The following is a 55,289-nucleotide window of genomic DNA, read 5'->3' as shown; positions in this document are numbered from 1 at the left end:
GCCGAGCACGCACCATCCCCTGCGCTCGCTCGCGGCCTAGCGTGGTGGAAAACCCCTACCGAGAGGAGCTGCCCCGTGGTGGCCGTCAGCACTGCCGAGCAGACCGACCCGACCCTCGCCGAGGACCTCCCCCTGCTGAGCTCGCCGGAGGTCGCGCGCTTCGTGGCGCAGGGCGCGCTGGTCTTCGAGGGCCTCGTGCCCGAGGAGGTGAACGCGACCGCCGTGGAGCAGCTGGAGCAGGGCGCGCCCGCCGTCCGCTACGGCGCCTCCATCCCGGAGGCGTTCCCCGCCGGGACGCTCGGCGCCACGCTCATCGCCCTCCCCCGGGTGGCGGGCGCGCTGCGCAGCCTGCTCGGCCCCGCGCCGCAGGTCGACCACCACGCCGTGCACGTCCGGCCCCCGCACGGCGGGGAGGCGCAGGCCCTGCACGCGGACGCCATCATCGACGCCCGGCGCGACGCCTTCGACGTCCAGCTCATGTACTACCCCCGCGACGTGACGCTGGAGATGGGCGGCACGCTGAGCGTGCCCGGCACCCACCTGCGCCAGATCAACGAGTCCGACATCGGCCGCTACCACAACATGCTCGGCCAGACCCGGCTCACCTGCCCGGCCGGCACCGTCGTGCTGCTGCACCACGGCATCTGGCACGGCGGCCGCCGCAACGACTCCGGCACCCCGCGCTACATGTACAAGATCCGCTTCAACCCGACGGTCCGGCAGCAGCGCTGGTGGGACGTCTCCGACCTCGACGACCCGCGGGTGGCCGCCGAGCTGGACGCCCGGCAGCCCTGGATGGAGCAGGCCTCGGGGCGGCTCGAGATCCACAACCGGGTGCTGCTGTGGCGAGAGCTCAGCGGCGACCCGACCTTCGACATCGACTACTGGGTGCACCGGGTGACCAACCGGCCCGGCACCCGCGAGGAGGCCTGAGATGACGCTCACCACCCCCGCTCCCACGACGCCGGGCACCGGGCTCCGGCAGCAGGTGCTGGCGCTCTACCTGTCCAACTCCTCGCTCGACGCCGCGGTGGTCGCCTGGGGCGCCTGGGACGGCACGGGCGCCACGCGGCCGACGGCCGGCGACGCGGACGAGCCGCCCTACGCCACGGGCGTCGAGGCCCTGCTGGACGGCTGGCGGCTCTTCCAGGCGTCGCCGCTGCAGCCGCCGGCGCCCGGCCACGAGTACGACACCTCGTTCCTCAAGCACGAGTTCTTCTTCGAGAAGCTCGTCGAGGTCTGACCCCACCGGAGCCGAGTTGTCAGCGCTGGTGTCGGCCAGGGCCGCCCCAGCGTCTGTTAGGTCGGGGGGACCAGGGCGGACCTCAGCGGCCGGCGGGCTCCAGCGCGAGCCAGGCCCGACGGCGCTCCCGCTGCTCGACGGGGTCGGCGACGGGGACGGCGGCCAGCAGGCGCCGGCTGTAGGGGTCCTGCGGGTCGCGCAGGACGTCGGCGGTGGCGCCGGTCTCGACCACCCGGCCGTCGTACATCACCGCCACCCGGCTGGTGACGACGGAGACGACGGCGAGGTCGTGGCTGATGAACAGGCAGGCGAAGCCGAGGTCGCGCTGCAGCTCGGCCAGCAGCTCGAGCACCGTCGCCTGCACCGAGACGTCGAGGGCGCTGGTCGGCTCGTCGGCGACCAGCAGGGCCGGGCGGTCCACCAGGGCCCGGGCCAGGGCGACCCGCTGCCGCTGGCCGCCGGAGAGCTCGTGCGGCAGCCGGCCGGCGAGGTCGCGGCCCAGCCGCACCCGCTCGAGCAGCTCCTCGACGCGGGCCCGTCGGGCGGCCGGGTCGGTGGTGCCGTGCAGCACCAGCGGTTCGGCGATGCTCCGGCCGACGCTGTGCCGCGGGTTGAGGCTGGAGGCCGGGTCCTGGAAGACGATGCCCAGCCGGGACCGGGCCCGCCGCAGCTCCGCGCGCGAGGCCGAGGACAGCTCGACCCCGGCCAGCCACGCCTGGCCGGAACGGACCGGCACCAGCCCCGCCAGCGCCCGTCCGACCGTCGACTTGCCCGAGCCGGACTCCCCGACCAGCCCGAGGAACTCCCCCGGCGCGACGGTCAGGGACACGCCGTCGACGGCGCGCACCTCCGCGCCCCGGCCGCCGTAGACGACGGTGACCTCGCGCAGCTCCGCGGCGGGGGTCGTCGCCCCGCTCTCCGAGCTCGTCGCCCCGTTCCCCGAGCTCGTCGCCCCGTTCCCTGAGCTCGTCGCTCCGTTCCCTGAGCTCGTCGAAGGGCCGCCCTCCGACAGGCTCGGGGAGCGGTCCGTCCCGCTGCGGGAGGTGGCGTCGGTGATCCTGGGGACCGCCTGCAGGAGGGCGCGGGTGTAGGCGGCCCGGGGGTCGGCGAAGAGCCGGTCGGCCGGAGCGCTCTCGACGATCCGGCCGTCGTGCAGGACGGCGACGTCGTCGGCCACGTCGGCGACCACGCCCATGTCGTGGGTGATCAGCAGCACGGCCGTGCCGAGCCGGTCCGTGAGGTCGCGGAGCAGGCCGAGGATGCCGGCCTGCACGGTGACGTCGAGGGCCGTGGTGGGCTCGTCGGCGATGAGCACGGCCGGGTCGTTGCTGACGGCCATCGCGATCATGGCCCGCTGCAGCTGGCCACCGGAGACCTCGTGCGGGTAGGCGCGGGCGATCCGCTGCGGCTCGCGGACGGCCACCTGGTCCAGCAGCTCCAGCACGCGACGGCGGGTGGCGTCGGCACCGAGGTGCGGCTGGTGGACCTGGACGGCCTCGGCGATCTGGTCGCCGATCCGGAAGACGGGGTTGAGCGCGCTCATCGGCTCCTGGAAGATCGCGGCCACCCGGCGTCCGCGGACGGCGCGCAGCCGCTCCGGCGTCGCGCCGACGAGCTCCTCGGGGCTGCCGTCGCCGTCGGCCAGCACCGCCGAGCCGCCGACGCGGGCGTTCCCCGGCAGCAGCGACAGCAGCGACATGGCCGTGACGCTCTTGCCGGAGCCGGACTCCCCGACCAGGGCGAGCACCCGGCCCCGGCGCAGGGTGAACCCGACGCCGTGCACCACCTCCCGGGGCGGGCCCGGACGGCGCGCGCCGGTGCCCGCGAAGGCGACGGTGATGCCCTCCACCGTCAGCACGGGCGCGGACGGCGCGGGCCGGGGGTCCGCCCCGGTCGGAGGCTGCTCGGTCACGGGGCGAGCGTGACCTTGAGGTAGTTCGGGTACGCCGGGAAGGCCCCGATGACGAAGTTCTGCACCTTCGAGCCGTGCAGGAACGAGTTCTTCGTGTACGTCAGGGGGACCACCGGCGCGTCCTCCATGATCGTCTTGTCGATCGCCGCCCACTGGGCGCCGGCCGCGGCCTGGTCGACCTCGCCGGTCGCCTTCGCGATCGCCGCGTCGACGTCGGCGTTCTCGTAGCGGGAGATGTTGTAGCCCCCGCCGCCGATCTGGCTGGAGTCGAACAGCGGCTGGATGTTGCCGTTCGGGCTCGGGAAGTCGGGCTGCCAGCTGCCGATGTAGAGGTCGTAGTCGCCGGAGCTGCCCGTCACCCGCTCGGTGAGGGTGTTGGCGTCCAGCGGCTGCAGCGTGATCTTCACGCCCGCCTTCTCGAAGCCCTGCTGGAGGGCCTGCGCCTGGGCCAGCGCGACGGTGTCGTTGCCGGTGACCAGGGTGAGCTCGAGGTCGTCGGCGTGGCCCGCGTCGGCCAGCAGCTGCTTGGCCTTGTCGACGTCGCCGGCGGCGGGCGCCGGGTAGAGGTCGTACTCCTCGCGCCCGGGGATGCCCGGGGTGATGAGCGTGGTGGCCGCGGCGCCGGCGATCTCGCCGCCGGAGGCGACGAGGAAGGCCTGCCGGTCGACGGCGTACTGCAGGGCCTGGCGGACCTTGACGTCCTTGAGGTCGCCGCGCTGGGTGTTCAGCGCCAGGTAGGCCAGGGCCCCCGGCTCGGAGGTGACCAGCCGGCTCTTGGCGCTGGGGTTCCCCTGCGCCTGCGCCAGCTGGGCCGGCGGCACGAACTGGGCGCCGAACGAGGACTGGGCGTCACCGCCGTCGGCGATCAGCGCCTGCGCCGCCACGGTGGCGTCCTGGCTCATCTTGAAGGTGATGGTGTCCGGCCCGGCGGTGCGCACGCTGTCGGTCGCCTGGTCCCACCTCGGGTTGCGCACCATCTTCAGCGCGACGCCCTGCTGGTAGGACTCGATCGTGTAGGGACCGGTCGCAGCCGGCTTCTCGCCGTAGGTCGCCGGGTCGGTGTCCTTCGCCTTCGGGACCGGCGAGAACGCCGGCATCGAGGCGATCCAGGGCCAGTCGCCGTAGGCGGTGCTCAGCTCGAACACGATCGTCTTGTCGTCGGGGGTCTTGATGGAGTCCAGCTCCTTCCCGTCGTACGGCCCGTCGTAGTCGGCCGCACCGGCCAGGAGCGACTTGTGGTAGCCGAGGCCGCCCGAGAGCTCAGGGGCGAACGAGCGCTCCAGGCCGTACTTGACGTCGGCGCTGGTGACGGGGGTGCCGTCGTCGTAGGTCAGGCCGTCCTTCAGCGTGTAGGTCCAGGTCTTGCCGCCGTTGCTGGGCGTGCCGGTGTCGGTGGCCAGGTCCGGGACGTACTTCGCCTCCTGGCCCGGGGTGATGTCCCAGGTGGTGAGGCGGCGCTCGACCAGGCCGAGCGAGGTGATGGCCAGGCTCTGGCTCTTGGCCGGGTCGAAGCTCAGCTCGGTCTGGGCGGTGAGGATGGACAGGTCGCCGCCCTGGGTCACCGGCGCACTGGAGCCGCTGGTGCTGGGGGTGGTCGGGTTCGCGTTGCAGCCGGCCAGCAGCAGGGTGGTGGCGGCCAGCAGGGCGCCGACGGTGGTCGCGCGTCTCACGGGGGTTCCTCTTCTTCGGTGGGTCGGGGATCGGTCGGGGTGGTCAGGAGGGGCGGGGCCGCGCCGTCAGCCGGAGCGGGTGCCCACCCGGGGGTCGAGCAGGCCGTAGGTGAGGTCGACGACGAAGTTCGCGACGACGATCACGAAGGCCGAGAACAGGGTCACGCCGACCAGCACCTGCAGGTCGAGGTTGCCGACGGCGTCGAGCAGCAGGGCGCCGAGGCCCTGCATCGAGAACACCTTCTCGGTGATGACGGCCCCGCCCAGCAGGCCGCCGAGGTCGAGGCCGAAGACGGTGGCGACGGGGATGAGCACGTTGCGCAGGGCGTGGTGGCGGACGACGCGGCCCTCGCCCAGGCCCTTGGCCCGGGCGGTGCGGATGTAGTCCTCCCCCATCACCTCGAGCATCTCCCCGCGCGTCAGCCGCGTGTAGAGGGCGGCGTTGAGGAAGGCCAGCACCAGCCACGGCAGCACCAGGTGCCAGGCCCAGTCGACGGGGCTCTCGGTCAGCGGCACGTAGCCCGAGACCGGGACCATGTTGAGCGTGAAGCCGAACAGCAGGATGCCGAGCAGGCCCACGAGGTAGGCCGGCGCCGAGACCCCGGCGACGGCGCCCGTCATCAGCACGCGGTCGGTCAGCGAGCCGCGCTTCAGCGCCGAGACGACCCCGGTCGCCACCCCGATCAGCAGCCACAGCACGGCGGCGCCGAGCGCGATCGAGAACGTGACGGGGATGCGGTCGACGATCAGCTCGGTCACCGGCTGGTTGAGCCGGAAGGAGTACCCGAAGCACGGCGCCGCGCACTGGATGGCCGCCGCGCCCGTCCCGTAGGTGCGGCCGGCGACGAGCCCGCCGAGGAAGCCGAGGAACTGGCGCCACCACGGCTGGTCGTAGCCCATGAACGCCTCGGCCTGCGCCAGCCGGTCCGGTGTGCAGGGCCGTCCGCAGGAGAGCTGCGCGGGGTTGGCGGGCAGCAGGTAGAAGATCGCGTAGCTGATCAGCGCGATGACCAGCAGCACGAGGACCATGCCCAGCAGCCGGCCGCCGAGGTAGCGCAGGTAGCCGCCGGCGCGCACCGCCCGTCGGGACGGCGCGTGCTCGGTCGCGGGGATCGTGCCGGTCCCCGAGCCGGTCGAGGGCGCGCTCACCGGCGCAGGCTCGCGGACCGGGGGTCGAGGGCGTCGCGCAGCCCGTCCCCGAAGAGGTTGAAGCCCAGGGTGACCAGGAACAGCGCGGCGCCGGGGAAGATCAGGAACATCGGGTCGGTCTGCACCCAGCTGATCGCGTCGCCGATCGAGCGGCCCCAGGCCGGGGTGGGCGGCGGGACGCCGACGCCGAGGAAGGACAGCGCCGCCTCGGCGCCGATCTTGCCCGGGATGGAGATGGTGGCGAAGACGATGATCGTGGCGGCGAGGTTGGGCAGCACCTGGCGCAGCATCACGTGCCCGGCGCCGGCGCCGGCGGCGCGGGAGGCGACGACGTAGTTCCGCTCCTTGAGCAGCAGCGTCTGGCCCCGGACGACCCGGGCGATCGGCGGCCAGCCGAAGAACCCGATGACGACGACGATGAGCGCCGACTTCGGCAGCCAGGTGGGGATGATCGCGCCCAGGGCGATCATGAAGATGAGGCTCGGGAAGCCGAAGACGACGTCGGTGGCCCGGCTGAGCAGCCGGTCCGCCCAGCCGCCGAAGTAGCCGGCCAGCAGGCCGACGACGACGCCGAGCACGACCGAGACGACGGTGGCCAGCAGCCCGACGAGGATGGACGTCCGGGCGCCGTAGACGACGATCGCGAAGAGGTCGCGCCCCGTCAGCGGCTCGACGCCGAACCAGTGGTCGGCGCTGATCCCGCCCAGCGCCCCGGCCGGCGCGCCCGTGCTGTCCAGGGCGCCGAGGTCGTAGGCGTAGGGGTCGTGCCCCGAGGCGAGGACGACGACGGGGGCCAGCGCGGCCACCACGACGAAGACCGCGACGAGGGCGACGCCGACGACGGCCGCCGGGTCGGCCCGCAGACGGCGGGCCACCTGCGCGCCGCCGAGGGAGGCCGTCTCGACCTGGTCGGTGCTCACCGCACTCATCCTGCTCGCCCCCTCCCGGGTCGTGCCGCCGGGGCGGGTCCACGTCGGCGCCCGGCTCCGGGCGCCCGGACGACGTCGGCCGTCCGGTACCAGACCGTAACGCTAGGGATTCTCCGATCCATTCCGGTCCGGGGAGCGGACCGGACGTGGCGGTGCTCACGTGACCGAGGTGTGACCAGACCGCACCGGGGCCGGCGCCGAACCTCCTGCGACCGAACCTCCCCGAGAACTGGACCACCGCGATGACCACCCCGACCGTCGACCCCGCCCGCATCCGCGCCCACGTGGAGCGGCTCGGCGCGCTGCACCCGCCCGTCGACCTGGGCTCCGCCGACTACACCCTCCGCGACGCCCGCGCGGTCCGCGAGCGCTTCGCCGGCCCGCTGGAGTACATGGCCCGGGTGGAGATGGAGGTGGAGCGCAACGTCCTCGAGCTGGCCGTGCTGCTGCCCGGCGTCAGCGAGACCGACCGGCTGTTCTACGCCGACGTCTGGGGTCCCCAGGAGGAGCACCACGGCGTCCTGCTCGACACCCTCGGGCAGCACCTCGGCATGCCGCCCACCCAGGCCGACACCGGCGGTGTCCCGCCGCGGATCCGGGTGCTGGGCGCGCTGGCGCACATCCCCGCGGTGCACGAGGTCATCCGGCTGCTGTACTACCTGACCGGCGCAGCGACCGAGAAGTCGGCGATGCTGGCCTACCAGTCGATGTCGGAGGGGCTGGCCGCGATGGGCGAGGACGCCGTCCGGACCACCGTCGTCGAGGCCATCAAGGTGCAGGAGCCCGGCCACTTCGCCTTCTACCGGATGAGCGCGCTGGAGCTGGTGCAGTCCGGGGCGCTCGCGCCGTGGCAGCTGCACCTCGCCCGGTTCCTGCGCTCGAAGACGTTCAGCCTGGTGGGCGCCAAGACCCGCGCCCAGCAGACCCAGTTCGGCAGCGTCCTCGTCGAGCTGGGGATGGACGACGAGCTGGAGCGCAACGTCCGCGACATCGTCCGGGTGGAGACCCAGCTGCTGCAGGCGTCCGGGCAGGGCCTCGCCGTGCCGGCCTACGCGCTGGCCGCCTTCCGCGACGCCGCCGCCCTGTACCGGGAGCAGGCCGGGGCGTCCGCCCGGACCCGGAGCCCGCAGCTCGTCGCCGCCTGAGCGGTCAGGACCCGGGGTCGCCCGCCGGCAGCGGGATCTCGACCGTCCGTCCCGACGGCACGCCCAGGTCGGGCCGGCCCCCGGGGCCGTCGGCGACCGGCTGCGCGTAGACCTCGCGGTCCTCGCCGCAGCTGCCCCCGGGGCTGGTGACGGCGTGGTAGGCGAACCAGGTCTGGGTGCCGTCGGGGGACGCGAAGAAGCTGTGGTGCCCGGTGCCGTACTCCTCGGCCTCCTCGCTGGCCGCGAAGAGCGGCTCCGGGTCCTTCGTCCAGCTGGCGGGGTCGAGCAGGTCGGCGTCCTCGTCGGCGCTCAGCAGCCCGATGGCGTAGTCAGGGGTCCAGCAGCCCGAGCCCGAGTAGGTGAGGAAGACCTTCCCCTCGCGCACCAGCGCCGCGGGCCCCTCGTTGACCAGCACCCCGACCGTGCCGGCCCGGGTCTCCCAGTCCAGCCGCGGCTCCGAGACCACCACGGCCTTCCCGGACACCGTCGTCGGCGTCGCGAGCTCGGCCAGGTAGAGGTTCTGCTGGCCGTTCGTGTCCCCCGGCCAGCCCGACCAGGAGACGTAGCGGGTGCCGGCGGCGGTGAAGACGGTGGCGTCGATGGCCCACCGGTCCCCCGGCAGCTCCAGCCGGCCCGCGAACGCGTACGGCCCCTCGATGGCGTCGGCCTCCAGCACGTAGGTGCGGTGGTTCTCGTTGTCGCCGTCGTCGGCGGCCACGTAGACGTACCACCGGCCGTCGATCTCGTGCAGCTCCGGCGCCCACCACTCGCAGCAGGGGCTGTCCTCCTCCCCGCCCTGGAAGATCACCTCGGCGTCCGCGTCGCCGAGGGTGAGCAGCGAGTCCGAGGAGCGCAGCGTGACGCCCGTGCCGGAGGACTGCACAGACCAGTACCGGCCGTCGACCACCGTCACGAAGGGGTCGGCGCCCTGGCCCAGCACGGGGTTGGTGAAGACCGCCGGGCCCGCGGCGCTCGCGGAGGGGGCGGCCGGGGCCGGGTCGGCCGGTCCCCCGGAGCAGGCGGCCCCGAGCAGCAGGGCGGCGGCGGTCGCCAGGACCAGGAGCGGCCGGCGCCGCGGGCGGGCGCGACCGGCGGCCGGTGCGAGGGACGTCATCGAGACCTCGTTCCTCCGCGGCCGGGGCCGCGGTCAGGCTCCGCACTGTACGGCGGCCACCGGCAGGAACTGCGGGAGGACGACAGGTCCAGCGGGTCCGAACCTGTCGTCCTCCCGCAGTTCTGCTGGCGACGAGGCCGCACCCCTAGGCTCGACGCGTGCAGAGGACCGGTCGGGACAGCGCGTGCGCGGCCCTCGCCGTCGCCGCCCTGGTGCTGGCCGGCTGCGGCACGGCTCCGGTCGCCGACGGGCCGGTCGCCGGCGCCCCGGCGTCCCCGGGGACGACCGCCCCGTCCACGGCGCCGGCCCCCACCTCTCCCCCGCCGTCGACGTCGTCCCCGACCGCTCGCGCTGGGTCGCCGAGTCCCGCACCGCGCTCGAGCCGTCCACCCAGCCCGGCCCCCGAGGCACCGGACTGGGTGGGCGACCGGCGCAACGCCGTCGCCTTCGCGCCGCTCGACGACCCGGGCGACGTCACCGTCGAGGGCGGGGTGGACCGGCCCGAGGCGTGGTCGACGTCGAAGGTCCTCGTGGTGGCCGCCGTCCTCGACACCGTGGCCGGCGGCGACCCCGACCGGCTCAGCCGCGAGCAGCGGCGGCTGGTCGACCGGGCCCTCAGCCGCTCTGACGGCGACGCGGTCGCCCGGCTGCGCGCCGCGATCCCGGGCTCCCCCGGTCGGGCCATGACGGCCGTCCTCCGCTCGGTGGGCGACCGCACGACCACCGCGCCGGACCGCTACGAGGGCCTCATGGTGTGGACCGTGCGCGAGCAGGTCCGGTTCATGGCCGCCCTGGCCGGCGGTGAGGTCGTCTCCCCCTCCGCGAGCGCGTACCTGCTGGGCCGGATGCGGCCGGTCGAGGAGCACGCCTGGGGGCTGGGCACGGTCGGCGCCACGGCCTACAAGGGCGGGTGGCTGCGCGCGGACCGGGTGACCCGGCAGATGGGGATCCTCGACGGCTACGCGGTCGCCGTGGTCACCGACGGCGTGGGTCCGGCCGTCGTCCAGACCGACGGCGACGCCGCGCACGTGCGGCAGCTGGACCGGCTGGCCGGGCAGCTCGCCGAGCGGCTGGCGGCCGAGCGGCGGTCCGGCTAGGCCGTCGGGCCCGTCCCCTCGCGCCGGGTCACCCGCTCGACCAGGGCCTGGGCGACGTCGCGGAGCTTGACGTTGTCGCGCTGGGACTTGTGCACCAGCAGCTCGAACGCCTGCTCCGCCGAGCAGTGCTCCCGCGCCATCAGCACGCCCTTCGCCTGCTCGATGACGGCCCGCGACCGCATCGCCTGCTGCAGGCCCTCCGCGAGCAGGACCGCCGCGTGGTGGTGGTCGAGGTTGGCCAGGAAGGTCCCGGCGTAGGGGGCGAACCGTTCGACGCCCGACCGGGCCGCAGCGCTGAACGGTTCCCCCGAGAGGGCGTAGACGTTCAGCGCCACCCGCCAGCCGGCGCGGTCCGGGGCCGGCGCCGGCACCGACAGGCTGTGGCTGACGTGCTGGTCGAGGGCGCTGCGCACGAACTCGGGGTAGGCCCCCGTGGCCTCCTGCAGTGCCAGGGCGACGGTGCGTCCCGAGCGGGCGGCGTCGAGGCACGGTCCCGTGCGGGCCGCGTACTGCCGCTCGTCGAGCTGCACGGCGAGGGCTCCGGTGGCGGCCACCGTCCGGGGGCGACCCTTCTCGAGCAGGGTGACGGACACCTCGGTGGTGTCGGCGAGCAGGTCGCGGACCGTGCTGGCCACCACCCGGGCGCCCTCGCTGAGCGGGGTGCGGCCGTGCTCGACCCGGGCCAGCTCGGCCAGGGCGGCCGTCAGGTCGCGGTCGGTCTGGTCAGGACGGGGGTCGGGGGTGGTCGTCATCGGCGTCTCCGTGCTCACGGCGGCCGACGGGGGTGGTCGGCGCAGGCTCTCCGCACCGCGGGTCGCACCCGCGGTCGGGCCCCTGCTCGACCCCCGGTCCGGACGTGATGACGCCAGCGGACGGTCAGCATCGTAGAGGACCGCGGCCCTGCGGGGCTGCACCGTCCGGAGGACGGGGCCGGCCCGGGGCGGAGCAGACCGCCGGCCTCCTGGGCCTACTCGCACCACGATGTCAGGCAAACCTTGACACTACGTCAGGCCATCCCTGACAGTGGGGCGATGGACACCAGACCCGGACAGCGCTGCTCGTTCTGCCTGAAGCCCGAGGAGGAGGTGGCCCAGGTCGTCGCCGGGCCGGGCAGCTGCATCTGCGACGAGTGCGTCGCGCTCTGCGTGCAGATCATGGCCGGGCCGCGGCGGCCCCCGGCGGCCGAGCCGGAGGTCCCGCGCTGGTCGACGATGACCGACGAGGCCCTGCTCGACCGGCTGCCCCTGGTGGCCGCCGCCGCCCGGCAGGTGGAGGACGCCCTGGCCGGCTGGGTGGCCGAGTGCCGCCGCCGCGGGGCCTCCTGGGCCCGGGTCGGAACCGCTCTGCAGATGTCGCGGCAGGCGGCGTGGGAGCGGTTCGAGCGCACGCGCTGACGCTCCCGCGCCCCTGACGCGCTCCCGCGCCCCTGCGGCGCTCCCGCGCCCCGTGCACCGGGCGCGGGAGTCGGGACGGGGCGCAGCGGCGACCCGGCCGCAGCCGACCGGGTCGGGGCCGGGAGATCAGCCGACCAGGCCGAGCAGGTGCACGACCAGCAGCACCCCGCCGGCGACGAGGCCGGCGAGCACGACGAGCATCCCGAGCAGCACGACGGCGAGCGGGGCCGCGGGCGGGGCGGAGAACGGGACGTCGCCGTGGGGGTGGTCGGCCCGCGCGACGTCGGCGGGGACGGACCGGGTGGAGGCCGCGGGGCCGGTGGGCGGTGCCGGGCGGGTGGGGCGGGGGCGGGCGACGGGAGGTCGGCCGGCCGGCAGGGCGATCGTCATGAGGAGCCTCCTGGGCTCGGACGGGACGGACGGGAGGGAGGGACGTCCTGGTGGGGGACGTCCTGGGGAGGGGCTGCGGGGCGGGGACGAGCGGCGGGAGGGACGGCGAGGGAGGGGTGGTGGGCGGTGCAGCGGGGGTCTGCACCGCCCCTCACCCCGGGGGAGGTCGCCGGAGGTCAGCGGTGGGCGACGCCGGCGCCCGCGTGGCCCAGGGTGACGACGGCCCCGACCGGCAGGCCGGCCCGGGCGGTGGTCAGCCTGAGCTGGAGGGCGTCGACGGTGATGCTGGTGGCGGTCCGGGCCGTCTTGTGCAGCGTGAGGGTGCCCACGCCGGCGATGTCGATCGTCGTGTTCTCCTTCGTGGAGACGGTGCGGGCGCGACCGTTGATCTTCAGCCCGACCACCTGCGTGCCGGTCGAGGTCCGCGCGACGCCGGTCGCGGTGCGCTTGGCGTTGGCCTGGGCCGTCACGGCGTCCACCTCGACCACGCCGCCCAGCAGGGAGATCCCGGCGACCTTCGCCGCGGTCGTCGCCGTCGTGGCGCTCGCGGTGTCGGTGCTCTTCGCGCTGCTGGTCACCGCGCCGACCCGGACCAGACCCGGAGCCGTCACCGAGGCGACCTTGTTGGTGCGGGTGACCCCGCCGCTGCCCCCGCAGGGCAGCACGGAGCTGGCCGTCCGGCCGCTGCCGACGAGACCGGCCACGTTGGCCTCGGTGCCGAACGCGGAGCCGTAGGGGCGGTGCCGGGTGGGCGCGGCGAGCGAGGCGTTGGCCGCTCCCACCACCACGGTGCCGGTCGGCAGCCCCAGCGTGTTGCCGGGCAGGAGCGTGACCCGGAGCGCGGTGACCCCCTGGTTGTGCGCGCCGGCGCTGGTCCGCGCGCTCTGCTGGTTGAGCAGCACCGTCGCCACCCCGGGGATGGTGATGCTGGTGCCCGGGGCGGGCTTGGCCGTGACGGACCGGCCCGCGACCCGCAGGCCCACGAGGACGCTGGACCCGGTGGAGTGGTAGCCGCGGGCGTCCTTGCTGACCCCGGCGGTGCTCGTGATGGAGGAGACCGAGACGAGCCCGCCCAGCAGAGAGGTGCCGGCGGTCGTGCTGGTGGCGGTGGCGGCCCGGGTGCCGCGGGCGTCGGTGCTGACGACCTTCGTGGTGGCCGCCCCGATGTGCCCGAGGAGACCGAGGTCGACCCGGGCGGTGTTGTTGGCGGCCGACCCGACGCGGGTGGTGCACAGCGGCACGTAGGAGGTGCGGCCCGAGTCGACGAGGTTGCCGACCTTGACCGTCGAGCCGTAGGCCGAGCCGCCGGCGGCGCTGGCGGTCGTGGTGGCGGCGGGGGCCGAGGTCGGCAGACCGAGGACGGCGGCGGCGGTGAGGGCCACGGTGGCGGCGGCACCGAGGCCGCGGGTGGAGAGGCTGGACACGGGGAGAGCTCCGATCAGCTGGAGAGGGGGATGGGTGCTCGCGGCCCCCCCGGTGCTGCGAGCAGCTGAAACGTAGGTCCGGGACCTGGTCAATGGCTCAGGAAATGCCTATTCCGAGACCATTCTGTTTTATTTCAGAAGGAATATCTGCAGTTTTGTGCTGACGACCCATCCGGTCCGCCCGCGGCTCCGAAGTAGGGGGAATCGGCCGTGGCTCCTGGGCCCGTCGACCCTGGTCAGACGGCCTTCGGGGAGCCTGTCCCCCACCGGCCGACGAGCCGACGGCCCGAGGTGGGAACGGCTCGGGACCAAACCGCGGGGCTCGTGGGACCGAAGTGGTGGTGACCGGCCGAACGGCCCGCCACCGTCCAGCAGACAGAGGAATTCACGATGTTCACCACCACCCGCATCGCCAAGATCGCCGGCCTCGCCGCAGCCCTCGCCCTGCCGCTGACCCTGGCCGCCTGTGGCGGCACCGAGGCCACCCCCGCCGGCACCTCCACCTCCTCCGCGCCCTCCATGAGCGCCTCCAGCTCCCCCATGGCCAGCCCCTCCATGACCCCCTCCATGAGCGCCTCCACCGCCGACGCCCCCTTCGGCGCCGCCTGCTCCGCCGTCCCCAAGACCGGCAAGGGCTCCTTCGACGGCATGAGCGCCGACCCCGTCGCCACCGCCGCCAGCAACAACCCCCTCCTCTCCACCCTCGTCACCGCGGTCAAGAAGGCCGGCCTCGTCGACACCCTCAACACCACCGACAACCTCACCGTCTTCGCCCCCACCAACGACGCCTTCGCCAAGATCGACAAGAAGACCCTCGACAAGGTCCTCGCCGACAAGGAGATGCTCACCGCGATCCTCACCGAGCACGTCGTCGGCGAGAAGCTCGACCCGATGACCCTCGCCGGCGAGCACGACAGCCTCAACCCCAAGCAGGGCATCACCGTCGAGGGCTCCGGTGAGAACTTCACCGTCAACGGCGACGCCAAGGTCCTCTGCGGCAACGTCCAGACCGCCAACGCCACCGTCTACATCATCGACACCGTCCTGCTGCCGAAGTCCTGAGCCGCAGACCCTCGGTCACGGTGGCTGAGCGTGCACGCGACGACGTCCGGCTCCGGGGAGCACCCCGGGGCCGGACGGCCCGCGGACGAGCGCTCGCACCACCTGGCCCAGCTCCTGCAGCGGGCCGCCGAGGGTGACGTCGACGCCTTCGCCGACCTCTACGAGGCGACCTCACCGCGCACCTACGGCACGGTGCTGCGGGTCCTGCGGGCACCGCAGCACGCCGCCGAGGTCGTCCAGGAGGTCTACCTGGAGGTCTGGCAGAAGGCCACCACCTACACCCCGGGACGAGGCAGTGCGATGGGCTGGATCCTGACCCTGGCGCACCGGCGGGCCGTCGACCGGGTCCGCAGCGTCGAGAGCGACACGGCGCGCGACGACCGCTGGGCCCGCGCCACCGACGAGCGGCTGCCCGACCCCGTCTGGGAGCGGGTGGACGCCGACCTCGCCGTCGAGCCCGTCCGGAAGGGCCTGCTGCTGCTCAGCCCGGTGCAGCGCCAGTCGCTGCAGCTGGCCTACTACGGCGGCTACAGCCAGAGCCAGATCGCCCGCCTCCTCGACCTCCCGCTGGGGACCGTCAAGGCCCGCATGCGGGACGGCCTGATCGCCCTCCGCGGGCACCTGGGAGCGCCGACGTGAGCGACGTCCACGGCGCCGTCGGCAGCTACGTCGTCCACGGCCTGTCCGAGGCCGAGCGGGCCGACTTCGAGCGCCACCTCAGCCGGTGCGCGTCCTGCCGGGTCGAGGTGCGCGAGCTGGTCGAGACCGTCGCCGAGCTCAGCCGGCTGACCAGCCGCACACCGCCGGCCGGGCTGCGGCGCCACGTCCTCGCCGACGCCCGCGGGCACCGCCCGCTCCCTCCGCAGCAGCCGGCCGCGACCTCTGCCACGCTGCCCGCTCGGTCCGCGACCGCCCCGACCACTGCCGGCCGCGCACGCCCGCGACGACGCCGCCGCCCCTGGTGGCCGGTGCTCGCCCTGGCGTTCGCGCTGGCCCTCGTCCTCGGCGGCGGGGTCGTCGGCCTCGCGCACCAGCACCAGGTCCAGACGGCCCAGGCCCGCGAGGTCGACCGCCTGATGACCGCCGACGACGTGCAGGTCCACCGCGCGCTGGTCGCGGGCGGGCACCCCGTGACCCTGGTGGTGTCGCGCCACCAGGACCGCGCCCTGCTGGTCGGCGGCGCCCTGCCGGTGCTGGACGCCGCGCACAGCTACCAGGTCTGGACGCAGGACCGCGCGGGCGCCATGGCCCCCGGACCCGTCTTCCCCTCGACCGAGCGGGAGCACGTCTGGCTCACCGCGGGCGTGGGCGGAGCGGTCGCGGTGGCCCTCACCGTCGAGCCGCGCGGCGGGTCGACCCGGCCGACCACCGGGCCCGAGGTCATCGCCTCCTTCTGACCCGTCCCGGCCGGCGGTCCGGCGCCGCCGGGGCACCGGTGGGCTCGGGCACTGTCGGGAACGCCGCCGGAGCCCTACGCTGCCGCCATGGACACCGAGGGGCTGCGTCGCCTGGTCGACGCCGGGAACGAGGTCGCGGCCGACCGGCTGGCCGCCCTGGCCGCCGAGCGCGGCGACGTCGGCCAGCTGCGCGAGCTCGTCGACGCCGGGCACGACAGCGCCGCCCGCCGGCTGACCGCGCTGGCCGTCGAGCGGGGTGACGTCGACCAGCTGCGCTGGCTGGTCGACGCCGGGCACGAGCACGCCGGTGACCGGCTGGCCCAGCTGGCCGCCGAGCGCGACGACGTCGAGCAGCTGCGCTGGCTGGTGGACGCGGGCAACGAGTGCGCGGGCGCCTACCTCGCGCACCACCACTGAGGGCCGGCGTGCCGGACGAGATCGCCTCGGCGGGCCCGGCCCCGGCGGCCGGTGGGCTCCCGAGCCGCTGGACGCGGGCCACGGTCCACCCCGACCTGTGGGTCGACGAGGCCGACGACCCGCGCGAGAGCGGTCCGGCGGGGACCGACGAGCACGGCGTGCTCGCCGACTACCTGCGGCGCTACCGGCTGACGCTGGAGCTGAAGTGCGCCGACCTCGACGCCGAGCAGCTCGCGCGCCGCTCCGTGCCGCCCTCCACGATGTCCCTGCTGGGCCTGGTCCGGCACCTGGCGGAGGTGGAGCGGACCTGGTTCCGCGGCACCCTCGCCGGCCAGGACGTCGGGTCGCTCTACTGCACCCCGGAGTCCCCCGACGAGGACTTCGACGGCGCCCGGGCCGACGACGCCGTCGTCGCGCAGGCCTGGGCGGACTGGCGCGCGGAGGTGGCCTTCGCCGAGGAGGTGCTGGCCCGCACCGAGGACCTCGGGGCGACCGTGCACCGGCGCGGCGACCCGCTGCCCGTGCGCGACGTGGTCGTCCACCTGGTCGAGGAGTACGCGCGGCACTGCGGTCACGCCGACCTGCTGCGCGAGTGCGTCGACGGGCGGATCGGGCAGTAGCTCTCCCGCCGGGCGCCGGGTGCGCCGGGAGGGCGGGGGGACGACGACGCCCCCCGCGCCCCGGCCGCCCCGCGCGAGCGGGGACGACGCGGAGCCCGGGGGGCGACGTCAGGCGTGGTGCGGGACGGACCTCAGCGGCGCGGCAGCCGCGAGGGCAGCTTGAGCGCCGAGGCGATCGTCGTGTTGAGGTCGGTCTGGTCGGTCAGGCCGACGACGTTCGCCGCCTTGGGGCCGTAGCCCGCGAGGCGCACCTGGGTGCCGGTGTGCTGCTGCGAGCCGCCGGCCTCCGCGGTGCCGTAGGAGATCGTCATCGGGGCGTTGTCGTGGGTGAGCAGCGTCGTGGTGAGGCCCGGCGTGTTCTCCCCCGCCTCGACGATCTGGCTGGTGTGGCCGTGGTCGGCGGTGACGAAGACGGAGGTGTTGCCGTCCCGCTTGGCGTAGGCCAGGGCGACCTGGACGGCCTCGTCGAGGTCGATCGTCTCGCCGATCTGGCCGCAGGCGTTGGCCGCGTGGTCCTGCTTGTCGATGCTCGCGCCCTCGACCTGGAGGAAGAAGCCCTTGTCGTTCTCGAGCAGGTCGATGGCCTTGCGGGTCATCGCGGCGAGCCGGGGCTGGCTGGCCGGCCGGTCCGGGTTCGGGGTGCAGTGGGCGGCGGGGGTGGTGCCGCCGGTCGGCGTGGCCTTCGGGCCGACGTAGCGGACGGGCAGGTTGCCGGCCCCGAACAGGCCGAGCACCGGCTTGGTCTGGTTCGCCGTGCGGACGGCGGAGAGCTCGGTCTTGTCGTCGACCACCTGGTAGCCGCGGGCCTTCGCCTGGTCGAGCAGGGTCTGGCCGGCGTAGCGGCCGGCGACGGCCTTCTCGCCGAAGGTCTTCGAGCCGCCGCCGAGGGTGACGTCGGGCCGGGTGTCGAGCAGCTGCTCGGTGATCGAGCCGCGGCCGCCGTTCTCCTTGGCGGCCTCGGGGCAGGTCTTCGCGGTGGCGACCGGGCCGTAGCAGGAGCGCGCCGAGATGTGCGCGACCTGCACGGCCGGCGTCGCGTCCTGGATCTCCGAGGTGGTGACGTCGCCGGTCTTGAGGCCCTTGGCCTTGGCCAGCTCGAGCAGGGTCGGCTGGGCCTTGCCGCGGATGTCGACCGAGATGGCGTTGTCGTAGGTCTTGGTGCCGGTGGCCCACGCCGAGCCGGTGGCCGCGGAGTCGGGCACGTAGTCCGGGCGGCCCTCCTTGGTGAGGGAGTAGGTCGTGTACTGCCCGGTCAGCGGCAGCGCGTCGATGCCGGGGAACGAACCCGCGGCGCCGTAGGCGTAGTTGCGCGCCGAGGTGATCTCGGAGTCGCCCATGCCGTCACCGATGAGCAGGATGACGTTCTGCGCCCGGCCCTTGTCGACGGCGCGCTTGACGACCTCGGAGCGGTCGCCCTGGACCCGGTTCGCACCGCCCTTCACGCTCAGGTTCTCGCTGCTGTAGCCGGCGTAGGAGACCCCGGCGCAGAACATCAGGCCACCGGCGGCGGCGACGGCGATCGCCGCGCGTCCGGCGCGGCGGGAGAGGAACTTCATGCGTACCCCGATCGTTCGTGGCTCCGCTCTCTGCGGAGACGCTCGATCGAAGCGCCGCGCGGTGAACACCGGGCGACCTCCGGGCGACCGGCGGAGGACGACCGCACGGCCATCCGGTTAGCGCGGCGATCTATCCGCCGGTCGGGACCTGTCCGGGGGTCAGCCGGGCTGCTCGGCGGCCAGCGAGCCCCAGGCGTGCCACCGCTCGACCTGGAGCCGGGTGGCGACCCGCGGGCTCTCCCGGTCGGGGTAGGGCGTGCCGAGGTAGTGCGTCGCCAGCCGGTCGATGTCGGCGAGACCGATGTCCTCGGTGACCTCGCCCACCCGGCCCTGCAGGCTCACGTGGGTGTACCAGTCGTCCGCGGCCAGCACGGTCAGCGAGACGCGGGGGTCGCGCCGCAGGTGCTTCAGCCGGGCCCGGGTGGCGTCGAGCCCGAGCAGCACCCGGCCGTCGTCCTCCAGCAGGTACCAGGTGGCGACGGTGACGGGGCGGCCGTCGGCGGCGACGGTGGCCATCACGGCCGGGTTGGGGCGGCGCAGCAGGTCGAGCACGCGCGGGGGCAGCGGGGTGTCGGGCATGGTCGGACCCTACCGAGGCCGCCGCCGGCCCGCGCGTCAGCCGAGGACGCCGGCGATGAGCAGCAGCACGGGCACCGAGAGCAGGGTGGAGATGAAGATCGAGTCCCGCGCCAGGATCTCGGCCCGCCGGTAGCGGACGGCGTGGGTGAAGACGTTCTGCGCGGTGGGCAGCGCCGCGACGACGGTGACGGCCAGCAGGTCCAGGCCGTCGAGTCCGACGACGAAGCGGCCGATGAGGTAGGCGACGACCGGCTGCAGGACCAGCTTGAGGGCCACGATCGTGCCGATCTGGACCGGCGGCTCGCCCGCCCCCGGCCGCGGTCCCAGCCGCAGCGAGATGCCGTAGGCGATGAGCATCGCGGGCACCGCCATCCCGCCGATCAGCGTCAGCGGGTCCAGCACCACCCGGGGCAGCGGCAGGCCGGTCACCGAGAGCAGCAGCCCGGCCAGCGAGCCGAGCATCAGCGGGTTGCGCAGCGGCTGGCCCAGCCGGTCGAGCAGCCGGCGGCCCCGGCTCTGCGCGGGGTCGGCCACGTGCACCGTCGAGTCCAGCACCGCCAGGCCGAGCGGCTGCAGCACCATCAACTGGGCCAGCAGCATCGGGGCGATCAGCGAGACGTCGCCCAGCACGTAGGCGGCGATCGGCAGCCCGAGGTTGCCCGCGTTGACGTAGGACGCGCTGAAGGTGGCGATGACGGTGTCGCTGGCGGTCCGCCGCCACACCAGCCGGGCCAGCAGGACGGCGACGGTCGCGGTCACCACCACGCTGCCGAGGGAGGCGACGAGGTTGGCCGAGAACAGCTGCGAGACGTCCGTCCGGCCCAGCACGGTGACCATCAGCGCGGGGCTGGCGACATAGAAGGCCAGCCGGGCCAGCATCCCCTGGCTCTCGACGTCGAGGACCCGGCTGTGGGCGAGCAGGAACCCCACCGCGATGACGACCGCGATGGTGGCGAACCCGGCCAGCACGTCCTGCACGACGTCCAGCCAACATCACCGGCCGCCCTCAGGCCGACGGCGGCTCCGGGGTGGACCCCGCCCGGTGCTCGCTGGGCGAGCGACCGGTGTGGCGGCGGAAGCGGGTGGAGAAGTAGAGCGGGTCGTCGTAGCCGACGGCCCGGGCGACGTCGGCGACCGGCCGCCGGGTCAGCTCCAGCAGCTGCCGGGCGGCCTGCATCCGCTGCCGCTCCACGAAGCGCATCGGCGGCACGCCCAGCTGCTCGGTGAACAGGTGGGTGAGCCGCGAGGGCGACAGCCCGGCCCGGTCGGCCAGGCCGGCGACGGTCAGCGGCTCGGCCAGCCGGGCGCCGACGTCCTCCAGCACGGAGATCAGCCGCGGGTCGAGCGGGCGGGGGCCCGGGACCTGGGTGGCGGCCCACAGCAGCGCGGTCTCCAGCGCGTTCAGCTCGAACAGCTCGGCCTGCGCCAACCCGCCGTGACCCAGCGCGGTGGCCCGGGCGAACGCCTCCCGGACCCGTTGGTGCACCTCGCCGGCCAGCCGCAGCCGGCGGACGCCGGGCAGCGCCTCGGGCCAGTCCAGCAGCGGCGCCCACTCCGCCCGCGGGTGCACGTGGGCCCACTGCAGCTCCCAGCCGTCGACGCCCGGCGCGGTCCCGTAGTCGTGCCGCACGCCGGGCCGCAGCAGCACCAGGTCGCCCCGGCCGACCAGCAGGGCGCGGCCGTCGGCCGACCCGAACCGCCCGGTGCCGGCGAGGGTGTGCACGACGAGCCAGTCGGTGGTGCCGCGGGTCCGCCAGGTGGCGTAGGACGGGCCCTCGGCGAAGACGCCGGTGAGCACGCGCGGGACGGTGGGCGTCATCGACTCCTCGGGCACGACAGCAGGATCTCCCATCTCCGCGACCGGCGCGACCCTGGTGGGACGGGTGCATCTCGCCCAGGCTTGAGCCATGACCGCTCTGCTCACCACCCCCGGCGCCCTCGCCGAGACCTACCAGCGCGAAGGCGTCGTGCTGGTGCCCGGCCTGCTGTCCCCGGACGAGATCGCCACCATCCGCGCCTCCTTCACCGACCACATCGAGGCCGACCCCTCCTTCGGCTTCGACGACGGCCTGCCGGACGGCGACATCCTGCGCCGCTACCCGCGCGTCATCCACCCGCACCGCCGCACCGACCTCGAGGTCGGGCAGCTGGCCCGGCGGCTGATGACCGACCCCCGGGTGGTCTCCGTCGTCGAGCAGCTGGTGGGCCCGGCCTACGGCGCGCAGTCGATGTTCTACTTCAAGCCGCCGGGCGCGCGCGGGCAGGCGCTGCACCAGGACAACCTGTTCCTGCAGTCGCACCCCGAGACCTGCATCGCGGCCTGGATCGCCGTCGACGACTGCGACGGCGACAACGGCGGGCTGATGGTGATCCCCGGCTCGCACACCATCCAGATCCTCTGCCCCGAGGACGCCGACCCGGAGGAGTCCTTCACCGGCAACACGGTGCCGGTGCCCGAGGGCGCCGTGCGCCTGCAGACCGAGATGAAGGCCGGCGACGTGCTGTTCTTCCACGGCAGCCTGGTGCACGGGTCGCGGCCCAACACCACCGCCGACCGCTTCCGCCGGTCGCTGATCTTCCACTACGTGCCGCAGGCCAGCGTCGAGGTGGCCCGCTTCTACCTCCCGCTGCTCGCCCCCGACGGCAGCGAGGTGACCATCGCCGAGTCCCCCGACGGCGGACCCTGCGGCGAGGGCTGGACCTCCGAGGGCCACTGATCCTCCCGGGCGGCGCCGCCGCTAGGGTCCCCGCCATGACCCTCCGCCGCGTCGCCCGGGCGCTCCTCGCCGTCACCGCCCTCGGCGCCGGCGCCGCGCTCGTCCGGGCCGGCGGCCGACGCCGCGCTCTGGTCGCGGCGGTCCCGGCCGACCTGCGGCACCCGGCGCTGTACCTCCCGTTCACCGTCAGCGCCCCGCTGCTGCGCCTGGTCCGCCGGACCACCCCGCGGCCCTCCGCGCTGGCCCCCGGCACCACCGTCCGCCGCAAGCGGGTGCCCGGCCGCGACGGGTCCCCGCCCGTTGACGTGCTGGTCTACGAGCCCGCCGGGCGGCGCCGCCCCTCGGGCGCGCTGCTGTGGGTGCACGGCGGCGGGTTCGTCCTCGGGGACCCGGTGACCTACCACGACCTCTGCAGCCGGTGGGCCGACGAGCTGGGCGTCGTCGTCGTCAGCGTCGACTACCGGCTGGCGCCCGAGCACCCCTTCCCGGCCGGCCTGCAGGACTGCTACGCCGGGCTGCGCTGGCTGCACGAGCAGGCCGACGCCCTGGGTGTCGACCGGTCCCGGGTGGCCGTGGGCGGGGACAGCGCCGGCGGCGGGCTGGCCGCGACCCTGGCCCAGCTGGCGACCGACCGCGGCGAGGTCGACGTCTGCTTCCAGCTGCTGCTCTACCCGATGCTCGACGACAGGACGGCGCTGCGCGGGGACGACGGCACCGGCCGGCTCGTCTGGACCCCCACCTCCAACCGCTTCGCCTGGACCGCCTACCTGGGGCACGCGCCGACCGCCGTCGAGGACCGGCCCTACGCCGCCGGCGCCCGGCGCGAGGACCTGCGCGGCCTGCCGCCCGCCTGGGTCGGCGTCGGCGACGTCGACCTCTTCCACGCCGAGGACCTCGCCTACGTCGAACGGCTGCGGGACGCCGGGGTGCCCTGCGCGCTGCACGTCGCCCCCGGGATGTACCACGGCGCCGACGGGTTCCGCGAGGACCGCTCGGCGGTGGCCCGGGACTTCCGGCGGCAGGCGCTGGAGGCCCTCCGCGCCGCCCTCGGGCAGCCGGTGGGAACCACGGCCGGCTGATCAGGACAAGATCGTGTGAGCTGACGCGGTGACATCACCGCGCGAGGTCACACGATCTTCTCCGGCAGGGCGTGGGAGACGTGGTCGGGGCGGACCGCGGGCCGGGCTAGCGTCGAGCCGTGACCTACCAGCACCCGCTCGCCCACCTGCTCGGCCTGGAGGGCTTGGCCCTGCTCCGCGCCTGGGGCGGCGAGCACCACCGCGCCTTCGTCGAGGCGCGGCTGGCCGAGGTGCGCCGGCTGCTCGCCGACGAGGAGCTGGCCGGGCACCCGGGGGTGGACGTCGAGGGCGGCGCCACCGACGAGACCGTCCGCTCGGCGTGGGCGGTCCCGGCCGTCGTCCTCCTCCACCTCCAGAAGGGCTGAGCGGTGCGCCGGTGGCTGGCCGCGGCCGACGCGGTGGTGCGGGGACTGGTGGACGGGCTGGGCGCGGCCCTCACCCGGCTGGTCCCGCCGGACCGGCCCCCGGCGGAGCCGCCCGAGGACCCGCGGCACCGCTGAGCGGTCGGGCCAGGACCGCTCAGGCGCGGGTGGAGGACCGCTGCGCGGCGGGCTCCGGCGTCCCCGGCCGCGGCGGCCGCAGCGCCGTCCGGACGGCCAGGACCGCCATCGGGACCAGGACGACGGCGGCGACGACGGCCAGCCCCGGATACCCGGCCCAGCCGAGCACCAGGCCCGAGACGGCCGAGGAGGCCGCGGCCGCGACGTTCATCACCGCGTCGGTCGCCCCCTGCACCGAGACCTTGGCCTCCGGGGTCACCGAGGACGCGAGCAGCGTCGAGCCGCCGATCATCCCCGCCGACCAGCCCAGGCCCAGCAGGCCGAGGGCGAGGGAGATCAGCAGCATGCTCGGCTCGTCCGCCATCGCCGCGAGCACCAGCGCGGCGGCGAACAGGACGACGCCCACCAGCAGCACGCCGACGGCGGAGATCCGGTCGGTCAGCCAGCCCATCACCGGGCTGGCGCCGTACATGCCGAAGATGTGGATGCTGATCACCAGGCCGACGAGGTCGAGGGAGAAGCCGAGGTGGCCCATGTGCAGCGGCGTCATCACCATCACCCCCACCATCACGGTGTGGGAGCAGGTGATGGCCACGACGGCCAGCCGGGTCAGCGGGTCGGCCAACCCCAGCCGCAGCGCGACCCGGAAGCCGAGCTGGACGACCGGCACCGCGGCGCCGACGTCCACGGCGGCGGGGTCGACCGGCCCCTCGCCCGCGGCGTCGGGCGACGCCGGGCGGAGGCCCAGGCTGACCGTCAGCGCGGCCGCGGTGAAGGCGACGAGGGAGAACAGGTAGGGGCCGGTCAGCGGCTCGATGCCCAGCCGCTCCCCCAGCCGGGCGCCGACCTCGGACAGGTTCGGGCCGAGGACCGAACCCAGCGTCGTGGCCCAGAGGACGACGGACAGGGCCCGGGCCCGGTAGGCCGCCGTCGTCAGCTCCGCCGCGGCGAAGCGGGCCTGCAGCCCGGCGGCGGTGGAGGCGCCGAAGGCGGCCAGTCCGACGAACAGCAGGACCACGGAGCCGAGCGCCGCCGAGCCGAGGACCAGCAGCGTGCCGAGGACGGCGAGGGCGTAGCCGCAGCCCAGCCCCCAGCGACGGCCGCGGCGACCGGCCAGCCGGGCCAGCGGGATCGCCCACAGGCCGGCGCCGAGCACCGAGGACGTCTGGGCCAGGCCGGCGACGACCACGGTGCCGGACAGCTGCTCGGCCAGCAGCCCGCCGACGGCGACCCCGCTGGCCACGCCGAGGCCGGCGAGCAGCTGGCTCACCACGAGCACGCCGAGCCCGCTGCGGCGGACGTCCATCTGATCAGCTCCCTGGGTCGGCCGTCAGGCTAGCGGCCGGCTGCGCCCGGACTCGACCTCCCGAGCCGTCACGGGTCGAGTCTCGCGCGATCGCGGAGGGCGGAGGGCCCGTGACACCTGTCACGACGGGGCCGGGAGCCCCTCACCCGAGCCCGTGACGGCCTGCACTGCCCGGGACCCGGCCGCGCTGGGAGGCTGTGGTCATGACCGAGCACCCCTCCGCCCCGTCCGCGGCCGGTCCCGGCCCGCTCCCCGCCGGTCCCGGCCCGTACCCGCCGCCCGGCCCGTACCCGCCCGTCGGCGCGCACCCGCCGGCCGGCCCGCCGGCGCTCCCGCCGAAGCCGAGCGCGCTGCCCGTCGAGGAGCGGGAGTACCACCACTTCCTGCGCACCCCGCGGGCGCGCTGGTGGAAGGGCGCGCTGGCGGTCGTCAGCCTCGTCGTCGCCTTCCTGCTGGTCAGCACCGCGCTGACGGCGGCCGCGGTCGTCGTCGACCTCGCGACGGGCCGGACCGAGGCCGGCGCCCTGCAGTCGGGTCAGATCACCGTGACGCCGCTGATCTTCCTGGCCAACAACCTGGCCCTGGCCCTGCTGACCCCGGTGGCGATGCTGCTCCAGTGGGGCTTCTTCGGGCAGCGCCCGGGCTGGCTGAGCTCGGTGGCCGGCGGGTTCCGCTGGCGCTGGTTCGGCCGGGCGGCCCTCGTCGTCGTGCCGGTCTGGCTGGTCTACGTCGGCATCTCGTTCCTCGTCGCGCCGGAGGGGCTCTCGGGGACGCTGAGCCGGGACGCCGGCCTCATGCTGGTCGTGGTCCTGCTGACGACGCCGCTGCAGGCGGCCGGCGAGGAGTACGGCGCCCGCGGTCTGCTGGCCCGCTCGGCCGGCTCGTGGTTCGCGGACCCGCGGGTGGCACTGGTCGTCGGCGGCGTCGTCGCCAACCTCGTCTTCATGGTGGCCCACGCCGCCACCGACCCGTGGCTGCTCGTCTACTACTTCACCTTCGGCGCTGCGCTCAGCGTCCTCGCCTGGCGCACCGGCGGCCTCGAGGTGCCCGTGCTCGTGCACGCGGTCAACAACCTGTTCCTGCTGGTGCCGGTCGCCCTCTACGGCGACCTGAGCGGCGCCTTCGACCGCGGGCCCGGCACCGGCGGCCCGTTCATGCTGCTGCCGATCGCCGTGATGCTGGTGATGACCCTGGTGCTCAGCCTGTGGGCGCGCCGCAACCGGGTGCAGCGCAGCAGCGCCCCCGGCGCCGTCGACGCCCCGGCCGGCGGGCCCGCGGTCCTGCCGCCGGCTCAGGCCGCGAGCGCTCCCGAGCGCTGACCGACGACCAGCGCGGCCGGACCGCGGATGACGGTGCCGCCGCGGCGGCGCCGGACGCGGCCGGCCCGCTGCAGCCGCGGGAAGCGCTCGGCCAGCCGCTCGACGGCGACCACGGCCTCCAGCCGGGCGAGCGGCGCGCCCAGGCAGTAGTGCAGGCCGGCCGAGAAGGAGAGGTGCTCCGCGGCCGGGGCCGAGCGGTCGGCGTAGCGGTGCAGGTCGAAGCGCCCCGGCTCGGCGAACACCTCGGGGTCGCGGTTGGCGCCGGCGAGCAGCAGCATCACCATCGAGCCGCGGGCCAGCGGCACCCCGGCCAGCTCCAGGTCCTCGTGCGGCGAGCGGAAGGTGCGCTGGACGGGCGGGTCCCAGCGCAGCGTCTCCTCGACCGCCGCGGCGGCCAGCGACGGGTCCTCGACGACCTCCCGCCACTGGTCGGGGTGGGCCAGCAGGGCCAGCACGGTGTTGCCGATGAGGTTCACCGTCGTCTCGAAGCCGGCGACGAGCAGCAGCCGGCACAGCGGGGCGAGCTCGCCCGGTCGGACCTGGTCGCCCTCGACGGCCAGCAGCCGGCTGACGAGGTCGTCGCGGGGCTCGCGCCGGTGCTGCTCGAAGACCTCCTCCAGCAGCGCGCCCAGCCGGCGGTTGGCCTCCAGCAGCCGGACGACGTGCCCGAGCGACTGCACCCCGGCCAGCGCGCTGCCGATGGTCGCGCCGTCACGGGCGAAGGCGGCGCTGTCGTCGTCGGGGACGCCGAGCAGGTCGGTGATCACCCGGATCGGCAGCGGAGAGGCGAGGGCGCCGACCAGGTCGAAGGGCTCGCCGGCCGGCACGGCGTCCAGCAGCCCGTCCACCACCGCGCCCACCCGCTCCCGGGTGCCCGCCAGCGCCCGCGGCGTGAAGGACGGCGCGACGAGCCGGCGGAGCCGGGTGTGGTCGGGCGGGTCGAGCTCCAGCAGCGACAGCTCGCCGTCCCCGCGGTTCAGCGCCTCCTCCGACTGCACCCCGAAGCGGCGGTCGCGGAGCACCTCGCGGCAGACGCGGTGGCTGGCGGTCTGGTGGCCGGCCAGCGGGGTCGGCACCAGCGGTCCCCGCCGCCGCACCTCCTCGTACAGGGGGTAGGGGTCGCGCCGCCCCTCGGTGAGCTGCAGCCGGGCGAACGGGTCCCGGCCGACGTGCCCGTGCCAGGCGACGGTGGAGCGGACGACGACCAGCTCCCGGACCAGCGACCTGACCGCGCTCACGAGCACCCCTCCTCCGCGGTCGCCCCGCCGCGACCGGCGCCCCCAGTCTGCCCCGGCCGGCCGGCGTGGTGCGAGGGCCGGCGGGCGGTGAGCAGGGGTCAGCTCGCGGCGCGCTCCGCCGCCCAGCGGACCAGCACGTCCAAGGTCTCCGACCAGCCCTGCCGCAAGGGTTCCGGGTCGTGCAGGCTCGGGTCCAGGACGTGCTCGAGGTCGAGGCGGCAGCCGTGCTCGAGCGGCGCGAGCCGGACGCGGACCTGGTCGACGGTCTGCTCCGGGCGGCCGTCGGTGATCCAGCTCCAGGTGAAGGCCAGCAGCCGTCCGGGCACCAGCTCGCTGTAGCGGCCGCAGGCCCCGAAGCCCGCCTGCACCGACTCCAGCCGGTAGGTGCCGCCGACGCGCGGGTCGAGGTCCACCGTCGTGCCGGGCAGGAACGGCCACCACCACTGCCGCAGCTGCTCGGGCACGGTCCAGGCCGCCCAGGCCTGCTCGGCTCCCAGCGCCAGCACCCGCGACACGTCCAGGCTCGTCCTCGCCACCCGCTCACCGTAGCCCCGGGCGGCCGCCGCGATTCGGCCGCCGGCGGGTCCTCTGGGAGGATCGGGGGCGAAGGGGAGTAGTTCCCACCCGTGCGCCCCCCGGGGCGCGGAGGTACGTCGACATGCTGGTGCGCCGTCGCACCCGGCGTACCGCCCGGCTCGCGCCGGGTGAACGAGACCTTCGGACGCCCTCCCTGGGCCGGGTCGCCGACGTGCCCCGGCCACGACCCGAAGGTCTGCCGTGACTCCCTCCACCCTGCTCCTGCTCGCCACCGGCGTCTCCGCCGACGCGTTCGCCGTCGCCCTCGGGAAGGGGCTGCAGCTGCGCCGCCAGGTGCTGGCCCGGGCGCTCCTCATCGGGCTGCTCTTCGGGCTCGCCCAGGCGCTGATGCCGCTGGCCGGCTACCTGCTGGGCAGCACGTTCGCCGACCGGATCGCCGCCTACGACCACTGGGTGGCCTTCGCCCTGCTGGCCGCGGTGGGCGGCAAGATGCTGTGGGAGGCGCTGCGGCCCTCCGCCGACGACGAGCCGGCGGGCGAGGTCTCGGTGCGAGAGCTGCTGGTGCTGGCCCTGGCCACCAGCATCGACGCGCTGGCCGTCGGGGTGTCGTTCGCGTTCCTGGAGATCGACGTCTGGGTCGCGGTCCTGGTGATCGGCCTGACGACGTTCGTGCTGTCCGTCGCCGCCGTCCTGCTGGGCCACCGCGTCGGCACCCGGTTCCAGCGGCCCGCCGAGGTCGTCGGCGGGCTGGTGCTCATCCTCATCGGCGCCCAGATCGTCGTCCAGCACCTCGGTCTCCTCTGAGCGCTCCGGCGCCCGGGGCCGGTCAGCGCTCGGCGCGGGCCGCCTCGAAGGGGTTGGGGATCGCGTCCAGCAGCAGCCGGGTGTAGGGGTCGCGGGGCCGCCGGATGACGTCGAGCGCCGGTCCCTGCTCCACCACCCGGCCCTCGTTCAGCACCACGACCTCGTCGGCCAGCATCCGCGCGCTCAGCAGGTCGTGGGTGATGTAGAGGATGCTGACGTCGCCCTGCTGCACCAGGGTGTTCAGCAGCTCCAGCACCTCGGCCCGGATGGAGACGTCGAGGCTGGAGATCGGCTCGTCGGCGATGATCAGCTCGGGCTCCACGGCCAGCGCCCGGGCGATGACCACGCGTTGCCGCTGGCCCCCGGACAGCTCGTAGGGGAAGCGGTTGACGAAGCGCGACGCCGGGGTGAGCGCGACGGTCTCCAGCAGCTCGAGCACCCGCTGCCGCAGCGCCTCGCCCCGGAGCCCCCGGTAGTTGGCCAGCGGCCGGCTGAGCGCGTAGCCGAGCGTCTTCGCGGGGTTGAGCGAGGAGTACGGGTCCTGGAACACCATCTGCACGTGCCGGCGGTACTCGCGCAGCCGGCGGCCGCGCATCCCGCCGACGGCGAGGTCGCCGTCGTGGCCGTGGAACGTCAGCGTCCCCGTCGTCGGCGCCTCCACGCCGGTGATCATCCGGGCCAGCGTGGACTTCCCGCTGCCGCTCTGCCCCACCAGCGCGGTGACGCCGCCGCGGCGCAGCACGAAGCCGGCGTCCCGCACCGCCTCGGTCCGGGTGACGGTGGTGCCGCGGCGCTGGACGTAGGTCTTGGAGACCCCGGCGACGCTGAGCAGGGCCGGGCGCTGGCCGGCGAGCACGCCGCTCTCGGCCGACTTCACGAACTGCGGGCCGACGAAGACGCGGGTGATCGGGCCCACGTCGGCGTCGGGACCGCCGGGCGCGCGGTCGGGGGCGCGCTGGAGCAGCGCGACGTGGCAGGCGACCCGGCCGCCGTCGAGGTGGACCAGCGGCGGGTCGTCGGTGGTGCAGCGGGCGAACTTCTCCGGGCACCGGGGTGCGAACGCGCAGCCGGCCGGCTTGGCCGCGAGGTCCGGGGGCCGGCCCGGGACGTAGGTGATCCGGACGGTCTCCTCGCGCGGGTCGGCGTAGGAGCCGAGCAGGCCCTTCGTGTACGGGTGCATCGGGTCGCGCAGCAGCCGGGCGGCCGGCTGCTCCTCGACCACGGTCCCGGCGTACATGACGAGGATCCGGTCGGAGAGGTCCAGCACGGTGCCGATGTCGTGGCTGATGAACAGCACGGCGAAGCCCAGCTGGGCCTGCAGCCGGCGGACGTTGTCGAGGATCTCGCGCTGCACGACGACGTCCAGCCCCGTCGTCGGCTCGTCCAGCAGCACCAGCCGGGGCTCGACGGCCAGCGCCAGGGCCAGGTTCACCCGCTGCTTCATGCCGCCCGACAGCTCGTGGGGGAAGGCGTCGATGAACCGGTGCTCGATGAGCACCATGTCGAACAGCGTCTCGACGCGACGGCGGACGTCGGCCCCGCGCAGCGCCGTGTGGTGCTCGATGACGTCGCGGAACTGGCCCTCGATCCGCACCACCGGGTTGAGGGCGTTCATGCTGCTCTGGAACACCGTCGCGATGTCGGTCCAGCGCAGCGAGCGGAGCTCGTCCTGGCTCATCGACGTGATGTCGGTGCCGTCGAAGACGATGGAGCCGCCGGCGATCCGGCCGGGACGCTCCAGCAGCCGCAGCAGGGCCGTGCCGAGCGTCGTCTTGCCCGAGCCCGACTCCCCGATCAGCCCGACGAACTCCCCGGGCTCGATGGCGAAGGTGATGCCGGTGACGGCGTCGACGGCGGCGCTCCGCTTCGGCTCGTAGCGGACGTGCAGGTCGGTGACCTCGAGCAGCGCCACGTCAGCCCTCCCTCAGGTGCGGGTTGCTCAGCAGGTCGACGCCGAAGTTGATGAACGACATCGCGGTGATCAGGACGGCCAGCACCAGCCCGGGCACGAAGACCCAGGCGAACAGCCCCTGGGAGACCGCGCCGGCGGCGTCGGCCTGGTAGAGGATCGTGCCCCAGGAGACGGCGTCGCTGCTGCCCAGGCCCAGCACGGCCAGGCCGGCCTCGGCGCCGATGGCCCCGGTGGCCGCGCCCACGAAGGCGGCCGCGACCAGCGAGGTCATGTTGGGCATGATCTCGGCGAAGATGATCCGCAGCGGCCCGTCGCCGGAGAACCGGGCGGCGGTCACGAAGTCGCGGTTGCGGAGGGTGATGATCTGCGCGCGCTTGCCGCGCGCGGCGCCGGCCCACGAGGTGATGGCGATGACGCCGACGATCAGCCCGATGCCCCGGACCTCGGAGTAGGCCACCAGGGTGATGATCAGCGGCAGCACCGGGATGACCAGGGCCACGTTGGTGACGAAGGACAGCACGTCGTCGACGACGGTCCCCTCGGCGTAGCCGGCGACCAGGCCCACCACCAGCGCGATCACCGTGGCCAGCGTGCCGCCCAGCAGCCCCACCAGCAGCGAGACGCGGCTGCCGTAGACCAGCTGGGAGAAGACGTCCTGGCCGCCGACGTTGGTGCCCAGCAGGTGCGCGCCCGAGGGCGGCTCCAGCGGGACGAACGAGCCGTCGGTCGGGGCGTGCGGGGCGATCAGCGGCGCGAGCAGGGCGATGAGGACGTAGAGGCCGACGACGACGACGCCCACCCGCGCCTTCTTGCTGCTCCAGACGACGCTCCACCAGGCCTCGGGCCGCTCGGCGGCGCTCACCTGCTCGCCGGTCTGCTCCGGTGCGCTCTCGGCCATGGGGTCGGCCCCGACGACGGTCATGCGGCTCCTCTCCTCACGCCTGGCTCCGGCGGACCCGCGGGTCCAGCACCCCGTACAGCAGGTCGGCGACGAGGTTGGCCACCAGCGTCGCCACCGCCGTCAGCAGCATCAGCGCCTGCAGCAGCGGGTAGTCCTTGAGGCCCACGGCCTCCCCCATCAGCCGGCCGAGACCGGGGTAGTCGAAGACGGTCTCGACGAGGATCGTGCCGCCCAGCACGCCGCCGAGGGCCAGGGCGAAGCCGGTGACGCTGGGCAGCAGGGCGTTGCGGGCGGCGTAGCGCAGGGCCACCACCCGGTCGGGCAGCCCCTTGGCCTTGGCGAGCTTGATGTAGTCCTCGCTCAGGTTCATGATCATGGTGTTCCGCATGCCGAGGATCCAGCCGATCGGCGTGACGATCATGAGCGTCAGCGCGGGCAGGAAGGCGTGGCTGACGGCGTCGTAGAGGAACGCCCCGTTGAAGCCGGGCGTCGACTGCTCGTAGCCGCCGGAGGTGGCGAACCAGCCCAGGCTGTAGCCCAGGCCGTAGATCAGCAGCAGGGCGATCCAGAACGGCTGCAGGGTGCCGAGGAAGGTCGAGACCAGCGTCACCGTGGTGTCGAAGCGGCCGTTGCGCTTCCAGGCGGCGAACGCGCCCAGCAGGATGCCGACGACGAACGAGAGCACCTGCACCACGGTGACCAGGACGACCGTCCACCAGAACGCCTGGCCGATCACCCGGGTGACCTCGAACGGGTAGTAGTTGTAGGACAGCCCGAGGTCGCCGCGGAGCAGCTGGCCGAGGTACTGCACGTACTGCGAGCCCAGCGAGCCCGTCGGGGTGCCCAGCAGGTCGCGCATCGCCTGCACCTGGGCCTGGTCCAGCTGGGCGTTCTTGCCCGCCAGCCGCTGGACCATGATCTCGGCCGGGTCACCCGGCTGGACCCGGGGGATCAGGAAGTTGATCGTGACCACGGCCCACAGCGTGAGCACGAAGAAGCCGAGCTTGCGCAGGTAGTACCTCACCGGACCGCCCTCCCCGTCACTTCGGCGCGCTCAGGTGGGTGATCCACAGCCGCGGGTTGTCCTGCGGGTTCGCGTACGGGTCCTTCGCGCTGGGCCAGCCGACGGCCTTGTCGGTGCGGTAGATCCCGCGGGCCGGGGCGTAGAAGAGGGGCAGCACCGGGTACTGCGTCATCATCGTCGTCACCAGCACACCCACGAGCTCCTTGGTCCGGTCCGGGTCGGTGGTGCCGGTCAGCTGCGCGACGGCCTCGTCGACGGGCGGGCTGGAGTACCGGCCGATGTTGCCCTTGATCTCGGTCTTGGTGGGGATGGTCCCGGTGCTGAGGGTGGCGCCCATCCCGTTGGCGTAGTCGCAGCCGGCGGCCATGTAGTTGATCATGAGCTGGAAGTCGCCGCTCTTCTTCTGCCCGTCGACGGAGTCCGGGGCCGCCTTGTTGGCCTTGATGTCCAGCCCGAGGTCGCGCAGGTTGGCGACCACCTCGTCCGCCGTCGCCTCGTAGTCGATGAAGCCGGCCTGCACCGACATGGTGATGGCGATCGGGCTGCCGTCGGGGTTGCGGCGGAAGCCGTCCGGCCCCTTCGCGTAGCCCGCGGCGTCCAGCAGCTGGTTGGCCTTCCCCGCGTCGAAGGGGACGACCGTGCTCGCGGCGGGGTAGCCCGGCGGCAGCAGGGCCTGCTTGGCCGGCAGGGTGAGCCCGGACTGGCTGGCCACGTCCATGATCCCGTAGGTGGCCTTGAGCGAGGCGCTCTCCTTGTCCAGGCCGTGGGCCAGGGCCTCGCGGAACCGCACGTCGTCGAAGGGCTTGGCCGTGAGGTTCGGCGCCAGCACGGTGATCCCGTTCGCCGGGTACCAGAAGTGGTTGGTGGCCGGGTCGGGGTCGACGAAGGTCTTCTGCGGGTTGGGCAGCTCGCCGGTGTAGAAGTCGAGGCCGCCGGTGCGCAGCTTGAGGGCGGCCTGGTTGGCGTCGTAGTTGCCCTCCAGCACCAGCCGCTGGACCTTGATCTTGTCCGCCTGCCAGTAGTCGGGGCGCCGCACCAGCTCCAGCCGCCGGCCGTTGTAGCGGTCGACGCTGAAGGGCCCCGTCGCCACCGGCTTCTCGTCGACGTACTGGGTGGGGTCCCCGACGGAGCCGTACTGCTTCTCCGAGACGATCAGCTGGCCGATGATCGAGGTGAACTTCGACGCCGCGTCGCCGCTGAACTCGAAGACGACCTGCTCCCCGGTCGCGGTCACCGAGAGGGCCTTGGCGCCGAAGATGTCGTTCCAGACCCCGGCGGTGTCCATCGCCGGGTACTTCTTGGCCAGGTTGAAGGTGAAGGCGACGTCGGCCGCGGTGAAGGGCGAGCCGTCGCTCCAGGTCACACCGGGTCGGATGTCGAAGGTGAGCCGCTTCGCGCCCTGCCAGCGGTAGCCGGTCGCCAGCCACGGGGTGACGGTGCAGTCGAGGCTGTTCTGGATCATCAGCGGCTCGTAGAGCCAGGTCTTCGTCAGCTGCTTCGGCGCGAAGGGGTTGTAGTTCACGAGGCCGCCGATGGAGGCGTCCGACTCGGCCGCGAGGTTCAGCTGCGCCACGTCGCCGCCCGTCGCCACCGCACCCGACCGTGCGAGCTTGCGCTCGTTCGCCACCCGGCTGCCCGCGCACCCCGGCAGCAGCAGCAGCACCGCGACAGCGGCCGCGACCAGCGCTCTCCGCTCGACCATCTCCGCTCCTTCGCGGGTGGGGGTTCGGACGTCCTCGTCCGGACGTCACTCAAGCCCCCGCCGGCCGATCTGTCGAGCCGGTCGGGGGTCAGCGTCCCAGGGAGTGAGACCAGCGAGGCCGGCTGAGAGGTCCCTGGCCAGTGCAGCACGGCTGTGCTGTGATGGGTACGAGACGAGTTGGAGCGGGCTGACCAGCCCGGCGACCGGTCAGCGAACCGGCCGCGAGGCCGGGACCGGACGGGAACCGCCGGCCCGACCGGTGCATCTCATCTCATCCAGCGGGACAGGGACGGCGGGCAGACCCTCCGGGAGGACGGCATGACGACGACCACGGCGGTCGGGCACCGCGGGTGGCTGGACGCGCGGCGGACGCCGCAGGAGCGCGTCGAGCTGCTGCTGGGCGCCCTGACCCTGGAGGAGAAGGTCGGCCAGCTGCACCTGGCGGGCGACCTCGACCCGGACGGGTCCCGCGCCGACATCGCCGCCGGGCGGGTCGGCGCGGGCATCCTCTCCGGCGGCGCGCACCCCGACGGGCCGACGACGTCGATCGCCGCCACGGCCGCCGGGTGCCAGCGGGTGGCGCGCACGGAGTCGCGGCTGGGGGTCCCGCTGCTGCTGGGGAGCGACGTGGTGCACGGGCTGGCCACGACCTTCCCCATCCCGCTGGGCCTGGCGGCCTCCTGGGACCCGGCGCTGGTCACGGCCTGCGCGGCTGTCGCCGCCGAGGAGGCGCTCGCGGCGGGCCTGCACCTCACCTTCGCGCCGATGGTCGACCTGGCCTCGGAGCACCGGTGGGGTCGGGTGGGCGAGACCTCCGGCGACGAGCCGCTGCTGGCCAGCCGGATGGGGGCGGCCGCGGTGGCGGGGTTCCAGTCCGGCGGTCGGTTCACCGCGGCGGCGAAGCACTTCTGCGGCTACGGCCTCGTCCAGGCCGAGCGGGACCACGAGACGCTGCCCGTGGGCCAGGTCGCCCTGCACAACCTGCACCTGCGCCCGTTCCGCGCGTGCCTCGACGCCGGCGCGGGGGCGGTGATGGCCGGCTTCCACGACGTCGACGGCGTCCCCGTGCACGCGCACCGCGCCCTGCTCCGCGACCTGCTCAAGGACGGCTGGGGGTTCGACGGCGTGGTGGTCAGCGAGTGGGACGGCATCGGGCAGCTGGTGCACCAGGGCGTCGCGGCCGACCTCCGCGACGCCGCCCGGCAGGCCCTGCTGGCCGGCGTCGACCTCGACATGGCCTCCGGGGCCTACCGGGCCCACCTGCCCGCCCTGGTCGCCGACGGGGCGGTGCCACCGGCCCTCCTCGACGACGCCGTCCGGCGGGTGCTGCGGCTCAAGCTCCGCGCCGGGCTCCTCGACCCGGCACCGGAGCCGCGCACGGCGGTGCACGCCCCGGCCGACGCGGGACCGGGTCGGGCTGCGACCGCGCTGGCCCGCCGGGCGGCCGCGGCGTCGACGGTCCTGCTCAAGAACACCGGGATCCTGCCGCTGCACGGCAACGTGGGCACGGTCCACCTGTGCGGGCCGTTCGTCGACGACGTCGACGCCCTCCTCGGCGCCTGGGTGCAGCCGCCGGGCCGGGAGACGACGGGACCCACCCTGGCGGCCGCCGTCGCCGGCCAGCTCGCGAGCGGCGCGCTGCTCGTCTCCGACGCCCGCTTCAGCGACCTGGCCGTGCACCGGGCCGAGACGGCCGACCTCACCGTCGCCGTGCTCGGGGAGCACCCCAGCAGCAGCGGCGAGGACCGCTGCCTGCCGACCGCCGACCTGCCCGTCGGCCAGCTGGAGCTGCTGGCCGAGCTGGCGGCCGTCGGCAAGCCGGTGGTGGTCGTCGTCGTGACGGCCCGGCCGCTGGAGCTGCGGCCCGTGCTGCGGCTCGCGGACGCGGTGCTGGTCGTCTGGCACCCCGGCGGCCACGCCGGCCCGGCCGTCGCCGACGTGCTCTTCGACCGCACCCCGCCGAGCGGGCGGCTGCCGATGAACCTGCCGCGGATGGAGCCGCAGGGGGCCAGCGGGACCTTCGAGCGCGCCTCCGGGCGCCGCCTCGGCCGGGCCCGGGACGCGAAGTTCGGGCACTACCTCAACGCGCTCGGCTCCCCCGAGCTGTCCCTGGGCTTCGGCCTGACCTACACCTCGTTCGCCTACTCCGAGCTGGAGCTGAGCCGCGACGTCCTCCCGCTGCGCGGCGGGGCGGTGCGGGCCTCCGTCGAGGTGGCGAACACCGGCACCCGGCCCGGCCGGGAGGTCGTGCAGCTGTACCTCCGCGACCTCGTCGCCGACGTCGTCCGGCCCCTGCTGGAGCTCGCCGACTGGCAGACCGTCGAGCTGGCGCCCGGGGAGTCGACGAAGGTCGTCTTCCGGGTGACGGCCGACCTCTTCGCCTACTGGGACCGCGACCTGCGCCGCCGCGTCGACCCCGGCGAGGTCGACCTCGTCGTCGGGCCCAACGCCGCCCGCGGCAGCGCCGCCCGGCTGGTGATCGTGTGATCACCCTGCGCGACCAGCGGATCCTGGTCGACGGCCGCCCGGCCCTGGTGCTCTCGGGCGAGGTGCACTACTTCCGCGTCCCGCGGGCGGAGTGGGAGCAGCGCCTCGACCTGCTCGTCGAGGCGGGCTGCACCTGCGTCGCGTCCTACATCCCGTGGCTGTTCCACGAGCTGCCCGACGGCAGCCTGGACCTCACCGGCGCCACCCGCCCCGAGCGCGACCTGGGCGCCTTCGTCGACCTGTGCGCGGCGAAGGGGCTCGGCTTCCTGGCCCGGCCCGGCCCCTTCGTCATGGCCGAGCTGAAGAACGAGGGCCTGCCCTACCGGCTCTACGCCGAGCACCCGGAGATCGTCCCGGTCGGCTGGGACGGCGCGCCGGCCCCGACCCGCACGGTGGACTACGGGGCGCCGGCCTTCCTCGCCGAGGTCGAGCGCTGGTACGCCGCCGTCATGCCCGTGCTGGCATCCCGGCTGCAGCCGGCCGGCGGCCCGGTTCTCGCCGTCCAGCTGGACAACGAGATCGGCATGCTCGCGTGGGTGAGCGGCTCCCCCGACCTCACCGACCACGTGGTGGCCGAGCTGCGCCGCTGGTGCGCCGAGCGCTACGGGTCCGGCCTCGCGGCCCGCTACCCCGGCGTGGGCGACGGCGCGGCCTGGGCGCGGGCGGTCCGCTCGCCGCAGGAGCGGTGGGCGGCCGCCCTCCGCGTCGACCTCGGCTGGTTCCTGCGCGACCGGACGGCCCGCTACGTGGACGTGCTGGCCGCGCTGGCCCGCCGGCACGGGGTCGACGGGGTGCCGTTCCTGGTGAACGTCCACGGCACCGAGGGCGGCAACGGCGTCCCCTTCGCCATCGGCATCAGCCAGCTCTACCGCTCCTACGCCGGCCGGCCCGGGTTCGCCGCCGGCTCCGACCACTACCTCGGCGACCTGTCCGCCGGGGTGCTGGCCGACCTGCACCTGATCGGCGCGACGATGGCGGCCGTCAACGGGCCCGACCAGCCGCTGACCTCGCTGGAGTTCGAGGCCGGCACCGGCGACTACGGCGGCGGGCTGGAGCAGCTGCACGACCCGGCGACGGTGGACCTCAAGACGCGGCTCTGCCTGGCGCAGGGGCACCGGCTGCTCAACTACTACCTGCTGGCGGGCGGCACCAACCCGCCGCTCGACGAGCCCGTCGGGGACGGCGACGACCGGCTGGGCTTCACCGGGGAGCGGCACGGCACCGCCGCCCCGATCGGCCCCCGCGGCGAGCGCGGGCTGTCCTTCGCGCCGACGGCCGCGGTCGTCCACACCGCCCGGGTGCACGCGCCCTGGCTGGCCGACCTCGACGAGGAGCACGACGACGTGGCGGTCGGCTTCTGGGCCGACGCCTTCGCCACGGAGGCCTGGTACCCGGGCAGCGCGACGATGCGCGGGGTCGTCGACGACCTCACCGCCCACCGCGGTCCCGGCCCGCGCAAGGCCCTGTGGCGCTCGCTCCTGCTGGCCGGCTACCGCTTCGGCGCGACCGACCTGCAGGACCCGGACCGGCCGCTGCCGCGGACGGTCGCGCTGGCCACCGGCCGAGTGCTGGACGCGGCCGTCCAACGACGGCTGGCCGACCACGTGCGCGACGGCGGCTCGCTGCTGCTGCTGGGACGGCTGCCGCAGCGCGACCCCGAGGACCGGCCCTGCACGGTGCTGGCCGACGCCCTCGGCCTGGCACCGGGCGAGCGGGTGGCCGAGGACGGCCACCACCACCCCTCGCTCGTCGGCCACGGGCTGGCCGCGGACCTCCCGGAGACGCGGGTCGGCTGGCTCGACGCGCTCACCGCGCCCGCGGGCGCCGAGCCCCTGCTGACCGACGTCGACGGCCGGCTGTGCGGCGTGACCCTCGCCGTCGGTGCCGGTCGCGCCGTGGTCGTCACCGCCGAGCTGCCGGCGCTGCCCGAGCTGGTGACCGCCCTGCTGGGGTGGCTCGGCTCCCCGCCGGGCCTCGCGCTGCGGACCGACGTCCCGGGCGTGCTGGCCCTGACCGGTGCCCGCCCGGGCGGCGGCCGGCTGCTGCACCTGCTCAACCCCACCGGCTACGCCGCGACGGTGGCGGTCCGGGTCGACGGGCCGCCGGGGCTGCTCGACCGCCCGCTGAGGCTGCCGCCGCGGACGGGCACGATGCTCGCCCTGGGGCTGGACCTGCCCGGGCTGGGGACCGTGGTCGCCAGCAACGCCGAGGTCGCCGCGGTGGAGCCGGACCGGGTCCGCTTCTCCCCCGGCCTGCAGGACCGGACGGAGGTCTGGCTGCGCACGGCCCGCCCGGTCGAGGGGCCGTCGGTGCGCACGGTGGACGACCTGGTGGTCGTCACCGCCCCCGGCGGGGCGGACCTCGTCGTCACCTTCGGCGCGGCGCCCGGCTGACCGCGCACCGGTGAACGCCCGCGCCGCGGCTCTCGTCCTCAGCGGTGACGGGCACGGGGGTGGAGGTCGGCGTGGTGCTGCTCCGACGGGGGCCGCTGGTGGGTCTGGCGGGCCAGGAGGCGTTGCTGGTCGTGCTCGCGCTGACGGTCGGCCTGACCGGTCCGGGCTGGGTGGTGGGCCTGCTGGTCGGGCTGGGCACGGCCCTCGCGGTGTCGCTCGGGCTGGAGCGGGCGGGCGCAACGGGCCTGGGGCCGGCCGACCGCGTCACCCTGGCCCGCGCCGTCCTCACCGGCGGGGTCGCCGCGCTGGTGGCCGAGGGCTTCGTCGGTCCGCCCGCCGTCGGCGTCCTCGTCGCCCTGGCCACGGCGGGGCTGGTCCTCGACGGCGTCGACGGCCGGGTGGCCCGGCGCACCGGGACGGCGTCCGCCTTCGGCGCCCGCTTCGACATGGAGACCGACGCCCTGCTCGTCCTGGTGCTCAGCGTCCACGTCGCCCGCGACGTCGGGCCCTGGGTGCTGCTGATCGGCGCCGCCCGCTACCTGTACGTGCTGGCGGGCCTCCGGCTGCCCTGGCTGCGCGGCCCGCTGCCGCCCCGGTACTGGCGCAAGGTCGTCGCCGTCGCGCAGGCGGTGGCCCTGCTGCTCGCCACCAGCGGCCTGGTCGCCCCACCGGTCGCCAGCGCCGCGCTGGCCCTCGCCCTGGCCCTGCTGGCCGAGTCCTTCGGCCGCGACGTCGTGGGCCTCGCCCGGCCGCGCGGCGACCACCTCCCACGCCCCGCCGCTGACGCCGCGCCCCGGGCACGGGGCGCCGGAGTCCCGGCGGGGCGCGGCAGCACCCGTCGGACCGCACCCGCGCACGGGCGCCGCGTCAGACGCTCAGCCGGACCGTGACCCGGTCGCCCTCGGCCAGCCCCTCGGCCCGCCGGACGACGGCCTTCACCGGCACGACGTAGCGGTCCTCCTGCGGCCACAGCGAGGTGGTCCAGGTGGTGGCGCCGACGGTGGCCGTCACCGGGACCATCCCCCAGCCGTAGCTGACGGCGGCCGCGGCCGCGCGCAGGTCCGCGCTCTCCGGCTCGGGCACGGTGACGAAGTACCAGGGCGCCGGGCCGCGCCAGTACCAGAGCTCGCCGGTGATCTCCCAGGTCACGGCGTCACCCTAGGCGCGTCCGCAGCCGGGGCGGCGGCACCGGCCACCCCCGTCCCGCGCCGCCGGTGCCCGGCTGGCAGGCTCGGGCCCGTCACACCGCCGCGACCACCTGAGCAGGAGCACGATGACCGCCACCCAGGAGACCTCCGCCGCCACCCCCGAGGCCGGCCCGGCCGGCACCGTGCGGGGCGTCCTCGACCTCGACCTGCCCGGCCCCACGATCAGCCGGCACCTCTACGGCCACTTCGCCGAGCACCTCGGCCGCTGCATCTACGGCGGCTTCTTCGTGGGCGAGGACTCGCCGCTGCCGAACGAGGGCGGGATCCGGCTGGACGTCGTCGAGGCGCTCAAGGCGCTGTCGATCCCGAACCTGCGCTGGCCCGGCGGCTGCTTCGCCGACGAGTACCACTGGCGCGACGGCGTCGGCCCGCGCGAGCAGCGGCCGACGATGGTGAACAGCCACTGGGGCGACGTCGTCGAGGACAACAGCTTCGGCACCCACGAGTTCATGGCGCTGTGCGAGCTGCTGGGCGCCGAGCCCTACGTCTCGGCCAACGTGGGCAGCGGCACCGTCAAGGAGACCAGCGAGTGGGTCGAGTACCTGACCCGCGCCGACGACAGCCCGATGGCCCGGCTGCGGCGCGAGAACGGCCGCGACGAGCCGTGGCCGGTGCGCTTCTGGGGCCTGGGCAACGAGCCGTGGGGCTGCGGCGGCGGGATGCGCGCGGAGTTCTACGCCGACCTCGCCCGCCAGTTCGGCACCTACAGCCGCAACCACGGCGAGAACCGGCTCTACCGGATCGCCGCCGGGGCCGCCGACGCCGACTACCACTGGACCGAGACGTTGATGAAGGGGCTCGGCCACCAGCTGGGCGGCGGCGCCGGCCGTGGCTGGCACGGGTCGGGCACCTACCAGGCCGTGTCCTTCCACTACTACACCGTGCCCGGGCCCTGGGAGCACAAGGGCAGCGCGACCTCCTTCGACACCGAGGAGTACTACCGCACGCTGCACGAGGCCCAGCGGCTGCGCGGCATCCTCGCCGGCCACGCCGCGGTGATGGACGCCTACGACCCCGAGCGGCACGTGGGCCTGGTGCTCGACGAGTGGGGCACCTGGTTCGACGTCGAGCCCGGGACGAACCCCGGCTTCCTGTTCCAGCAGAACACCCTGCGCGACGCCCTCGTCGCCGGCGTGCACTTCGACGCCTTCCACGACCACGCCGAGCGCCTGGTGATGGCCAACATCGCCCAGACCGTCAACGTCCTGCAGGCGATGGTCCTCACCGACGGCGACGCGATGGTCCTCACCCCGACCTACCACGTCTTCGCCATGAACCAGGGCCACCACGACGCCCAGCGGCTGCCGCTGGCGCTGCGCGGGGTCGGCTCGCGCGGCGAGGGCGAGACCCAGGTGGAGCTCGTCTCGGCGTCGGCGAGCCGCAAGGACGACGGCGTGCTGGTCTCCTTGACCAACCTGGACGCCGACGGCCCCGTCACCGTCGCGCTCGACCTGCGCGGGGCCGCCGTGGGCGACCCTGTCGGCCAGGTGCTCGCGGCGCCGGACCTGCGGGCGCACAACACGCCGGAGTCCCCGGACGCGGTCCGGCCGGCGCCGCTGGAGGGCCTGCGGCTGGAGGACGGCACCCTGACGGTGGAGCTGCCCGCGCACTCCTTCGCCACGGTCCGGCTGACCCTGCAGGGCTGACGCCCTCGGACCGGGCCACTCCCCGGCCTCTGCTCGTCGGCGCGGCGCCTGCTGCGGCCGCACCGACGACGAGGGGCCGGGGAGTGCCGGCGGGAGGCCGAGCGGCGGCCCACCTCGCCCACGGCCGGCCGACGCGCCGGGCTAGGTTGGCGCGATGGCCACGACCCCCACCCCGGACGCCGCTGCCCTCGTCGGCGCGCTCCTCGACCTGCGCACCTGGCAGGCGTTCGACATCGACGCCGACGGCCGGGTGCTGGCCGGGCACGACGATCTGGGCAGCGTCCAGCTGGTCGAGATCGACCCGGACGGCACCCGCACTCCGCTCACCGACCTGCCCTCGCGCTGCACCGGGCGCTACGTCCCCGGCCGCCGTCAGGTCGTGGTCCAGCACGACCAGGGCGGCGACGAGAACATGCAGCTCTCGCTGCTGGACCTGACGACGCCTCCGGAGAGACCGCGCACCCTCGAGGAGCTGACGCCCCTGCTCCGCGACCCCGCGCACATGCACGTGCTGCGCGACGTCACCCCGAAGCACCTCGTGTACTCGACGAACCGCCGCAACGCCGTCGACATGGACGTCGTGGTCCGCCGCTGGGACACCGGGGGCGAGGAGACAGTCTGGGACGGCGGCGGCTACGTCGCCGACACCGTCGTCTCCCACGACGGCGGCTCGGTCGCGGTGACCGCGCTGAGCCTGCGGCCGGCGTCCACGCTGGTCTTCGTGGCGGGCCCGCGGGCCGCCGGCGACGGCCGCGTCACCGACCCCGACGAGCACGCCTCCCACCACTGCGGCGGCTGGGCGCCCGGGGACGACGCCCTGGTGCTCTCCTCCAACTCCGGCCGGGAGTTCACCGCCGTCGTCCGGGCACCTCTGGACGGCTCGCCCTGGACCACGCTGGTCGAGGACGACGAGCACGACCTCGAGGTGCGACCCTCCCCCGACGGCTCGGCCCTGGTCGTCGGCCGGCTGGTCGACGGGGCCGTCGAGCTCGCCGTGCACGAGGCCGACGGGCGGCTGCGCTGCCCGGTCGTCCTGGACCGGCGCGGGGTGGCCGAGGTGGTCTGGGCCGCCGACTCCTCGCGCTTCGTGCTCACCGTCTCCAGCCCCACGGCGCCCGGCTCGCTGCTGGCCGTCGACGCCGCCACCGGCGCGGTGAGCACCGTCGTCGACGCCCGCGACGGGGTGCCCGAGGAGCTCGCCGCCGTCCTCGTGGAGCCCACCTCGCACCGGGTGCCGACACCCGACGGCGAGCAGGTGCCCTGCTTCGTCTACCGGCCCGCCCGCCCGGTGCCCGGGCTGACCGGTGCGTCGGTCCTGCACGTCCACGGCGGTCCCGAGGGGGCCGCGACCCGGATGTTCAACCCCGTCGTGCAGGCCCTGACCGGCTGCGGGTTCACGGTGCTGGTGCCGAACGTCCGCGGCTCCGTCGGCTACGGCAAGCGCTGGTACAGCCTGGACGACGTCGACCTGCGGCTGGACTCGGTCGCCGACCTCGCCGCTCTGCACGCCTGGCTGCCCGAGCTGGGCCTCGACCCCGCGCGCTCGGCCCTGTGGGGCGGGTCCTACGGCGGGTACATGGTGCTGGCGGGCACGACGATGCAGCCCGACCTGTGGGCGGCCGGCGTCGACATCGTCGGCATCTCCTCCCTCGTCACCTTCCTGGAGAACACCTCCGGCTACCGCCGCGCGTACCGCGAGCGCGAGTACGGCAGCCTGGAGCACGACCGCGAGCTGTTGGTCCGTGCCTCGCCCGTGACCCACCTCGACCAGCTCCGCGCTCCGCTGTTCGTCATCCACGGCGCCAACGACCCGCGGGTGCCGCTGTCGGAGGCCGAGCAGATCGTCGCGGCGCTGGCGGCGCGCGGGATCCCGCACGAGCTCAAGGTCTACGCCGACGAGGGGCACGGGCTGGCCAAGCGGGCCAACCGCCAGGACGCCTACCCGGCGGCCATCGGCTTCCTGACGGCCCTGCTGGGACGCTGAGCCGGCACGGCCACCACCGGCTCAGGCCCGGCCGAGCACGCCCCACGCCGTCGCCGCGAGCGTGAACGGCCCGACGGGGAGCAGCGCGGCGCAGCGCGCCCGCAGCGCGGCCCGGCCCGCGTCGTCGAGGCCGGCGACGTGGGCGCCGGCCGGCCCGACCCCGAGGGTGAAGGGCTGCCACCAGTCCTCGACGTCGGCGAAGGCGACCCCGACCGTCAGGGCCGACGGCTGCAGCTGGGTGAGACCGGCCGCTGCGGCCAGCGCCGCCAGCTGGCCCTCCGCGGTGCCGGCCAGCCCGGCCTCCCCGCGCGCGCCGGGGTCCAGGTCGGCGACGGCCCGCCAGAACACGGCGAGCGGGCCGGCGCCTCCCGCGTGGTCCCAGACGCAGGCCGCGACCCGGCCGCCGGGCCGGGTCACCCGTCGCATCTCGGCCAGCCCGCCGACGGGGTCGTCGAGGAAGTGGACGACGAGCTGGGCCGCCGTCAGGTCGAAGGACCCGTCCGGGAACGGCAGCGCCTCGGCCCTCGCCCGCTGCACGGCGACGCCGGGCAGCCGGTCGGCCAGGGCGGCCACGAACGGCGCGGACGGGTCGACCGCGGCGACGGCGCCGGCGCCGAGCCGGTCGGCGAGCACGGTCGTCAGCGCCCCCGGACCGCAGCCCACGTCGAGCGCCCGCTCCCCGGCTGCGGGGGCGAGCAGCGCGGTGAACCGGACGGCGAGGGGCTCCGACCAGCGCCCCATGAAGCGCCCGTAGGCGTCGGCCGGGACGGCGAAGGTCACCGGCCCAGCGTAGGACCGCGGCCCCGGCCTGCCCAGGCCTTGCGCCCGCTGCCGGCCGGGGCCACGCTGGGCCCGTGACGCTGCCCGCGGTGCTGGAGACGACGCACCGGGCCGGCGTCGCGGCCCTCACCGTCGTGGTGGTGCTCGACCCCACCGCCCCGCTCCGCTCCGCCCCCGACCACGCCGGCTGGCTGCGGGGCCAGCAGCGCCTCGACCGGGTGATGTCCCGGGTCGCCCCGCCGCTCTTCCTCCTGACGGCGGGCGCCACCGCGGCGGCCGCCGTCGTCGCGCTGGTGGACGGGCGGGCCGGGGCCGCCGCCGCGCGCACGGTGACCGCGGCCTGCGTGGTCGCCGCGGTCCGGGTGACCCTGACGCGCTCCGAGCCGGAGAACGCCCGGATCCGCGGGTGGCGGCCCGAGGACCCGCCCGCCGCGGACTGGCGGGAGGTGCGCGACCGCTGGGAGGCCGCGCACCGCAGCCGCCGGGCGCTGCTCGCGGTGGCCGCGCTCGCCACCGCGGCGGGCGTCGCCGTCGACGCGTCCGGGCGCCGCTGAGCGGTCCGGTCCGGGGCCCCGACCGCCGGCGCCCGCGCTGGTCCGGGAGACCATGGCCCGACGAGGGGAGGCAGGCGTGCAGCACGACGTCATCGTGGTGGGGGTCGGCGGGATGGGCTCGGCCGCGGCCGACGCCCTGGCCGGCCGCGGGCAGCGGGTGCTGGCCCTGGAGCAGTTCGGCGTCGCGCACAGCCGGGGCTCCAGCCACGGGCGCACCCGCATCGTCCGCAAGGCCTACTTCGAGAGCCCCGACTACCTGCCGCTGCTGCGCCGCGCCTACACCCTCTGGGACGCGCTGCCGCCCGAGCTCGCCCTGCAGCGGGTCGGCTGCCTGGTGCTGGGCCACGCGGGCTCGCCGGTCCTGGAGGGCGCCGCCGCGACGGCCGCGGCCGCGGACGTCCCCGTCGAGGTGCTGACGGCCGCCGAGGTGCGCCGCCGCTTCCCCGTCTTCCGGCCCGGACCCGACGAGGCCGCCCTGCTGGAGCCGGACGCCGGCTTCGTCCGTCCCGAGCTGACCGTCGCCCACCTCGTCGGCCGGGCGCGGGCGCGGGGCGCGCGGGTGCTGACCGGCCAGCGGGTGCTCGGCTGGGACCTCGTCGCGGGCGGGGTGGTCGTGCGGACGCGGGACGCCGTGCACGAGGCGGCCCGGCTGGTGCTGACGGCGGGTGCCTGGACGCCGACGCTGGCCGCCTCCCTCGGCCTGCCGGTCCGGGTGCAGCGGCGGGTCATGCACTTCTTCGCCCCGCGGGCGCCGGAGGTCTGCGCACCCGGGGCGATGCCGACCTTCATCTGGGACCTCGCCGCCGGCGACTCCCTCTACGGCTTCCCGCTGGACGGCGCGGACGGGGTCAAGGTCGGGTTCCACGACCGCGGACCTCTCACCGACCCGGACCGCCCGCAGCCGGACGGCTCGGCCGACGAGGTGGCGGAGGTGCGAGCCGTCCTCGAGCAGCACCTCCCCGACGTCAGCGGCCGGCTGCTGCGCAGCACCGGGTGCATGTACGCCAGCACCCCTGACGAGGACTTCGTGCTCGGGCTCGCCCCGGGGACCGACGGCCGGGTGGTGGTGGCCGCCGGCTTCTCCGGGCACGGCTTCAAGTTCGTGCCCGTGGTCGGGGAGGTGGTCGCCGACCTCGCAGTCGACGGCGGGACCTCCTTCGACCTCGGGTTCCTCGCCCCCGACCGCTTCTGAGGCTCAGGCGTCGAACTCGGTGCTCCGGCTGGTCCCCTCCCAGGCGTCGAGCTGCGCCGCCCGCGCCGCGAGGGTGGCGCGGTAGCCGTCCAGGGCGTCCTGGCCCAGCACCAGCAGCTCCGGCGGCTCGGGCGCCTCGACGGCCGCGATGATGGCCGCCGCGGCCTTGGCCGGGTCACCGGGCTGGGTGCCGTGCACGGTGTCGTGCTCCTTGCGCCGCTTGCCCGCGGTCTCGGCGTAGTCGGCGATCGGCTCGGCGGCCTGGGTCAGGGACCGGCCGGCGAAGTCGGTGCGGAACCCGCCGGGCTCGACGACGACGACGGCGATGCCGAGCGGCCCGACCTCCTTGACCAGCGAGGCCGACAGCGCCTCGAGCGCGGCCTTGCTGGCCGCGTAGTAGCCGGAGCCGGCGGGGGCGATCTGGGCGCCGATCGAGGAGATGTTGACGACGGCGCCCGAGCGGCGGGCGCGCATGCCGGGCAGCACGGCCTTGGTGACGGCGACGGCGCCGAAGACGTTGGTGGCGAACAGCTGGGCGACGGCGTCCACCTCGCCTTCCTCCACCGCGGCGCGGTAGCCGTAGCCGGCGTTGTTGACCAGCACGTCGACCCCGCCGAAGCGCTCCTCGGCGGCGCGGACGGCGGCGGTCACCTGACCGGCGTCGGTGACGTCGAGGGCGAGCGCGAGCGCCGTCTCGGGGAAGGCGTCGGCGAGGTCGGCGACGCGGCCCGCGTCGCGGGCGGTGACGACGACCTGGTCGCCGTGCTCCAGCACGGCGCGGGCCAGGTCGCGGCCGAGGCCGGTCGAGCAGCCGGTGATCAACCAGGTGGACATGGGGTGCGGTCCTTCCGTCGGGGACGTGCGGGTGTGTGCGCCCCGCACGCTACGGCGTCGTCCGGACAGGGCGGGAGGCCCTGCCGGTACCGGTCAGGTCCGACCGCGTGCTGGCCGTCGACCGCCACCTCTCCCGCCCCCGCGACCCGCGTCCGGGGGAGACGCTGCTGCGCTGTGCCGCGTACTCACGGCACAGCGCAGCAGGGTCCTCCCGGCCGGGGCGGGGGCGGAGCGGACGGCCACGTGCGGGTGCGGGTGCGGGTGCCCGGTGCGGTCAGGCCACCCGGCGGTAGCGGAGGTAGACGACGCCGTTGGTGTAGGTCTCGCTGCCGGCCAGCTCCAGCGTGCCGGGCGGGATCTCCCGGGTGAACAGCCGGGGGCCGTCGCCGCGGGCGGTCGGGTAGAGGAAGAGGTGCAGCTCGTCGACCAGGCCGTCGGCGAGCATCGCGCGGACGAGCGTCGCGCTGCCGCTGACGTAGAGGTCGCCCTCCACGCTCTCCTTGAGCCGGCGGACCGTCTCCGCGTCGTAGCCGCCGATCACCTCGGTGTTGCGCCAGGTCGGCTCGGTGAGGGTGGAGGAGACGACGTACTTCGTGGTGTCGTTGAAGAACGGCGCGCCGGGGTCGTCCTCGACCGTCCGCTCCGACCAGCCCTGCTCGAACATCGCGTAGGTCGTGCGACCCAGCAGGATGCCGGAGCAGCGCGCGGTCACGGCGCCGATCGCCTCGCCCATCTGCGGGTCGAAGCCGTACGTGAAGGTCCAGCTCGGGGTGTCGACGACCCCGTCCAGGCTGATGAACTCGTGGACGTGGACAGCTCCCACGGCGGAGCTCCTCTCGGTGGTGGTGGTGATGAGGTCGGGCACGACCAGAGACCGGGGGCCCGGGGAGAACTCATCGCCCCGGGGCCCCGGCCAGGGGCTTCAGGCAGCCAGCAGCTCGTCCATCTGGCCCATCGCCAGGGTGAGCCCCTCGACCATGCCCATCTGGGTGAGCTGCTCCATCTGCTCGACCGTGGCGAACTCCGAGACCAGCGTCATCCGGGTGCTCCCGGCGCCGGCCTCCTCCAGCCGGACGCGCATCCGGGTCGTCGGCAGGTCGGGGACGGGCTGCCCGGCCTCGTCGGCGAAGCCGTCCTCCAGCTCGAGCGAGCGCGGCTCGTCCACGGCGAGGACGCTCCACCAGCCGTGGGCCTGCTCGCCGTCGGGCCCGGTCATCCGGTACCGGGAGCCGCCCCCGGCGACCAGGTCGTGCTCCACGAAGGTGGCGGGCCAGGTGGGCGGGCCCCACCAGCGCTCGAGCTGGCGCGGGTCGGACCAGAGCTGCCAGACCCGGGCGGGCGGCGCGGCCAGCTCGGCCACCAGGGTCAGGGTGCGGGCGGAGGGGTCGGGGGTGGTGCTGATGACAGCCATGCGGCGTCCTCTCGGAGGGGTTCGGCGAGGAGGTCCTCCATGCGGCCGATGCGACCGCGCCAGATCTCCTCGTACAGCTGCAGCGACCGGGCGGCGGCCCGGACGGCGTCGATCCGGCCGGAGACCAGCTGCTCACGCCCCCGCCGCTCCTTGCTGACCAGACCGGCCCGCTCGAGCACCGCGACGTGCTTCTGCACGGCCGCGAAGCTCATGGCGTACCGGCTCGCCAGCGCCGACACCGACTCCGCGTGCTGCAGCACGCGAAGCACGATGTCGCGGCGGGTGGCGTCCGCCAGGGCGGCGAACACGCGGTCCGCGTCCCCGCCCTGCTGATCTACAACCATGTGGTTGTACGTTAGCGACCCCCGCTGCAGGGCGCAAGATCTCAGAGCTCGGTTGCACCTCCGGGGAGCAGGTGGGTGCGGCCGCCGTCGGCGTCGAGGATGACGAGGACCTCGGCCGGGCCGCCGTGCGCCTGCACGGCGTGCGGCACCATCGTCGAGAACTCGGCGGCCTGCCCGGCCTCGACGAGGATGGTCCGCTCCCCCAGCCGCAGCCGGGCCGTCCCGGCGAGGACCGTGAACCAGTCGCGCCCGGGGTGCACCCCCAGCGGGGCGTCGTCGTCACCCGACGCCGCCGGGTCCAGCAGGATGCGGGCCACCGTGAGCCCGTGCGCCGAGTCCGCCCGGGTGAGCGTCCAGGTGGTCGTCCCCCGCCCCTCGTCGCGGCGGGGCCGGATCACGACGTCCTCGTCGTCGACGGCCTCGACGAGCTGGTCGAGGGTGGTCCCCAGCGCGCGGGCGATCGGCACCAGCTGGTCGAGGGCGATGCGACGGTGCCCGGTCTCGAGGCGGCTCAAGGTCGACGGGCTCAGGAAGCAGCGCGCGGCGAGCACGTCGAGCGACCAGCCGCGGGCCAGCCGCAGCCCGCGGATCCGCTGCCGGACCACGGCGTCCAGAACCTCTTCTTGCGTCATGAGCAAGATCCTATGTCTTTGACGCACGGGACCGCTAGCCTCGGTGCATGACGACAGGACACGACCACGCCGCGCACCGGCACGAGCACCACCACCACGGTGACCACGCGGGCGGACCGGCCGGGCACCAGCACGACGAGGTCGACGAGGCGGGCCTGGCCGAGCTGCTCGACCTCGACGGGGTCGTCCTGCACGGCTACCTCGACGCGGTGGTCAGCTGGGTCGCCGACGCCGCCGGTCCGGACGTGCGCCGGGTCGCCGACCTCGGGGCGGGCACCGGCACCGGCACCCTCGCCCTCGCGCGCCGGTTCCCGGACGCCTCCGTGGTGGCCGTCGACGCGTCGGCGGGGATGCTCACCCGGCTGGCGGACGCCGCGGCCGCGGCCGGTGCCGGCGACCGGGTGCGGACGCTGACGGCTGACCTCGACGCCGGCTGGCCCGACCTCGGCGAGCTCGACGTCGTCTGGGCGGCCCTGTCGCTGCACCACGTGGCCGGGGCCGAGCAGGTCATGGTCCGTGCGCGCGAGGCGCTGCGGCCCGGCGGCGTGCTCGCGGTCACCGAGATGGCGACGCCCACCCGCTACCTGCCCGACGACCTCGGCGTGGGCCGTCCCGGCCTCGAGCTCCGGCTGCACGCCGCCCTCGACGCGCAGCCCGCCCCCTTCGACCGCTACCCCGACTGGGACGACGCCCTGACCCGCGCCGGCTTCACCGAGGTGGAGCGCCGCACGTTCGAGCTCACCCCGCCCCGGCCCGACCCGGCGACGGGGCGGTACGCGCGCGCCTACCTGAGCCGGGTCCGCCCCCGGGTGCCCGACGACCTCGACGCCGACGACCTGGCCGTGCTGGACCTGCTGCTGGACGACGCGTCGCCGCACTCCCTGCTCCGACGCGGCGACCTCCAGGTCGGCGGCCGGCGGACCGGGTGGCTCGCCCGGCGCGGCTGAGCCCGCGGGTCGGCACGACCTCAGCCGGTGGCGCCGGCTGCGGGCACGGCCGGCAGCGACGTCGTGGCCGTGCCCGCGGCCACCTCGGCGAGGTGGCGGAGGCGCGTCAGCTCGGCCGGGCTGAACGGCTCGCGGCCCGTCCGGGCGACCAGCAGCGCCTCACCGGCGGGAGGCAGGGCCACCACGGCGAGCTGGGTGGGACCGCTGCCGGCCGGGCAGCCGTCGAGGACCTCGACGGCGCAGGTGCCCGTCACGTCCGCGAGCGGGGCCAGGTCGGAGGCCCGCAGCGCGGGCGCGCGCGAGGTCTGGAAGAGCACCCGGTCGGGCAGCGCGACCAGCGCCGCCCAGGTCCCGCCGCACAGCAGCGGCGCGGCCGTCGCCAGCACCTGCGGGGCGACGGCCGGGTCGCAGCGGTCCAGCCGCTGCACGAGCTCGAGGTCCTGGTGCAGGTCGGCGCCCGCCGGGTAGCGGACGAGCTGCTCGACGTCGACCCCCTCGACCTCCTGGCAGCGGTGCAGGACGACCTCCAGCGGCTGGCCGGCCGGCACGTCGAGGAGCAGGTCGAGCACGACGTGGTGCTCGTCCTTGCGCCGGGTCTGCAGCCGGGCGATGTCCACCCCCGCCTCGCCCAGGCGCGTGGCGACGCTGCCGAGGGTCGTCGCCCCCTTGGCCATCCGGACCCGCATCAGGTGCACGACCTCTTCTTACCCGCCACGAGCGCGGTCAGCGGTCGGCGGGCGAGGAACTGTCCCGGAGGCCGGTCGCGCCCGGCCCCTTCCGGCCCCGAGCCCCCGCCGGATGCGTGATCCTTCTGACCCGTCCGCGCGCTCCGATCGCGCGCGACCGGACCTAGGTTGGGACCATGTCCCCACAGGTCAGCGCAGCGAAGGGCGACCGTCCGCACCTCCCCCACCACCCGGCTCCCGCACCGGCGGTCATCACCGACGCCCGCGGCGCCTCCAGCGTCGAGCTGGACCGCCGGGTCAAGCGCTACAGCCTCGCGATGGCGTTCCGGATGGCCTGCTTCCTCTCCATGGTCTTCGTCGACGGCTGGCTGCGCTGGACGCTGCTGGCCTTCGCCGTGTTCCTGCCCTACGTCGCCGTCGTGCTGGCCAACCAGGCCGACGAGCGGACGACGCCGAGCGAGGTCGAGCACGGCGCCCCCCAGGACGCCCCGCAGCTGACCACCGGCGACCACGCCGAGGTGGTCGAGGGCTACGTCGTGGACGGCTACGTCGTGGACGGCGACCCCGTCGAGGGCTCCGTCGAGGACAGCCCCGTGCGGGACGAGCACCTCCGCCCCGCCGCCTGACGCCCACCGCTCGCCGCCTGAGCGGCAGCACCACCCCGAGGCACCTTCCGCCGTCCGCGACTCCCCCTCCCGGGAGGAGCCGATCGCTCGGACCGGTGCCTCGACGCACGTCCAGGCCCTGTCGACCGTCAAACCGCCCCCTTCGCTAGTGCGTATCGCGATATATCGTGATACGCTCTTCCCAACCTACTGAAGGAGAACAGATGTTCTACGCAGACGAGTTCCGTCCCCACGACGGACACACCGGTCCCGGCCCGCAGGGGCGCCGCGGGCACGGCGGACGGGGCCTCCGCGGTGGCCCCGACGAGGAGCGCGGCCGGCACGGCCGCGGAGGTCCCGGGCCCGACGGCGGTGGTCCGCGCGGCGGGCGCCGCGGTGGCGGTCGGGGTCGGGCGGGGCGTGGCGACGTCCGCATCGCCACCCTGCTGCTGCTGAGCGAGAGCCCCATGCACGGCTACCAGCTCATGCAGGCCATGGCCGACCGGACCGACGGCGCCTGGCGCCCGAGCCCCGGCGCGGTCTACCCCACGATCGCCCAGCTCGAGGACGAGGGCCTGGTCACCACCGAGGTCGACGGCGGGCGCAAGCTCGTCACGCTGACCGCCGAGGGCCGCGCCCACGTCGAGGAGCAGCGCGCCGGCTGGGGCGACCCGTTCGGCCAGGTGGCGGGGGCCGCCCCCGGCCCCGACCTGCGCGGTCCCCTGCACGAGCTGCACGGTGCCGCCCGCCAGGTCGCGGTGTCGGGCACGCCGGCCCAGGTGGAGGCCGCGACCGCGGTGCTCGCCGAGGCCCGCCGGCAGCTCTACCTCATCCTGGCCGGCGAGGCGGAGGCTGACCGTGGCTGAGACCTGGACGTCCCGCGCCGACGTCGCCACGGACGCCGCGGAGCGCTACGCCGAGCAGCTCGCCTCGCACCTCGGCCGCAAGGCCGAGGTGCGGGACGAGCCCGAGGGACGCCGCATCCTCGTCGGCGACGGCGGCTGCCTGCTGGTCGTCGGCGAGGCGGTGCTGGAGCTGCGGGCCGAGGCTGCCTCGGCCGAGTCGCTCACCCGCGTGCAGCACGTCGTCGGGTCCCACCTCGAGCGGTTCGGCCAGCGCGACGCGCTGGTCGTGACCTGGAGAACGCCCGCTCCGTGACCGCGGGCCGGCGGCCGCACCTGCGATGATGGGCAGCCGGCATCCCGAGGAGACGCACCACCGTGGACGACCTGCAGCCCAGCGCCGACACCGCGCCCGTCCTGCCGAGGACCGACGACCCCGCCCTGCTCGAGGAGCTCCCCGACGCGGTGACGCTGGCCGCGATGCAGGCGGCCCGGGACCGCTTCGCGCCGTTCATGATGCAGTACAAGTTCGGCATGGACGCGGTGATGACCAAGATCGCGATCCTGCGCGAGGAGTTCGTGCAGACCCACGCCTACAACCCCATCGAGCACGTCACCTCGCGCCTCAAGACGCCGGAGCGGCTGGTGGACAAGATCAGCCGGAAGGGCTGCGCCCCGACGGCGGCCAGCATCCGGGAGTCGATCACCGACATCGCGGGCGTGCGCGTCGTGTGCAGCTTCATCTCCGACACCTACCTGATCTTCGACATGCTGGCGCAGCAGAGCGACATCACCGTGCTGCAGGTCAAGGACTACATCGCCGAGCCGAAACCCAACGGGTACAAGAGCCTGCACGCGATCCTGGAGGTCCCGGTCTTCCTGTCCGACGGGCCGCGGCCGGTCGTCGTCGAGCTGCAGGTGCGGACGATCGCGATGGACTTCTGGGCCAGCCTGGAGCACAAGATCTACTACGAGTACCGCGACGACGTCCCCCAGCGGCTGCTCGACCAGCTGACCGAGGCGGCGGCCGCCGCGTACACGCTGGACGCCACGATGGAGGCCCTCCACCAGGAGGTGCAGGGTCTGGGCGGACGCCCGCCCGTCCCCGAGCCGCCGCAGGGCTGAGCCCTTCGACGGGCTCAGGGAGCGGAGACGGCTCGGGAGCGGAGGACGCGAGCTCGGGGAGCGCGACGTCGGCGGGGCGGAAGGATCCCGGCCGCGACGGCGTTGAGGCTCCCGTGGACGTGCTCGCGACGGTCGTGGTCGGCGCCGGCCAGGCCGGGCTCTCGACCGCCCACCACCTGGTCCGGCTGGGGCTGCGCCCTGGCGCGGACGTCGTGGTCCTCGACGCCGACGACGCCCCGGGCGGCGCCTGGCAGCACCGCTGGGACACCCTGACCATGGCCGACGTGCACGGCGTCGCGGCGCTGCCGGACCTGGCGGTCCCGCCGTTCTCCGACGACCGGCCCGCGAACCTCGTGGTGCCCGCCTACTTCGCCGACTACGAGCGCCGCCACGGCCTGGGCGTGCTGCGCCCGGTGGCCGTCGAGCGCGTCGAGCCGGCCGGCGAGCTGCTGCGCGTCGTCGCCGGCGACCGGACGTGGCTCACCCGCACCCTCGTCAACGCCACCGGCACGTGGCGACGGCCCTTCGTGCCCCGCTACCCCGGTGCCGAGCTCTTCCAGGGCCGGCAGCTGCACACCCACGACTACCGCGGTCCCGACGCCTTCGCGGGCGGGCACGTCGTCGTGGTCGGCGGGGGCGCCTCCGCCGTGCAGCTGCTCGCCGAGGTCAGCCGCGTGGCGGGCACCACCTGGGTGACCCGGCGTCCGCCGGTCTGGCGCACCGCCGATTTCACCCCCGAGGCCGGCCGGGCCGCCGTCGCCCTGGTCGAGGACCGGGTCCGCCGCGGCCTCCCCCCGGCCAGCGTGGTCAGCGTCACCGGCCTGGCGCTCCGCGCGCAGGAGCAGGACGCCTGGGAGCGCGGCGTCTACGACCGGCAGCCGGCACCGGCCCGGCTCACCGCCACCGGGATCGCGTGGGCCGACGGCCGGGAGCAGCGGGCGGACGCCGTCCTCTGGGCCACCGGGTTCCGGCCCGACGTCGCCCACCTGGCCCCGCTGCACCTCCGCTCCGCCGCGGGCGGCATCCAGCTGGACGGCACGACGGCGGTCCGCGACCCCCGGGTCCAGCTGGTGGGCTACGGGCCCTCGGCCAGCACGATCGGGGCCAACCGGGCCGGCCGGACGGCGGCGCTGGGCGTGCTCGCCCGGCTGCGGGCGCAGGCGGCCTGAGCGCGGTCCCGGCTCACAGAGGGTCGACGGGGGCGACCGGGAAGTTCCAGTCGCGCCACATGCCCAGCAGCCGCAGACCCGTCGCGGCGACCGTGCCGACGAGCAGGCCGAGGTCGCCCGGTCCGCCGAGGGCGTCCCAGACCACGACCACGAAGGCCCCGAGCAGCGCGGGCACGGCGTAGAGGTCACGACGCAGCAGCAGCGGGACCTCGTTGACCAGCACGTCGCGGAGCACACCGCCGCCGACGGCCCCCACCGCGCCGATGATGACGGCGGCGAAGCCGCTGGCGCCCAGGTCGAGGGCGTAGGAGGC

At 75.1% G+C, this 55,289-nt stretch carries 57 protein-coding genes (1 of these 57 only partly in view); 29 read left to right on the top strand and 28 right to left on the bottom strand.

Annotated elements, in window-relative coordinates:
- Window positions 1–75: 75 nt before the first annotated feature.
- Window positions 76–933: a phytanoyl-CoA dioxygenase family protein gene (locus tag JOF54_RS20295; protein ID WP_307804437.1), complete on the top strand. Its 858-nt coding sequence runs from the start codon at window positions 76–78 to the stop codon at window positions 931–933.
- A gap of 1 nt (window position 934) precedes the next feature.
- Window positions 935–1,243, top strand: a complete 309-nt coding sequence (locus tag JOF54_RS20290) for a hypothetical protein (RefSeq protein ID WP_210059201.1) — start codon at window positions 935–937, stop codon at window positions 1,241–1,243.
- Window positions 1,244–1,325: 82 nt separating this feature from the next.
- On the opposite strand, the gene JOF54_RS20285 is transcribed toward JOF54_RS20290, so the two are convergent.
- The 4 genes from JOF54_RS20285 to JOF54_RS20270 form a co-directional block, all read right to left on the bottom strand.
- A complete protein-coding gene (locus JOF54_RS20285) occupies window positions 1,326–3,155 on the bottom strand; it encodes a dipeptide ABC transporter ATP-binding protein (protein ID WP_307804436.1) in 1,830 nt (609 codons plus the stop codon).
- Window positions 3,152–4,825 (bottom strand): ABC transporter substrate-binding protein, encoded by a 1,674-nt coding sequence (locus tag JOF54_RS20280; protein ID WP_210059200.1) that lies wholly within the window; start codon window positions 4,823–4,825, stop codon window positions 3,152–3,154. Before JOF54_RS20280 ends, JOF54_RS20285 begins: the two co-directional genes overlap by 4 nt.
- A gap of 66 nt (window positions 4,826–4,891) precedes the next feature.
- Window positions 4,892–5,974: an ABC transporter permease gene (locus JOF54_RS20275; RefSeq protein WP_307804435.1), complete on the bottom strand. Its 1,083-nt coding sequence runs from the start codon at window positions 5,972–5,974 to the stop codon at window positions 4,892–4,894.
- Complete coding sequence (locus JOF54_RS20270) at window positions 5,971–6,894, bottom strand: ABC transporter permease (protein ID WP_307804434.1); 924 nt, start codon at window positions 6,892–6,894, stop codon at window positions 5,971–5,973. Before JOF54_RS20270 ends, JOF54_RS20275 begins: the two co-directional genes overlap by 4 nt.
- A 251-nt stretch (window positions 6,895–7,145) precedes the next feature.
- Here JOF54_RS20270 and JOF54_RS20265 point away from each other — a divergent pair, with 251 nt between their 5' ends.
- Window positions 7,146–8,048: a GTP-binding protein LepA gene (locus JOF54_RS20265; protein WP_245358234.1), complete on the top strand. Its 903-nt coding sequence runs from the start codon at window positions 7,146–7,148 to the stop codon at window positions 8,046–8,048.
- 4 nt (window positions 8,049–8,052) lie between these two features.
- On the opposite strand, the gene JOF54_RS20260 is transcribed toward JOF54_RS20265, so the two are convergent.
- The gene (locus tag JOF54_RS20260) at window positions 8,053–9,162 is read right to left on the bottom strand and encodes a glycoside hydrolase family 43 protein (RefSeq protein ID WP_210059198.1); all 1,110 of its coding nucleotides are present in this window, start codon (window positions 9,160–9,162) and stop codon (window positions 8,053–8,055) included.
- Between the two features lie 158 nt (window positions 9,163–9,320).
- Between JOF54_RS20260 and JOF54_RS20255 the strand changes: the two genes are divergently transcribed.
- Window positions 9,321–10,259 (top strand): serine hydrolase, encoded by a 939-nt coding sequence (locus JOF54_RS20255; RefSeq protein WP_210059197.1) that lies wholly within the window; start codon window positions 9,321–9,323, stop codon window positions 10,257–10,259.
- On the opposite strand, the gene JOF54_RS20250 is transcribed toward JOF54_RS20255, so the two are convergent.
- Complete coding sequence (locus tag JOF54_RS20250) at window positions 10,256–11,011, bottom strand: GAF and ANTAR domain-containing protein (protein WP_210059196.1); 756 nt, start codon at window positions 11,009–11,011, stop codon at window positions 10,256–10,258. The two genes, JOF54_RS20255 and JOF54_RS20250, sit on opposite strands and share 4 nt — an antisense overlap.
- Window positions 11,012–11,290: 279 nt before the next feature.
- Here JOF54_RS20250 and JOF54_RS20245 point away from each other — a divergent pair, with 279 nt between their 5' ends.
- Window positions 11,291–11,653 carry a ClpX C4-type zinc finger protein gene (locus JOF54_RS20245; RefSeq protein ID WP_210059195.1) on the top strand — a complete coding sequence of 121 codons (363 nt, stop codon included), beginning with the start codon at window positions 11,291–11,293 and terminating at the stop codon, window positions 11,651–11,653.
- 126 nt (window positions 11,654–11,779) lie between these two features.
- On the opposite strand, the gene JOF54_RS20240 is transcribed toward JOF54_RS20245, so the two are convergent.
- On the bottom strand, window positions 11,780–12,043 hold the full coding sequence (locus tag JOF54_RS20240) for a hypothetical protein (RefSeq protein ID WP_210059194.1): 264 nt from the start codon (window positions 12,041–12,043) through the stop codon (window positions 11,780–11,782).
- A gap of 176 nt (window positions 12,044–12,219) precedes the next feature.
- The gene (locus JOF54_RS20235) at window positions 12,220–13,467 is read right to left on the bottom strand and encodes a choice-of-anchor P family protein (protein ID WP_210059193.1); all 1,248 of its coding nucleotides are present in this window, start codon (window positions 13,465–13,467) and stop codon (window positions 12,220–12,222) included.
- 390 nt (window positions 13,468–13,857) lie between these two features.
- Here JOF54_RS20235 and JOF54_RS20230 point away from each other — a divergent pair, with 390 nt between their 5' ends.
- From JOF54_RS20230 to JOF54_RS20210, 5 genes are all read left to right on the top strand, one after another.
- Window positions 13,858–14,529 carry a fasciclin domain-containing protein gene (locus tag JOF54_RS20230; protein WP_210054570.1) on the top strand — a complete coding sequence of 224 codons (672 nt, stop codon included), beginning with the start codon at window positions 13,858–13,860 and terminating at the stop codon, window positions 14,527–14,529.
- A gap of 30 nt (window positions 14,530–14,559) precedes the next feature.
- Window positions 14,560–15,168 (top strand): sigma-70 family RNA polymerase sigma factor, encoded by a 609-nt coding sequence (locus JOF54_RS20225; protein ID WP_307804433.1) that lies wholly within the window; start codon window positions 14,560–14,562, stop codon window positions 15,166–15,168.
- Complete coding sequence (locus JOF54_RS20220) at window positions 15,165–15,926, top strand: anti-sigma factor (RefSeq protein ID WP_210059752.1); 762 nt, start codon at window positions 15,165–15,167, stop codon at window positions 15,924–15,926. Before JOF54_RS20225 ends, JOF54_RS20220 begins: the two co-directional genes overlap by 4 nt.
- A gap of 87 nt (window positions 15,927–16,013) precedes the next feature.
- Window positions 16,014–16,343: a hypothetical protein gene (locus tag JOF54_RS20215; RefSeq protein ID WP_210059192.1), complete on the top strand. Its 330-nt coding sequence runs from the start codon at window positions 16,014–16,016 to the stop codon at window positions 16,341–16,343.
- Between the two features lie 8 nt (window positions 16,344–16,351).
- Entirely contained in the window at window positions 16,352–16,963 is a 612-nt protein-coding gene (locus JOF54_RS20210; RefSeq protein WP_307804432.1) for a DinB family protein, read from the top strand.
- Window positions 16,964–17,094: 131 nt separating this feature from the next.
- Here JOF54_RS20210 and phoA read toward each other — a convergent pair whose 3' ends face one another.
- From phoA to JOF54_RS20190, 4 genes are all read right to left on the bottom strand, one after another.
- Window positions 17,095–18,519: an alkaline phosphatase gene (gene phoA, locus JOF54_RS20205; protein ID WP_210059191.1), complete on the bottom strand. Its 1,425-nt coding sequence runs from the start codon at window positions 18,517–18,519 to the stop codon at window positions 17,095–17,097.
- Window positions 18,520–18,678: 159 nt separating this feature from the next.
- On the bottom strand, window positions 18,679–19,098 hold the full coding sequence (locus JOF54_RS20200; protein ID WP_210059190.1) for a PPOX class F420-dependent oxidoreductase: 420 nt from the start codon (window positions 19,096–19,098) through the stop codon (window positions 18,679–18,681).
- Between the two features lie 36 nt (window positions 19,099–19,134).
- Complete coding sequence (locus JOF54_RS20195) at window positions 19,135–20,076, bottom strand: AEC family transporter (RefSeq protein WP_210059189.1); 942 nt, start codon at window positions 20,074–20,076, stop codon at window positions 19,135–19,137.
- A 28-nt stretch (window positions 20,077–20,104) separates the two neighbouring features.
- Window positions 20,105–20,932 carry a helix-turn-helix domain-containing protein gene (locus JOF54_RS20190; protein WP_307804431.1) on the bottom strand — a complete coding sequence of 276 codons (828 nt, stop codon included), beginning with the start codon at window positions 20,930–20,932 and terminating at the stop codon, window positions 20,105–20,107.
- Window positions 20,933–21,005: 73 nt separating this feature from the next.
- Here JOF54_RS20190 and JOF54_RS20185 point away from each other — a divergent pair, with 73 nt between their 5' ends.
- The 4 genes from JOF54_RS20185 to JOF54_RS21665 all read left to right on the top strand — a co-directional run bounded on the left by JOF54_RS20185 (window position 21,006) and on the right by JOF54_RS21665 (window position 23,394).
- Complete coding sequence (locus tag JOF54_RS20185) at window positions 21,006–21,815, top strand: phytanoyl-CoA dioxygenase family protein (RefSeq protein ID WP_210059187.1); 810 nt, start codon at window positions 21,006–21,008, stop codon at window positions 21,813–21,815.
- 35 nt (window positions 21,816–21,850) lie between these two features.
- On the top strand, window positions 21,851–22,894 hold the full coding sequence (locus JOF54_RS20180; protein ID WP_210059186.1) for an alpha/beta hydrolase: 1,044 nt from the start codon (window positions 21,851–21,853) through the stop codon (window positions 22,892–22,894).
- A gap of 119 nt (window positions 22,895–23,013) precedes the next feature.
- Window positions 23,014–23,259 (top strand): hypothetical protein, encoded by a 246-nt coding sequence (locus tag JOF54_RS20175; protein WP_210059185.1) that lies wholly within the window; start codon window positions 23,014–23,016, stop codon window positions 23,257–23,259.
- A gap of 3 nt (window positions 23,260–23,262) precedes the next feature.
- A complete protein-coding gene (locus tag JOF54_RS21665; protein WP_281073447.1) occupies window positions 23,263–23,394 on the top strand; it encodes a hypothetical protein in 132 nt (43 codons plus the stop codon).
- Between the two features lie 19 nt (window positions 23,395–23,413).
- On the opposite strand, the gene JOF54_RS20170 is transcribed toward JOF54_RS21665, so the two are convergent.
- Entirely contained in the window at window positions 23,414–24,700 is a 1,287-nt protein-coding gene (locus JOF54_RS20170; RefSeq protein ID WP_210059184.1) for an MFS transporter, read from the bottom strand.
- 203 nt (window positions 24,701–24,903) lie between these two features.
- Here JOF54_RS20170 and JOF54_RS20165 point away from each other — a divergent pair, with 203 nt between their 5' ends.
- A complete protein-coding gene (locus tag JOF54_RS20165) occupies window positions 24,904–26,019 on the top strand; it encodes a CPBP family intramembrane glutamic endopeptidase (protein WP_210059183.1) in 1,116 nt (371 codons plus the stop codon).
- Here JOF54_RS20165 and JOF54_RS22100 read toward each other — a convergent pair.
- Together JOF54_RS22100 and JOF54_RS22095 are read right to left on the bottom strand one after the other, a co-directional pair.
- A complete protein-coding gene (locus JOF54_RS22100) occupies window positions 25,992–27,257 on the bottom strand; it encodes a cytochrome P450 (RefSeq protein WP_210059182.1) in 1,266 nt (421 codons plus the stop codon). The genes JOF54_RS20165 and JOF54_RS22100 overlap by 28 nt on opposite strands.
- A gap of 98 nt (window positions 27,258–27,355) precedes the next feature.
- The gene (locus tag JOF54_RS22095; protein ID WP_210059181.1) at window positions 27,356–27,793 is read right to left on the bottom strand and encodes an SRPBCC family protein; all 438 of its coding nucleotides are present in this window, start codon (window positions 27,791–27,793) and stop codon (window positions 27,356–27,358) included.
- Between the two features lie 241 nt (window positions 27,794–28,034).
- Here JOF54_RS22095 and JOF54_RS20150 point away from each other — a divergent pair, with 241 nt between their 5' ends.
- On the top strand, window positions 28,035–28,598 hold the full coding sequence (locus tag JOF54_RS20150) for a manganese efflux pump MntP (RefSeq protein WP_210059180.1): 564 nt from the start codon (window positions 28,035–28,037) through the stop codon (window positions 28,596–28,598).
- Window positions 28,599–28,620: 22 nt separating this feature from the next.
- On the opposite strand, the gene JOF54_RS20145 is transcribed toward JOF54_RS20150, so the two are convergent.
- From JOF54_RS20145 to JOF54_RS20130, 4 genes are read right to left on the bottom strand one after another with little or no spacing between them, the layout of a single operon-like run.
- Window positions 28,621–30,510 (bottom strand): ABC transporter ATP-binding protein, encoded by a 1,890-nt coding sequence (locus tag JOF54_RS20145; protein WP_210059179.1) that lies wholly within the window; start codon window positions 30,508–30,510, stop codon window positions 28,621–28,623.
- Between the two features lies 1 nt (window position 30,511).
- A complete protein-coding gene (locus tag JOF54_RS20140) occupies window positions 30,512–31,432 on the bottom strand; it encodes an ABC transporter permease (RefSeq protein ID WP_210059178.1) in 921 nt (306 codons plus the stop codon).
- A 13-nt stretch (window positions 31,433–31,445) separates the two neighbouring features.
- Entirely contained in the window at window positions 31,446–32,435 is a 990-nt protein-coding gene (locus JOF54_RS20135) for an ABC transporter permease (RefSeq protein WP_210059177.1), read from the bottom strand.
- A 16-nt stretch (window positions 32,436–32,451) separates the two neighbouring features.
- The gene (locus JOF54_RS20130) at window positions 32,452–34,137 is read right to left on the bottom strand and encodes an ABC transporter substrate-binding protein (protein WP_210059176.1); all 1,686 of its coding nucleotides are present in this window, start codon (window positions 34,135–34,137) and stop codon (window positions 32,452–32,454) included.
- A 318-nt stretch (window positions 34,138–34,455) separates the two neighbouring features.
- Here JOF54_RS20130 and JOF54_RS20125 point away from each other — a divergent pair, with 318 nt between their 5' ends.
- From JOF54_RS20125 to JOF54_RS20115, 3 genes are read left to right on the top strand one after another with little or no spacing between them, the layout of a single operon-like run.
- Entirely contained in the window at window positions 34,456–36,624 is a 2,169-nt protein-coding gene (locus JOF54_RS20125) for a glycoside hydrolase family 3 N-terminal domain-containing protein (protein WP_210059175.1), read from the top strand.
- Window positions 36,621–39,017 (top strand): beta-galactosidase, encoded by a 2,397-nt coding sequence (locus JOF54_RS20120; RefSeq protein WP_210059174.1) that lies wholly within the window; start codon window positions 36,621–36,623, stop codon window positions 39,015–39,017. Before JOF54_RS20125 ends, JOF54_RS20120 begins: the two co-directional genes overlap by 4 nt.
- Window positions 39,018–39,061: 44 nt before the next feature.
- Window positions 39,062–39,907, top strand: coding sequence for a CDP-alcohol phosphatidyltransferase family protein (locus JOF54_RS20115; protein WP_307804430.1), 846 nt, complete (start codon window positions 39,062–39,064; stop codon window positions 39,905–39,907).
- On the opposite strand, the gene JOF54_RS20110 is transcribed toward JOF54_RS20115, so the two are convergent.
- Window positions 39,885–40,166 carry a DUF1905 domain-containing protein gene (locus JOF54_RS20110; protein ID WP_210059173.1) on the bottom strand — a complete coding sequence of 94 codons (282 nt, stop codon included), beginning with the start codon at window positions 40,164–40,166 and terminating at the stop codon, window positions 39,885–39,887. The genes JOF54_RS20115 and JOF54_RS20110 overlap by 23 nt on opposite strands.
- A gap of 124 nt (window positions 40,167–40,290) precedes the next feature.
- Between JOF54_RS20110 and JOF54_RS20105 the strand changes: the two genes are divergently transcribed.
- Both JOF54_RS20105 and JOF54_RS20100 read left to right on the top strand, forming a co-directional pair.
- Window positions 40,291–41,871 (top strand): alpha-N-arabinofuranosidase, encoded by a 1,581-nt coding sequence (locus tag JOF54_RS20105; protein WP_210059172.1) that lies wholly within the window; start codon window positions 40,291–40,293, stop codon window positions 41,869–41,871.
- A gap of 154 nt (window positions 41,872–42,025) precedes the next feature.
- Window positions 42,026–43,855 (top strand): S9 family peptidase, encoded by a 1,830-nt coding sequence (locus JOF54_RS20100; RefSeq protein ID WP_210059171.1) that lies wholly within the window; start codon window positions 42,026–42,028, stop codon window positions 43,853–43,855.
- Between the two features lie 21 nt (window positions 43,856–43,876).
- Here JOF54_RS20100 and JOF54_RS20095 read toward each other — a convergent pair whose 3' ends face one another.
- Window positions 43,877–44,635 carry a class I SAM-dependent methyltransferase gene (locus tag JOF54_RS20095; protein ID WP_210059170.1) on the bottom strand — a complete coding sequence of 253 codons (759 nt, stop codon included), beginning with the start codon at window positions 44,633–44,635 and terminating at the stop codon, window positions 43,877–43,879.
- A 74-nt stretch (window positions 44,636–44,709) separates the two neighbouring features.
- Here JOF54_RS20095 and JOF54_RS20090 point away from each other — a divergent pair, with 74 nt between their 5' ends.
- On the top strand, window positions 44,710–45,189 hold the full coding sequence (locus JOF54_RS20090) for an anthrone oxygenase family protein (protein ID WP_210059169.1): 480 nt from the start codon (window positions 44,710–44,712) through the stop codon (window positions 45,187–45,189).
- A 76-nt stretch (window positions 45,190–45,265) separates the two neighbouring features.
- Window positions 45,266–46,381, top strand: a complete 1,116-nt coding sequence (solA, locus tag JOF54_RS20085) for an N-methyl-L-tryptophan oxidase (RefSeq protein WP_210059168.1) — start codon at window positions 45,266–45,268, stop codon at window positions 46,379–46,381.
- 3 nt (window positions 46,382–46,384) lie between these two features.
- Here the strand turns inward: solA and JOF54_RS20080 are convergent, their stop codons facing one another.
- The 5 genes from JOF54_RS20080 to JOF54_RS20060 form a co-directional block, all read right to left on the bottom strand.
- Complete coding sequence (locus tag JOF54_RS20080; RefSeq protein WP_210059167.1) at window positions 46,385–47,215, bottom strand: oxidoreductase; 831 nt, start codon at window positions 47,213–47,215, stop codon at window positions 46,385–46,387.
- Window positions 47,216–47,489: 274 nt separating this feature from the next.
- Window positions 47,490–48,038, bottom strand: a complete 549-nt coding sequence (locus JOF54_RS20075; RefSeq protein WP_210059166.1) for a dihydrofolate reductase family protein — start codon at window positions 48,036–48,038, stop codon at window positions 47,490–47,492.
- A gap of 99 nt (window positions 48,039–48,137) precedes the next feature.
- Window positions 48,138–48,626 carry an SRPBCC family protein gene (locus JOF54_RS20070; RefSeq protein ID WP_210059165.1) on the bottom strand — a complete coding sequence of 163 codons (489 nt, stop codon included), beginning with the start codon at window positions 48,624–48,626 and terminating at the stop codon, window positions 48,138–48,140.
- Window positions 48,581–48,970, bottom strand: coding sequence for an ArsR/SmtB family transcription factor (locus tag JOF54_RS20065; protein ID WP_210059164.1), 390 nt, complete (start codon window positions 48,968–48,970; stop codon window positions 48,581–48,583). The genes JOF54_RS20070 and JOF54_RS20065 overlap by 46 nt, the downstream gene beginning before the upstream one ends.
- Before the next feature lie 41 nt (window positions 48,971–49,011).
- Window positions 49,012–49,602: an XRE family transcriptional regulator gene (locus tag JOF54_RS20060; protein WP_210059163.1), complete on the bottom strand. Its 591-nt coding sequence runs from the start codon at window positions 49,600–49,602 to the stop codon at window positions 49,012–49,014.
- Window positions 49,603–49,649: 47 nt separating this feature from the next.
- Here JOF54_RS20060 and JOF54_RS20055 point away from each other — a divergent pair, with 47 nt between their 5' ends.
- Window positions 49,650–50,549 carry a class I SAM-dependent methyltransferase gene (locus tag JOF54_RS20055; protein ID WP_210059162.1) on the top strand — a complete coding sequence of 300 codons (900 nt, stop codon included), beginning with the start codon at window positions 49,650–49,652 and terminating at the stop codon, window positions 50,547–50,549.
- Between the two features lie 20 nt (window positions 50,550–50,569).
- Here the strand turns inward: JOF54_RS20055 and JOF54_RS20050 are convergent, their stop codons facing one another.
- Window positions 50,570–51,244 (bottom strand): ACT domain-containing protein, encoded by a 675-nt coding sequence (locus JOF54_RS20050; protein ID WP_210059161.1) that lies wholly within the window; start codon window positions 51,242–51,244, stop codon window positions 50,570–50,572.
- Between the two features lie 167 nt (window positions 51,245–51,411).
- On the opposite strand from JOF54_RS20050, the gene JOF54_RS20045 reads away from it, so the two are divergent.
- The 5 genes from JOF54_RS20045 (at window position 51,412) to JOF54_RS20025 (ending at window position 54,976) form a co-directional block, all read left to right on the top strand.
- Window positions 51,412–51,861 (top strand): DUF3099 domain-containing protein, encoded by a 450-nt coding sequence (locus JOF54_RS20045; RefSeq protein WP_210059160.1) that lies wholly within the window; start codon window positions 51,412–51,414, stop codon window positions 51,859–51,861.
- Window positions 51,862–52,064: 203 nt separating this feature from the next.
- Entirely contained in the window at window positions 52,065–52,706 is a 642-nt protein-coding gene (locus tag JOF54_RS20040; RefSeq protein WP_210059159.1) for a PadR family transcriptional regulator, read from the top strand.
- A complete protein-coding gene (locus JOF54_RS20035) occupies window positions 52,699–52,998 on the top strand; it encodes a DUF2218 domain-containing protein (protein ID WP_210059158.1) in 300 nt (99 codons plus the stop codon). The genes JOF54_RS20040 and JOF54_RS20035 overlap by 8 nt, the downstream gene beginning before the upstream one ends.
- A gap of 62 nt (window positions 52,999–53,060) precedes the next feature.
- Window positions 53,061–53,807 (top strand): GTP pyrophosphokinase, encoded by a 747-nt coding sequence (locus tag JOF54_RS20030; RefSeq protein WP_307804426.1) that lies wholly within the window; start codon window positions 53,061–53,063, stop codon window positions 53,805–53,807.
- A gap of 113 nt (window positions 53,808–53,920) precedes the next feature.
- Window positions 53,921–54,976 (top strand): FAD-dependent oxidoreductase, encoded by a 1,056-nt coding sequence (locus tag JOF54_RS20025; protein ID WP_210059157.1) that lies wholly within the window; start codon window positions 53,921–53,923, stop codon window positions 54,974–54,976.
- A 13-nt stretch (window positions 54,977–54,989) separates the two neighbouring features.
- On the opposite strand, the gene JOF54_RS20020 is transcribed toward JOF54_RS20025, so the two are convergent.
- On the bottom strand, window positions 54,990–55,289 hold the 3' portion of the coding sequence (locus JOF54_RS20020; RefSeq protein ID WP_210059156.1) for a trimeric intracellular cation channel family protein. Its footprint extends 312 nt past the window's final position; only the last 300 of its 612 coding nucleotides appear in the window; the start codon falls outside the window, past its right edge; its stop codon occupies window positions 54,990–54,992.

Source organism: Microlunatus capsulatus, from assembly GCF_017876495.1.
GTDB classification, from domain to species: domain Bacteria; phylum Actinomycetota; class Actinomycetes; order Propionibacteriales; family Propionibacteriaceae; genus Microlunatus; species Microlunatus capsulatus.
The sequence above is the reverse complement of the archived record's forward strand: the minus strand, read 5'-3'. Positions and strand labels throughout refer to the sequence as shown.

What these genes read in the sequence shown, in the direction of transcription:
- JOF54_RS20290 (WP_210059201.1), top strand. Translation starts at nt 935, where the DNA reads ATGACGCTCACCACCCCCGCTCCCACGACGCCGGGCACCGGGCTCCGG.
- JOF54_RS20265 (WP_245358234.1), top strand. Translation starts at nt 7,146, where the DNA reads ATGACCACCCCGACCGTCGACCCCGCCCGCATCCGCGCCCACGTGGAG.
- JOF54_RS20260 (WP_210059198.1), bottom strand. Translation starts at nt 9,162, where the DNA reads ATGACGTCCCTCGCACCGGCCGCCGGTCGCGCCCGCCCGCGGCGCCGG.
- JOF54_RS20250 (WP_210059196.1), bottom strand. Translation starts at nt 11,011, where the DNA reads ATGACGACCACCCCCGACCCCCGTCCTGACCAGACCGACCGCGACCTG.
- JOF54_RS20245 (WP_210059195.1), top strand. Translation starts at nt 11,291, where the DNA reads ATGGACACCAGACCCGGACAGCGCTGCTCGTTCTGCCTGAAGCCCGAG.
- JOF54_RS20240 (WP_210059194.1), bottom strand. Translation starts at nt 12,043, where the DNA reads ATGACGATCGCCCTGCCGGCCGGCCGACCTCCCGTCGCCCGCCCCCGC.
- JOF54_RS20230 (WP_210054570.1), top strand. Translation starts at nt 13,858, where the DNA reads ATGTTCACCACCACCCGCATCGCCAAGATCGCCGGCCTCGCCGCAGCC.
- JOF54_RS20215 (WP_210059192.1), top strand. Translation starts at nt 16,014, where the DNA reads ATGGACACCGAGGGGCTGCGTCGCCTGGTCGACGCCGGGAACGAGGTC.
- phoA (WP_210059191.1), bottom strand. Translation starts at nt 18,519, where the DNA reads ATGAAGTTCCTCTCCCGCCGCGCCGGACGCGCGGCGATCGCCGTCGCC.
- JOF54_RS20200 (WP_210059190.1), bottom strand. Translation starts at nt 19,098, where the DNA reads ATGCCCGACACCCCGCTGCCCCCGCGCGTGCTCGACCTGCTGCGCCGC.
- JOF54_RS20185 (WP_210059187.1), top strand. Translation starts at nt 21,006, where the DNA reads ATGACCGCTCTGCTCACCACCCCCGGCGCCCTCGCCGAGACCTACCAG.
- JOF54_RS20180 (WP_210059186.1), top strand. Translation starts at nt 21,851, where the DNA reads ATGACCCTCCGCCGCGTCGCCCGGGCGCTCCTCGCCGTCACCGCCCTC.
- JOF54_RS20170 (WP_210059184.1), bottom strand. Translation starts at nt 24,700, where the DNA reads ATGGACGTCCGCCGCAGCGGGCTCGGCGTGCTCGTGGTGAGCCAGCTG.
- JOF54_RS20165 (WP_210059183.1), top strand. Translation starts at nt 24,904, where the DNA reads ATGACCGAGCACCCCTCCGCCCCGTCCGCGGCCGGTCCCGGCCCGCTC.
- JOF54_RS20140 (WP_210059178.1), bottom strand. Translation starts at nt 31,432, where the DNA reads ATGACCGTCGTCGGGGCCGACCCCATGGCCGAGAGCGCACCGGAGCAG.
- JOF54_RS20130 (WP_210059176.1), bottom strand. Translation starts at nt 34,137, where the DNA reads ATGGTCGAGCGGAGAGCGCTGGTCGCGGCCGCTGTCGCGGTGCTGCTG.
- JOF54_RS20125 (WP_210059175.1), top strand. Translation starts at nt 34,456, where the DNA reads ATGACGACGACCACGGCGGTCGGGCACCGCGGGTGGCTGGACGCGCGG.
- JOF54_RS20105 (WP_210059172.1), top strand. Translation starts at nt 40,291, where the DNA reads ATGACCGCCACCCAGGAGACCTCCGCCGCCACCCCCGAGGCCGGCCCG.
- JOF54_RS20100 (WP_210059171.1), top strand. Translation starts at nt 42,026, where the DNA reads ATGGCCACGACCCCCACCCCGGACGCCGCTGCCCTCGTCGGCGCGCTC.
- JOF54_RS20080 (WP_210059167.1), bottom strand. Translation starts at nt 47,215, where the DNA reads ATGTCCACCTGGTTGATCACCGGCTGCTCGACCGGCCTCGGCCGCGAC.
- JOF54_RS20070 (WP_210059165.1), bottom strand. Translation starts at nt 48,626, where the DNA reads ATGGCTGTCATCAGCACCACCCCCGACCCCTCCGCCCGCACCCTGACC.
- JOF54_RS20065 (WP_210059164.1), bottom strand. Translation starts at nt 48,970, where the DNA reads ATGGTTGTAGATCAGCAGGGCGGGGACGCGGACCGCGTGTTCGCCGCC.
- JOF54_RS20060 (WP_210059163.1), bottom strand. Translation starts at nt 49,602, where the DNA reads ATGACGCAAGAAGAGGTTCTGGACGCCGTGGTCCGGCAGCGGATCCGC.
- JOF54_RS20055 (WP_210059162.1), top strand. Translation starts at nt 49,650, where the DNA reads ATGACGACAGGACACGACCACGCCGCGCACCGGCACGAGCACCACCAC.
- JOF54_RS20045 (WP_210059160.1), top strand. Translation starts at nt 51,412, where the DNA reads ATGTCCCCACAGGTCAGCGCAGCGAAGGGCGACCGTCCGCACCTCCCC.
- JOF54_RS20040 (WP_210059159.1), top strand. Translation starts at nt 52,065, where the DNA reads ATGTTCTACGCAGACGAGTTCCGTCCCCACGACGGACACACCGGTCCC.